Below are 57671 nucleotides of genomic sequence, written 5' to 3'. Positions count from 1 at the left end.
CCAGAACATACCCACGATGAAGGTTGCGAACAACGGGGCGTTGAACATGGAGAAGAGCTGCTGGAGGTAGTCCATGAGGTTCTGGAACTGCGAGGCGATGAGTGCCGTGAAGATCGCCACAATGGTGGCGAAGGCGGTCGCCCGATGCCCCATCTTGAGATAGGTGGCGTCGTCGGCCTTCTTGTTGATGTAGCCCTCGTAGAGGTCGACGGTGAGCACCGTGTTGAAGGCGGAGATATTCGCCGCCATACCGGCCATGAAGGAGGCCAGCAATCCCGTGATGGCCAGGCCGAGCAAGCCATTGGGCAGCACGTCGCGCATGAGCAACAGGACGGCGTCATTGTAGGTGACGCCTTCGGTCCCCGCGGCTGCGCCGGCCAACGAGGCCTGTTTAATTTCGATGATCTCCTCAACGAAGACGGCCGCCACCATGCCGGGGATAATGACCAGGAAGGGAACCACCATCTTGGCGAAGGTGCCAATGATCGGGGCCGAGCGGGCCGATGAGATCGAGTCCGCGGCCATGGCCCGCTGGACCTCCACGAAGTTCGTGGTCCAGTAGCCGAAGGAGAGCACGAAGCCCAGGCCGAAGACAATGCCGACCACCGACAGAACGGGGGATTCGAATCCGGACAGGAGCTGGCCGGGCCAGGAGTGCAGCTGGGCGGCGGGTTCCGCGTAGTGGCCGGTGCCGTACGCCAGCGCAGCATCAGTGATCTTTTCTTTTAGACCCGACCACCAGCCCACTCGGTGCAGTCCCAGCAGGGTTAGCGGCAGCAGTGCGACCACAATAATGAAGAACTGGAGCACCTCGTTGTAGATGGCTGCGGAAAGCCCTCCCAGGCTAATGTAGGAGAAGACGATGACCGCGGCCAGGATAAGCGCCACCCACAGCGGCCACCCCAGGAGGCGGTTAACGATCGAGCCGAGCAGGAAGAGGTTGACTCCCGCGATGAGCAACTGGGCCAGCGCAAAGGAGATTGCATTGATCAGGTGCGCCGTACTGCCGTAGCGCTTGAGCATGAACTCCGGCACGGAGCGGACCTTGGAGCCGTAGTAGAAGGGCATCATGACCAAGCCCAGGAAGAGCATGGCGGGAATGGCGCCAATCCAGAAGTAGTGGAAAGTCGGCAGACCGTACTGGGCGCCGGTGGCCGACATGCCCATAATCTCCACAGCACCGAGGTTCGCCGAGACGAAGGCGATTCCAGTCACCCAGGCCGGTAGGGAGCGGCCCGAGGTGAGGAATTCGTCGGAGGATGAGGTCTTCATCTTGGCCATGAATCCCACGGCGATGACGAAGCCGAAGTAGATGATAATGGGGAAGTAGTCGTACCAGCGCGCCTCGAGCAGAGTCTCGGAGGCGACTGGGAGTAGAAGCGGGGCGGTGGGCATAAGGCTCTCCTGGGCAGGGGATGGCGCGCGGCTATGGGCGCCTTGGCCCAGGATAGGCCCACGAGCCCCTGTTCACGGCTCTATGGGTGGATGGAACCGTCCTCCCAGTGGGGGGCGCTGGCCGGGGCCCATGGCGTCCCGGGTACCCCACGAGTGCTCGAAGCGGTGACCAGAGCCCTGAACAGGTACGCTCTAGCCGGCGGCTGAGCGCCCACCCGCAACCAGGAGGGATCCATCCATGACCGAGACCACTCCGCGAGATGACCGCGTTGCTCACGGGCCCCACCCTCGGCGCGTCCTGCTCAAACTCTCCGGGGAGGTTTTCGGCGGAGGCTCAGTGGGGCTGGACCCCGACGTCGTCTCTGACGCCGCCCAGCAGATCACTAAGGCCGTCCAGGCCGGCGTACAGGTCGCGGTCGTCGTGGGCGGGGGCAACTTCTTCCGCGGCGCCGAGCTCTCGGCCCGCGGCATGGATCGGGCCCGCGCCGACTACATGGGCATGCTGGGCACAGTCATGAACGCGCTGGCCCTGCAGGACTTCATTGAGAAGGCCGGCGTCCCCGCTCGCGTCCAGACCGCCATCACTATGGGGCAGGTCGCTGAGAGCTACGTGCCCCTGCGCGCCATCCGGCACCTGGAGAAGGGCCGGGTGGTCGTCTTCGGCGCCGGGGCGGGCCTGCCCTACTTCTCCACTGACACCGTCGCCGCGCAAAGAGCCCTGGAGACCCACTGCGACGAACTGCTCGTGGGCAAGAACGGCGTCGACGGCGTCTACACCGCCGACCCCCGTAAAGACCCCTCCGCGAAACTGCTGGACCACCTGACCTATGGGCGGGCCCTGGCCGAGGGCCTTCAGGTTGTCGACGCCGCGGCCTTCTCCCTGTGCCGTGACAACGGCCTGACCATGCGCGTCTTCGGCATGGGCGAGGGCGGGAACATTACCCGGGCGCTCCTGGGGGAGAAGATCGGAACCCTGGTGTCCAGCAAATCCGCCTGAGCACACCCACAGCATCAGCCCCAGATCCCACCGCACAGAAGGAACCTTCATGATTGACGACGTCATGCTCGAGGCCGAGGACAAGATGGAGCGCGCCCTGGAGGCCGCCAAGCACGAACTCGCCGCCATCCGCACCGGCCGCGCCAACCCCGCCATGTTCAATCAAATCCTCGTGGACTACTACGGGGCCCCCACCCCCCTGCAGCAGCTCGCCTCCCTGACCATCCCCGAGGCCCGCACCGTTATTGTCAGCCCCTTCGACCGCAGCGCCATGAAGGCCATTACAACGGCGATCCGCGAGTCCGACCTGGGTGTCAACCCCACCGACGACGGCACCATTATCCGCGTGACCCTGCCCGCCCTCACCGAGGAGCGCCGGCGCGACTACGTCAAACTCGCCCGCAACCGCGCTGAGGAATCCCGTATCCAGGTGCGCGGCATCCGCGGCAAGTCCAAGAAGGAGCTGGAGGCCATTAAGAAGGACGGCGGCGCCGGCGAGGATGAGGTCAAGCGCGCCGAGAACGAACTCGATGCCCTCACCAGGCGCTTCGTGGAGAAGATCGACGCCGCCCTGGCCGCCAAGGAATCCGAGCTCCTCGAGGTCTGAGACACCCTTTATCGACCTTATCGACGATCCTCACCCAACCCGAGCACCCCAGATGTCGCCTCTCAGCACGCTGCTGACACCGCCCCCGACGCGCAACCACGCCCCACTGCCGGCCACCGGCCGGGCTGGGCGCAACCTGCCGGCCGCGCTCGGGGTGGCGGTGCTGCTCATTGGCGGCATCCTCGCCTCACTGCTGTTCTACAAGACCGTCTTCGTTGGCGTCGTGGTAGTGGCCGTATGCGGCGCCCTGTGGGAGCTCGCCGGTGCCTTCGCCCGCAAGGGCATTCGCCTGCCGCTGCCCCCCCTGTGGCTGGGCACGCTCGGCATAGCGGTATCGGCCTGGATGGTTGGCGCCGAGGCCGCTCTGGGCGCCTACATTGCCACCGTGGGGGCCTGTGTTCTGTGGGCCTTTATGGACCAGGCCGAAGCCGAGACGGGCACCCCGCTGGAGGCCAGCGCCCACGACGTCCCCCGCACCGACGCCCACGACGAGGTGCGCCGCTCCCGCTCGGTGGATGCGGCCGCCGCGGTGTTCGCCGCCACCTATCTGCCCTTCCTGGCCGGCTTCGCCGTGCTCATAACGGCCCAGGATCAAGGGGTCGGCAAGGCCATTATGCTCATCGCCCTGCCGGTGGCCAGTGACACCGGCGGCTGGTTGGCCGGCATCACCCTGGGCAGGCACCCCATGGCGCCCTCAGTGTCGCCCAAGAAATCCTGGGAGGGCTTCGTCGGCTCCCTGGTTGCGACCATAGGCGCGGGTGCGCTGTGCCTGTGGGCCCTGGGCGGCCCCGTGCCGGCCGGGGCGGTGCTGGGGGCCTGCGCCGTGGTCGTCTCCACCCTGGGGGACTTAGGGGAGTCTCTTCTTAAACGGGACCTGGGCCTGAAGGACATGGGCACGCTCCTGCCCGGTCATGGCGGGCTCATGGACCGGCTCGACTCCATCCTGGTAGCCGCCCCCCTGATCTACGTCTTCACCCTTGTGGCTTGGTGACCCCGGTGCCGCCCGCCATGCCCGCAACTGAGAGGAGGCTCATTCCGTGAGCCCCGCCAGTGACCCCCACCGCCGTCGGCGCCGCGAGCCGGTCCCCATCATGCGCGCCCCGGCCCGGTCCGCCGCCGGTCAGGCCCAGGTCCTGCCCACCGACCAGCCGCCCGAGGGGGCCACCAGCCCCGACGCCCGCCCCCGCCTGTCCTTCGCAGTGCCTCCGGCGCGCGGCAAGGCCCCCCGGCATCTGGCCGATCTCGACCTGGCGGGGCGCAGGGCGGCCTTGCGTGAGGCGGGCCTGCCCGCTTTCCGCGCCGACCAGCTCTCCCGGCACTACTTCACCCGCCTCACCCGCCGGGGCCAGGAGATGACCGATCTGCCGGCCGGGCAGCGCGAGCAACTGTGCCATGAGCTCCTGCCCGAGCTCATCACCCCGGTGCGAACCCTGCGCGCCGACGGCGGACGCACCATGAAGCACTTGTGGGAGCTCCACGACGGTGTGCGCGTGGAGTCGGTCCTCATGCGCTACCAGGACCGCACCACCCTGTGCGTGTCCAGCCAGGTCGGCTGCGGTATGGCCTGCCCTTTCTGCGCCACCGGCCAGATGGGGTTAACGCGCAACCTGTCCACCGCCGAGATCGTCGAGCAGGTCCGCTGCGCGGCCCGACTTTCGGCGCACGGCGCGCTGACCGGTGGCCCGGCCCGCCTGTCCAACGTCGTGTTCATGGGGATGGGGGAGCCCATGATCAACTACAAGAACGTCGTCGCCGCCCTTCACCGCCTCATTGACCCGGCCCCCGAGGGATTCGGCCTATCGGCGCGCGCCATCACCGTCTCAACCGTCGGCCTGGTCCCACTGATCCGCAAGCTCGCCGGTGAAGGGATGCCGGTGACCCTGGCCGTGTCCCTCCACGCCCCTGACGACGAGCTGCGCGACGAACTCATCCCGGTCAACTCCCGGTGGAAGGTCGCAGAGCTACTTGACGCCGCCCATGACTATTTCCTGGCCACCGGTCGGCGCGTCTCAATCGAGTACGCCCTGATTAAAGATATGAACGATCATGCCTGGCGCGCTCAGCTCCTCGCCGAGGAGCTGACCCGCCGGGGCAGTGGCTGGGCCCACGTCAACCCAATCCCACTCAACCCCACCCCCGGTTCTATCTGGACTTGTTCAGAGGTTCACGTGCAGGATCGTTTCGTGGACACACTGCGCCGTGCGGGTATTACCACCACAGTGAGGGACACTCGTGGTAGCGACATCGACGGCGCCTGCGGCCAGCTGGCCACTGAGGTGCTCAACCAGGACAAGGCGAGGAGGACTCGATGAGCAAGACCTTCCCCAGGACCTCGATCATGCGGCCGGGGTACCACCGAGAGCAGGTCGACGGCTTTTTCGAGGCCGCCCACGAGATCTACGACGCCGGCGAGATTGATGAGATGGACTCTGAGGGCGTGCGCACCGTCGCCTTCGACATTGTGCGCGGTGGCTACAAGCCGGCCGCCGTGGACGCCGCCCTGGACCGGCTGGAGGCGGCTTTCCTCCAGCGCCGGCGTTCGGAGTTCGTGGCCGCCAACGGCCGCAAGGCGTGGATGGACCATGTCGCCAAACTCGCCACCACCCTCTACCCGCGCCTGCTGCGGCCCGCCGGCGAGCGCTTCGCCCCGGCGCGCAAGCGCGGCTACTCCAAGGTCGAGGTCGATCAACTCATGGACCGCGTGGCCGCCTACTTCGACTCCGACTCCGCCATCTCCTCCGCCGAAGTCCGCACCGTCACCTTCTCCGCGGCCCGCGGCTCCAAGGCCTACGAGGAGTCGAGTGTGGACCGCTACCTGGCCCGCGTGGTCGAGGTCCTCCTGTCCGTGGAGTGAACTAGGAGTGAACGAGAACGATGAGCCAGACGAGTCTCGCGCCCGCCGCCGTGGTCCTGCTCGGGTCCACCGGCTCCATTGGCACCCAGGCCCTGGAGGTCATTGAGCGCCTCGACCGGGATGGGCGGGCTCCACGGGTGGCGGGCCTGGTTGCGGGCGGCGCCCGCCTGGAACTCCTGGCTGAGCAGGCCATCCGTTTCGAGGTGCCCGTGGTGGGCGTATCCGCGGCCGGGACGCGGGCCGAGGAGGATCTGCGCGCCGCCCTGGCCCGCGCTTGCGCCGCCCTGGGGCGCCCCAACCCCGTGCGCGACATTCTCACCGGCCCGTCTGCGGCCACCGACCTCATCGAGGCCACCGGCGTGGGCCGAGGCGACACCATTCTGAACGGCATTACCGGGTCGGTGGGGCTCCTGCCCACCCTGGCCGCCCTGGCCAGCGGGGCGCGCCTGGCGCTGGCCAACAAGGAGTCCCTGGTGGTGGGCGGCGCCCTGGTCCGCGACGCCCTGGGCTACCCCGGCCAGGTGGTGCCGGTGGACTCCGAGCACAGTGCTATTGCTCAGGCCCTGGCCAGTGGCCGTCACGAAAAGGGGCTGACCAGCCCGGTGATCACTGGCCGCTCCGAGGTGCGCCGTCTGGTGCTCACCGCCTCCGGCGGGCCCTTCCGCGGGCGCAGCCGCACCGAGCTGGCCGGTGTCACCGCCGCCGCCGCCCTGGCCCATCCCACCTGGGCAATGGGGCCGGTGGTCACCGTCAACTCCTCAACCCTGGTCAACAAGGGCTTGGAACTCATTGAGGCCCACGTGCTGTTCGACGTCGATCCGGCCGACATCACCGTCGTGGTCCACCCCCAGTCGATCGTCCACTCCATGGTCGAGTTCATCGATGGCGCGACCATCGCCCAGGCCTCGCCCCCTGACATGCGCCTGCCCATCGCCCTGGGCCTGACCTGGCCCGACCGGCCCGACCTGTCCGACTTGGTGGCCCCCAACTCCTGGGAGGGGGCCATCGCCTGGACCTTCGAGCCCCTCGACTCCCAGACCTTCCCGGCCGTCGACCTGGCACGCCAGGCGGTGGCCGCCTCCGCCACGCACCCGGCCGTACTCAATGCGGCCAATGAGCAGGCGGTGGCCGCCTTCCTGCGCGGGGGCCTGGAGTGGCTTGACATCCTGGGGGTGGTGAGCACTGTCGTCGAGGAGCACCAAGGCGCGCCGGCCTCCGGCTTGGAGTCGATCCTGGCCGCTGAGGCCTGGGCCCGCACCCGTGCCGACGAGCTCATCGCCCGCCGAGGGGGTCGCCCATGAGCCAGACCATCGCCTATATTCTGGGGATTCTCATCCTGGTGGCCGGTATTGGCGTGTCCGTCGCCCTCCATGAGCTGGGGCACATGATCCCCGCCAAGTGCTTCGGGGTGAAGGTCCCCGAGTACTTCATCGGTTTTGGGCCGCGCCTGTGGTCCGTCAAACGTGGGGAAACCGAGTACGGCATTAAGGCCATCTGGCTGGGGGGGTACGTCAAGCTCGTGGGCATGCTGCCCCCGGAGAACCCGCAGCGCCCCGACCGACGCCGCAAGGACGGCTCTGTCGGAATGGTGGGGGAGGCCCGCGCCGAGGCGCTGGAGGAGATTGCGCCCGGCCAGGAGCACCGGGCCTTCTACCGTCTGAGCGTGCCCAAGAAGCTCGTGGTCATGGCCGGCGGCATCCTGACCAACCTGGTCCTGGGCGTGGTGCTGCTGACCGTGGCCATGGCCGGTGTCGGGGTGCCGGCCTACACCTCCACCTTGGCCACTGTCGCCCCCTGCGTCTCCTCCAGTATCGATGCCGGTGCCGCCTGCACCCAGGCCGACCCCGTTAGCCCCGCCACCGAGGCGGGGCTGGCCGCCGGCGACAGGATCATTAGCTGGAACAGCACCCCCGTGAGCTCCTGGGTGGACGTGCAGACCGCTATCGCCGACGCGGGGACCGGAACCGTCCCGGTCGTCGTGGAGCGCGACGGCCAGGAGCGCACCGTGTCGGTTACCGCCGTGGAGGTTGAACGCACCGTCTACGACGCCCAGGGGGTGCCCGTGACCGACGAGTCCGGGGAGGTGGTCACGCAGGTGCGCCCTTACGTGGGGGTCTCCCCGACCCTGGGAACCGTGCGCGCCCCGCTGAGCAGTGTGCCGGCGTTCGTCGGTCAGGCGGTCTCCCAGACCCTGGGGGCCATCGCCACCCTCCCGGTGGGCCTCTACCGTGCGGTGGCCGCGGGCCTGGGCCTCCAGGCCCGTGACGCGACTGGCGTCGTGGGCCTCGTGGGCGTGGGGCGGATGGCCGGGGAGGTTTCCAGCGCGGGAGCGGGGACAGGGGCCATCCCCTTCTCCATCCGCCTGTACTCCATGCTCAGCCTGCTGGGGTCGCTCAACCTGGCCCTTTTCGCCTTCAACCTGGTGCCTCTTCTCCCATTGGACGGCGGGCACGTGGCCGGGGCGCTGTGGGAGGGGGCGCGACGCCGGTGGGCCAGCGCGCGCGGCCGGCCGGATCCCGGTCCGGTGGACACCGCCCGGATGCTTCCGGTGGGGCAGGTCGTGTTCTACCTGCTCATTGCCATGGCGCTGGTGCTGGTCTGGGTGGATGTGGTCGCCCCCGTCTGAGCCGAGCCGGCCCGGGGCGGCGGGGAGTCACCGCGGAGGGGAGGCATCCCACACCGCCGGCCGGCTGCCGGGGAGGTGGAGGTGCGCGGCCCGGTGCCATACTGGGCGACGTGACCGAACCGATCGCTCTTGGCATCCCCTCCGTGCGCGAGGAGCGCCCTGTGCTGGCACCACGCAAACCCACCCGCACCATTAAGGTCGGTGACCGTGAGGTCGGCGGCGACGCCTCCATCACGGTGCAGTCCATGACCACCACCAAGACCCACGACATTGGCGCCACCCTCCAGCAGATTGCCGAGTTGACGGCTGCCGGCTGCGACATAGTGCGCGTGGCCTGCCCCACGGACAAGGACGCCGAGGCCTTGCCCGTCATTGCCACGCAGTCCCGCATCCCGGTGATCGCGGATATCCACTTCAACCCCAAATATGTTTTCGCCGCCATTAAGGCGGGCTGCGGCGCGGTGCGCGTCAACCCTGGGAACATCCGCAAGTTCGATGACAAGGTCGCCGAGATCTGCCGGGCGGCCTCGGATCACGGGGTCAGCCTGCGCATTGGCGTTAACGCCGGCTCTCTGGATCCGCGCCTGCTCAAGAAGCACGGGCGCGCCACCCCCGAGGCGCTTGTGGAGTCCGCCGTCTGGGAGGCCGGCCTATTCGAGGACTGCGGCTTCCACGACTTCAAGATCTCGGTGAAGCACCACGACGTGGTCACCATGGTCCAGGCCTACCGGCTCCTGTCCGCCCAGGGCGACTGGCCTCTTCACTTGGGGGTCACCGAGGCCGGCCCCGCTTTCCAGGGCACCATTAAGTCCTGTGCCGCCTTCGGCACGCTTCTCGCCGAGGGCATTGGAGACACCATCCGGGTGTCTCTGTCCGCCCCGCCGGTGGAGGAGGTCAAAGTCGGTACCAAGCTCCTGGAGTTCATGGGGCTGCGGGAACGCAAGTTGGAAATCGTCTCCTGTCCCTCCTGCGGGCGCGCCCAGGTGGACGTGTGGACGTTGGCGGAGCAGGTCGAGGAGGGGCTTAAGGACGTGACCGCCCCACTGCGGGTCGCCGTCATGGGCTGTGTGGTCAACGGCCCGGGGGAGGCCCGTGAGGCGGATCTGGGCTGCGCCTCGGGAAACGGTAAGGGCCAGATCTTCGTGCGCGGCAAGGTCGTCCAGACCGTGCCCGAGGACCGTGTTGTGGAGACGCTTCTCCAACACGCCGAGGACATGGCTGAGCAGATGCGCGCCGAGCTCGGCGAGGAGGCCCTGGAGGGCACCGCGCCGATGGTTTCGGCGATCTGACCCTCGTGGCGCCATTAGGCCCGGGCCGGCCGATTCGGGGCGCCACTGTCCCCAGGGCCGCCGTGTGAGCATCTTCCAACGGCGCCTGACTCCCATCAGCCCACGCCAACGCGACGGGCTGCTCGAGCTGTGCGCCGTCAACCCGGTCTTGGGCGTGGCCCTGGCCCACCAGGTCCTGCGCTGGGACCATTGGGGGACGGGCGACGTGGTCCTCCTGGGGCGCCCCGGCCGGCCCCGAGGGGCCGCTTGGGCCACCGGCTCTCTCATGGTCCTGGGCCTGGCGCCCGACCCGCACCTGGGCACCGGCGGCGCGGGCTCCGCCGAGCTACGGGCTCTGGCGGACCATGCCGGGCGGCGCTTGACCCGCCGCGGCTCGGTCTCCGGCCCCGCTCCTGATGTTGCAGCCATCTGGGGCCCACTGGAGGCCCAGGGCATGCTGGCTCGGGAGACGCGCTGGAACCAGCCGGTACTAGTCGCCCCCCACGCCCCGGACGCGGGGAACCTGGCGTCCTCCGCCGTGCGCCGCCGCCCCGGCCTGGAGTGGGTGTCGGTCTGCCTGCGGGCCGCCCGCCCCGAACATCAGGAGCTGGTCCTGCCCGCCTCGGTGGCCATGTTCATTGAGGAGGTCGGCTACGATCCCGGCACCTCGGGCGGCTCCTACGCCCGGCACGTGTCCTGGCTCATAGCCGCCGGGCGCACCTACATTGTCCTGGACGACGGCGCCGGCGGCCCAGTGCGCCGCGGCTCACCGCGCGCTGTGGCCTTCAAAGCCGATGTCGGCTCCCTGTGGCACTCCCCACGAGGCTCGGTCGCCCAGCTCACCGGGGTGTGGACCCGCCCCGACCTGCGCGGCCACGGGATTGGCTCGGTGGCGCTGGCGGCCACGGTCGACGCGGTGCGCCGCGAGCATGTGGGACTCCAGGGGGTGGTGAGCCTGTACGTCAACGACTTCAACGCCCCCGCCCTGGGCCTGTACTCCTCCCTGGGCTTCACCCAAGCCGGCACCTACGCCACCATCCTGCTCTAGGAGCGCCGGGCGGGGGGGCCGGGCGCGGTCGTGCGTTGCGCCGCCGGGCAGCACGTAGCATGGGCCCGTGCTCCAGAGAATGTCCACCGCCTTTATCCGCACCCTGCGCGACGACCCCGCCGACGCCGAGGTCGCCAGCCACAAGCTCCTGGTGCGCGCCGGGTACATCCGCCGCGCCGCCCCCGGGGTCTACACCTGGTTGCCCTTGGGGCTGCGCACACTGCGCAAGGTCGAACGGATCGTGCGCGAGGAGATGGACGCCATGGGGGGTCAGGAGGTCCACTTCCCGGCACTGCTTCCCGCCGAGCCCTACCAGGCCACCGGCCGTTGGGAGGACTACGGGCCCACCCTGTTCACCCTCCAGGACCGTCGGGGCGGGGACTATCTGCTGGCGCCCACCCATGAGGAGATGTTCACTCTGGCGGTCAAGGACTTGTACTCCTCCTATAAGGACCTGCCGCTGAGCCTCTACCAGATCCAGACCAAGTACCGTGACGAGGCCCGTCCCCGGGCCGGCCTTATCCGCGGGCGGGAGTTCATTATGAAGGACTCCTACTCCTTCGACATGGACGAGGAGGGCCTGGAGGCCTCCTACCAGGCGCACCGCGCCACCTACCAGCGGATCTTCGCCCGCCTGGGCCTGGAGTACGTCATTGTCAACGCCATGGCCGGCGCCATGGGTGGTTCCCACTCTGAGGAGTTCCTTCACCCCTCACCCGTCGGGGAGGACACTTTCGTGCGTTCCGAGGGCGGATACGCCGCTAACGCCGAGGCCGTCACCACCCCCGTGCCGCCGGATGCGGACGCCTCCGGCGTGGGGCCCGCCCGCGTCGTGGACACCCCCGACTGCCCGACCATTGACACCCTTGTCGACTTCGTCAATGCGGATCATCCACGCAGTGACGGGCGCTCCTGGCGGGCCGCCGACACCCTGAAGAACGTCGTCGTCGCCCTGACCCACCCCGGGGGTGAGCGCGAGCTCCTTGTGATCGGCGTCCCCGGCAACCGCGACATCGATATGAAGCGCCTGGAGGCCGCAGTATCGCCGGCCCAGGTGGAGATCGCCACCGACTCCGACTTCGAGGCCCACCCCGAACTGGTGCGCGGCTACATCGGGCCGGCCGCCGTGGGCCCGAACTCGCCCCTGCGCCGCATGAGGCGCAACGAAAACGGCCAGGAGGTTCCCACCGGCTCGGTGCGCTACCTGGTGGACCCGCGCGTGGTGGAGGGAACCAGCTGGGTCACCGGGGCCAATGCCGTCCAGCGTCACGTCCTGGACCTCGTTATGGGGCGCGACTTCACCGCCGATGGCACCATTGAGGCCGCCGAGATCCTTCCGGGCGACCCGGCCCCCGACGGCTCCGGCCCCCTACAGCTGGCCCGCGGCATAGAGATCGGTCACATCTTCGCCCTGGGCCGCAAGTACTCCCGGGCCCTGGGGTTGAGTGTTTTGGACGAGAACGGCAAAGCCCAAGTGGTCACCATGGGCTCCTACGGCATTGGCGTCTCACGCGTCATGGCCGCCCTGGCCGAGGCCCACCATGATGAGCACGGCCTGGCCTGGCCGGCGCAGGTGGCCCCCTTCCACGTCCAGGTGCTCGCCACCGGCAAGGACTCCGCTATCTCCGAGACCGCCGCTGACCTGGCTGAGGCCCTGGACGCCTCCGGCATTGAGGTCCTTTACGACGACCGTCGCAGGGCCAGTGCCGGGGTGAAATTCGCCGACGCCGAGTTGCTGGGCATGCCCTTCACCGTCGTGGTGGGCCGGGACCTGGCTACGAGGGGCACCGTGGAGATCCGTGACCGCCGCAGTGGCAGGCGCACCCAGGTGCCGGTGGCGGCTGCCGCCACCGGCATAGTCGACCTGGTGCGCTCCGCCCTAGCCTGACCCGGCCCGGGTGCGCGGCCCCCGTACTCGCGGGGGCGGCGCACGGCGGCTCGACCTGATGGAAGGAGCCCTGGAGCGGCCCCCGTACTCGTGGGGCGGCGCACCCGCAAGGGGGCCGCTACCGGGCAGCCGGAGCTGGCGAAACCCGCGTCCAGGGGCCGCCGGGCGGACCCGCGGCGGTAGCGATGAGGGAGATGAGGGATACCGGCTTGCGGGTCAGGGCAGGGCCGGGATGGCGGCACCCCAGGCCTGCGCCCGCAGGGCGGCGTCGAGGGCCGCGTCCAGCCCCGCCTCACGGGCCGCGCCACTGGCTGAACCGACACCAATGACCTCAGCGGCCATGACCTCACTCCACGCCTCACGGGCCCAGGTCACGTCGAGGCTCGTCGCGGCATCGGCCGCCTCGGTGGGGGGCGCGTAGGCCGCCGGGCAGACGTCTTGACTGCCGGCGGCCACCGAGGCGTTGACCAGGCCGCCGGCGTACCCGGCGTCAGTGACCGCATGGTCGCGCTGGCTCCCCTCGGAGCGGGCGGCCACCTCCTCCATGGCGTACCGGGCCGCGTCATAAGCCACCAGCACCTCCCCGGGCAGCGGCTCGCTCACGGCAGTGGCCTCGCGCGGCGCCGGGGTCACGGCGCCAGAGTTCAAGGTGTAGAGGGACACCGACCAGGAGACGAACAATGAGGCGTAGAGCTGGGCTGCGGCGGTGTCCTGGGCGCCCAGCGCGGCCTGACGGGCCTGGGCCACCCCCTCAGTGAGCTCGGTAACGAGGGTTTCGGTGGTGGCGCCCGGGTCAGCGGTCTCCACGGGTGAGGCAGTCGGGTAGGTGGTGGGCACCGTCGTCGCCCACGGCTGCCACACCCCCCCGAGGGCGTCGAGCTGGACCTGGGCGTCAGCCGCGACCGTTTGGGCCGTCGCCACGGCCCCCGCATCGGGGGACTGGGCGACCACCTGCGCCGTGGAGAGAATAAGAGTGGTGCGCCGTGCCAGGGAGTCACGCGTGGCCTCGGCCTGGGAGGCGGTGGGCAGGGAGGCGGCGGAGCCCTCGCCCAGCCGCAGCCCGCAGCCGGTAGAGGCCGCCAACGCCGCCACCAGGAGGACCACGCCGGCGCCCCGGCGCAAAAAACGGATTGGGCGCACGGCAGGAGGGGGACAGGCGTCGTCGGCGGACGGGGCGCGGTGGACGTGAGGGCTCATCACCCCCCGATCCTCCCACGCCGGGTAGCATGTCACCGCACCGGCCACGCCAAACAACGGGAGGAACCCCACATGGCAGACACGCTCGCCCAGAGCCTGACCGCACTGCTGGCCCCCGTGGTGGAGGGCACCGGCCTATTCCTGGAGGCCGTCGAGACCACCCGGGCCGGCAAGTACTCCGTGGTCCGCGTCCTGGTGGACCTGCCCGATGGCCCTGGCGATCTCAGCATTGACGGGCTCGGTGCCGTCACCGCCGCTGTTTCCCAGGCCCTCGATGAGGCCGACCCCGTCAAGGGGAGCTACACCCTTGAGGTCTCCACCCCCGGTGCTGAGCGGGCCTTGAGCACGCCGCGCCACTTCCGCCGCGCCGTGGGCCACGACGCCGAGGTCACGACCGCCGCAGGCGTGCGCACCGGAACCGTGCTCGCTGCTGACGATCAGGAGCTGACGCTCAAGGTCGACGGCCAAGACCTGACCATCCCCTTAGCCGAGATCACCGGTGCTCGCATGGTGGTTGTCCTATAAGGAGCCAGCCATGCACGCCGCCATCCATCGACATGCTCGACATGCGGGCCCGCGCCCGCCCCGCCGGCCGTCCCGGAGCCGGGCCACCAGCTAACGACGAAGAGGAACCATGGACATCAATATGCCCGAGCTGCGAGGCGCCGCCGACGAGCTCGGCATCGATCTCGACAACCTCCTGCCCGCCATTGAGGACGCCATTCTGGGCGCCTACTCCAAGGTGCCCGGGGCCATCCGCGGCGCCCATGTTGAGATCGATCGCAGGACCGGGCACATGTCGGTGCTGGCCCCTGAGGTCGACGAGGATGACCAGCCCACCGGCGAGTACTTCGACGACACCCCCGACGACTTCGGTCGCATCGCCCAGGCCACGGCCCGTTCGGTGATCGTCCAGCGCATCCAGGACCGCCGTGACTTCGAGGTTCTGGGCACCTTCAAGGATAAGACCGGCGAGCTCATCTCCGGCACTGTCGAGCAGGGCCGTGACCCGCGCATTGTCTACGTGCGCCTCGACGAGGAGCATGAGGGCTTCATGCCCCCGCACGAGCAGGTCCCCGGTGAGCGCTACCGCCACGGCGATCGCCTGCGCGTCTACGTCACGGAGGTCTCCCGGGGCCTGAAGGGGGCCCAGATCATTCTCTCGCGCACCCATCCCGGCCTGGTGCGCAAGCTCTTTGAGCGCGAGGTCCCCGAACTGGGCAAGGGCGACGTCGAGATCGTCTCGGTGGCCCGTGAAGCCGGGCATCGCACCAAGATGGCGGTGCGCTCGCGCGTGCGCGGCGTCAACGCCAAGGGCGCCTGCATTGGCCCCATGGGGCAGCGCGTGCGGGCCGTCATGGCCGAACTCGGCGGGGAGAAGATCGACATTGTCGACTACTCTGAGGATCCGGCACGATTCGTGGCCAACGCCCTGTCCCCGGCACGGGTGTCCTCCGTGCGGGTAGTCTCCGAATCCGAGCGCACCGCGCGCGTCGTCGTCCCCGACTTCCAGCTCTCCTTGGCCATTGGCAAGGAGGGGCAGAACGCGCGCCTGGCCGCGCGCCTGACCGGCTGGAAGATCGACATCCACGCCGACGCCGAGTCCGGGGAGATCACTCCTGGCGCTGAGTCCCAGGCGGACGACGTGACAGGTCCCTCAACTTTGGCCGAGGAAGCCTGAGCCGCTGGACCGGTAGACTCCTCGCGGGCCCTACCGGGGGTACAGGCTGCCGCCCAACGGCGAATTGTGCCTCCGCGACGGCGGTTGAGGCTGAGCGGAAGGACACGGTGACCGGTGGCACGCACCACCCACCAGCCTGAGCGCACGTGCATTGGCTGCCGTGGCAAGGCCCCCCGGGCGCAACTCCTGCGCCTGACCATGACGACGAGCGGCGAGCTCGCCGTTGACGCCCGCGCCACAGCGCCCGGGCGCGGCGCCTGGATCCACCCGGATCCGGCGTGCCTCGACCTCGCCGAGCGCAGGCGCGCCTTCCGGCGAGCCCTGCGCACCAGTGGGTCGCCAGATGCGACCCCCGTTCGGAGCTGGCTCACCAGCCGGCGGCCGGGCGAGTACGCCGGCCCCACCGGGGCCGGGACGACCGATAGCAAAGGCGGGTAGGAAGCCGATGGGCACCCGATGAGTACCCAGCGATGAGCTGCCTCTACTAGCGCCCACCCTGTCCGGGGTGGGCAACCGGACAGGAGAAAAGTGGCAAAACCACGCGTTCATGAGCTCGCGAAAGAGCTCGACCCTACTGGCAAGAAGATTACCTCCAGGATGATCCTGGCCTGGCTCAAGGACCAGGGGGAGTTCGTCAAGGCGGCCTCCTCGGCTGTTGAGCCCCCCGTCGCCCGTCGCGTTCGCGAGCACTTCGGTTCCCAGGCCTCCGCGCCCAAGGCCAAAGGCGGGGAGAAGAAGGGCGGGGAGAAGGCCGCCAAGCCCACCCCGAAGCCCGGCGCCCGCCCCGGTCCCAGGCCCAGCGCCCCCAAGCCCGGTCCCAAGCCCGCCCCCGCGGCGCCGCCGACCCCCAAGCCCACCCAGGGGCGCCCGGTGCCCCAGGCGCCCACACCGGCGCGCCCGACCTCGGCGGCACCGGCCGCTCGCAAACCTGAGCCCCCGGCGTCTCCGGCGGCCCCGGTTCCGGGCCCGCGCCGCAACGCCCCCACTCCGGGGCCGCGACCCAGTGCGCCGCGCCCGGGCAATAACCCCTTCGCCTCCTCCCAGGGCATGCCCCGCTCGGGGGGCCGCGGTGGTCGCTCCGGGCAGGGCGGGGGCCGCTCCGGTGGCGGGCCGCGGCCCAGTGCGCCGCGCCCGGGCAATAACCCCTTCGCCTCCTCCCAGGGCATGCCCCGCCCGGGAGGCTCCGGTGGGCCGCGCCCCCAGGGGGGGCAGCGCTCCGGCGGGCCCCGGCCTCAAGGCGGGCCTCGTCCCGGCGGCTCGGGGGGGACGCGCCCTCAGGGCGCCCCCGGCTCTCGCTCTCAGGGCGGCCCTCGCCCCGGGCCCCGTCCGGGCGGTCCTCGTCCCAACCCGGGCATGATGCCCGGACAGTCCTCCTTGGTTCGCCCCGGTGCCCCGGCCCGCGGCGGCGCCGGCGGCCGGGGCTCGCGCCCGGGCGGCGGTGGTCGTGGCGCCGCCGGCGGGGGCGCCCCGCGCGGTGGCTTTGGCGGCCCCCGTGGTGGTCGCGGCGGCCGCGGCTCCACCCAGGGCGCCTTCGGGCGCGGTGGTGGCGCTCCGCGCGGCCGCAAGTCCAGGCGCGCTAAGCGCCAGGAGTTCGAGCAGCAGTCCGCGCCGTCCATCGGCGGCGTGATCGTTCCGCGCGGCGACGGCTCCACCCCGGTGCGCGTGCGCCAGGGCGCCACACTCACCGACTTGGCCGAGAAGATCAACGCCAACCCCGCGGCCCTGGTCACCGTCCTGTTCCACCTGGGGGAGATGGCCACGGCCACCCAGTCCCTGGATGAGGACACCTTCGCCCTCCTGGGAGCCGAATTGGGCTACAACGTCCAGATCGTCTCACCCGAGGACGAGGACCGTGAGCTGCTGGAGTCCTTCTCCATCGACCTGGAGGCCGAGGAGGCCCAGGTCGACGACGCCGACCTGCGGCCGCGGCCCCCCGTGGTCACCGTCATGGGTCACGTCGACCACGGCAAGACCAAGCTCTTGGACGCCATCCGTTCCACCGATGTCGTCGCCGGCGAGGCCGGCGGCATCACCCAGTCCATTGGCGCCTACCAGGTGCATGTGGAACTCGGTGGCGAGGAGCGTCCCATCACCTTCATTGACACCCCCGGCCACGAGGCCTTTACGGCTATGCGCGCCCGCGGTGCGGAGGTGACGGACATAGCCATCCTCGTGGTGGCCGCCGACGACGGCGTTATGCCGCAGACTGTTGAGGCCCTCAACCATGCGCAGGCGGCGAGCGTGCCGATTGTGGTGGCGGTCAACAAGATCGACAAGGAGGGCGCTAACCCGGAGAAGATCCGCGGTCAGCTCACCGAGTACGGCCTGGTGCCTGAGGAGTACGGCGGCGACACCATGTTCGTCGACATCTCCGCCAAACAGCACCTCCATATTGATGAGCTGCTCGAGGCCGTCCTGCTCACCGCAGACGCCGCCCTGGACCTGCGGGCCGACCCGAGTAGCGATGCGCGCGGCGTGACCATTGAGGCCAAGCTGGACAAGGGCCGCGGCGCCGTCACCACCGTCCTGGTGGAGCGCGGCACCCTGCGCGTGGGTGATCCCATTGTCGCCGGCAGCGCCTACGGGCGCGTGCGCGCCATGTTCGACGAGCACGGCGAGAATCTGGAGGAGGCCGGCCCGGCCCGGCCGGCCCTCGTCCTGGGGCTGACCAGCGTGCCCAGCGCCGGCGACTCCTTCATTGTGGCGCCCGAGGACCGCACCGCCCGCCAGATCGCGGGCAAGCGGGAGGCGGCCGAGCGCGCCGCCCTGCTGGCCAAGCGCCGCAAGCGCGTCTCGCTGGAGAACCTCACCGATGTCCTCAAGGAGGGCAAGGTCGACACCCTCAACCTCATCCTCAAGGGCGACTCCTCGGGGGCGGTCGAGGCGCTGGAGGACTCCCTGCTCAAGATCGATGTGGGCGAGGAGGTTGCGCTGCGCGTCATCCATCGCGGCGTGGGTGCGATTACGCAGAACGATGTCAACCTCGCCACCGTGGACTCCGCCGTCATTATCGGTTTCAATGTGCGTCCCGCCGAGCGGGTGGCCGAGCTGGCTGACCGCGAGGGCGTTGACATGAAGTTCTACTCGGTGATCTACCAGGCCATTGAGGACGTCGAGTCCGCCATGAAGGGCATGCTCAAGCCCGTCTACGAAGAGGTCGGGTTGGGCAGCGCCGAGGTCCGTCAGGTCTTCTACTCCTCGAGGTTCGGCTCGATTGCGGGCTCTATTGTGCGCTCCGGCTCCATTAGGCGGGGTGCCAAGGCCCGCCTGGTGCGCGATGGCGTCGTCGTGGCCGGCGACCTCACCATTGAGACCCTGCGTCGCGAGAAGGATGACGTCACCGAGGTCCGTGAGGGCTACGAGTGCGGTATTAACCTGGGCTTCAAGGACATTGCTGAAGGCGATGTCATTGAGACCTGGGAGATGCGTGAGAAGCCGCGCGACTGACCGGCTCATTGTTCGGTCCTACTGACGGGCTCGTGTTGTGCGGCAGCACAACACGAGCCCGTTTCCGCATGTGTTCCCGCCCTCACGCTATGGCGAGGCCGGCCAGTCTCGACAGGAACAGGGATATAAGAGATTCACAGGAGATGAGTGCTCCATGTGAGTGCTCCATGGTGGGGGAAACGGCTGGGAGGCGGTCCTCAGCCGGGCGCGCGGAGGCGGGGGCGGCGCGCAGCCTGGTACAGAACATCGAGGACGAAAACGCCTACGGCCACCCACACCAGGATCATGGCCGCCCACCGGGCGGGCGAGATCTCCTCGTGGAAGACGCCCCAGGCCACCAGGAACTGGAGGACCGGGGCAATGTACTGGCTCAGGCCCACCACGCTCAGGGGCACGCGCCGCGTGCCCGCGGCGAAGAGCAGCAACGGCACCGCGGTCACGGGACCGGCGAGCACCAGGAGCCCTGCCAGGGCGGGGGAGGCCTCAGGGCCGTGGAGCACGTCAGCGCCACGGGCCGTCAGCCACACCAGGTAGGCCAGCGCCACAGGCGAAACCACGGCGCTCTCCACCGTCAGCCCCGTCAAAGCGTCCACCTGGGCGCCGACGCGCTTCTTGACCAGCCCGTACAGGCCGAAGCTGAACGCCAGTGCCAAAGAGATCCACGGAAGAGAGCCTTGCGCCACCACCAGTACTCCGACCCCCGCCGTCGCCAGGCACACGGCTGCGCCCTGGGCCGGGCGCAGGCGCTCGCCGAGGACAAGAGCCGCCAGGGCCACTGTGACCAGCGGGTTAATGAAGTAGCCCAGGGCAGCGTCGGCGGTGCGCGCCGTGTTGACGCCGTAGACGTAGACCAGCCAGTTCACCGTCACCAGCGCCCCCGAGACGGCGAGGACGCCCAGCCTTCGCGGGGAGCTCAGCACCCGCCGCAGCGGCGCCCAGGCACCCCGAAGGGCGACCAGGATCAGGCAGGTCACCAGCGTCCACACCAGCCGATGCCCAATGATCTCCACACTCCCGGCCGCTGAGAGCAGGACGAAGTACATGGGGAACAGCCCCCACAGCAGGTAGCACCCCAGGACCATGGCCATGCCCGCACTCGAGGTGCGGTCCTCCCCAGCCGCTGCCCTCGCGGCCGGTGGGGCAGAGTCGCTTGGGGGCGGGTCAGGGAGGCGGGTGGAGCCGGAGCCGCCGGGAGGGGGTACGGGCGGGGCGCTGTCGGTGGGCGGCATGAATAGGCGGTCCTTCACTGTGTGGGCTCTGATCCTACCGGCAGGTTGGGAGGCGCCCGCAGGGTGAGGTGCGCCGCAGCGCACCGGGGCACTGGTGAGGCACAATCGCTTGCTGCCGCTGAGGCGATTCCACTCATCCGCCAGTCGAGGAGCACACCATGGCCGACGCCGCCCGCGCCCGCAAGGTCGCCGACCGCATTCACGAGACCGTCGCCCGCCTCCTTCAAGGGCGGATCAAGGACCCGCGCCTGGGCTTCGTGACCATTACCGATGTGCGCGTCACCGGCGACTTGCAGCAGGCGACCGTCTTCTACACCGTCTACGGCACCGACAAGGACCGCCGCGACTCCGCCGCGGCTCTGGACTCGGCCAAGGGCCTCATCCGCTCCGAGGTCGGCAAGGCCCTGGAGATTCGCCTGACTCCAGCGCTCAGCTTTCAGCTCGACGCCCTGCCGACCGCCGCCAAGACACTGGAGGACGCCCTGGCCCAGGCCCGTGCCAGAGATGAGGAGATTGCCCGCGCCTCGGTGGGCGCCACCTACGCCGGGGACGCCGATCCTTACCGCCACGATGACGAGGCCCCCGGGCAGACCGACGCGGCCGAGGCCCCCGGGCGGGCGCCGGCCTCCGGTGCGGCGTCCCCCCAGGACCGGGAGCAGTGAACCGGTCCGTCCCGCCCGGGCGGGCCGACAAGGCCACCATGAGCTCCACGGGCCGGCCGGCCCTCGGCGAACCTGGGCCGGTGCTCCGCGAGGGTGTCGGCCCGGGGGCGGGGGCGCTCAGCCCGGCCGCCAGTGGCATGGGCCCGCGCCGGGCCCCGTGCGGGCGCCCCGCCCACGCTGTCCGCCCCCGGGTAGAGCGCGGGGCGGTCACCGCGGCCGATGGCCTGGTCCTGGTCGACAAGCCCGCCGGGATCACCAGCCATGATGTCGTGGCCGCCACCCGGCGCTTGGCCGCCACCCGCAAAGTGGGTCACGCCGGCACCCTGGATCCCATGGCCACCGGCCTGCTCGTGGTGGGCGTGGGCCGGGCCACACGCCTCCTGACCTACCTGGTGGGGGCCGACAAGGCCTACCTGGCGACCATTCGCCTGGGCCAGGAGACCCTTACCGAGGATGCTCAAGGAGAAGTCACCGCGGCCCGCGGCTGCCCCGGCCCCGGCAGCCCTCCGGACTGGGAACAGACCCTGGGCGCGCGCATTGAGGCGGCTCTAAGCGGTCTGAGAGGGCCGATTATGCAGGTTCCCAGCGCCGTATCCGCCATCAAGGTCGACGGCGTGCGCTCCTACACCCGGGTGCGGGAGGGGCAGGAGGTCACGCTCGGAGCCAGGCCCGTGACCATCCACGAACTGAATCTGCTGGCGCAGCCAAGACCCGCCACGGCCGCTGACGCCACCGCCGTGGTGGACCTGGAGGTGCAGGTCGTCTGCTCCTCGGGGACCTACGTACGGGCCCTGGCCCGGGACTTGGGCGCCTCCCTGGGGTGCGGGGCGCATCTGACGGCGCTGCGCCGCACCCGAGTGGGGCCCTTTGCGGTCGGCGAGGCCGTCGGCCTGGATGCGCTGAGTACCCAGGTGGAGGCCGACGCCGCCACCGAGTCCCCGCAGGGCCTGGCGGTGCTGCCGCTTCCGGATGCCGCCCGCCGCTGTTTCGCGTCCGTCGAGCTCAGTGAGGCGGAAGCCCGCGCCCTGGGTTACGGCCAGTACCTGCCTGTGGCCGTCCTGGACCGGGCCCGCTCCCCACAGCACCCCATCGCCTCCAAAGCGGTCCGCGGCACGGACAGCCGGCATCTGGCCGCCGGGTTCGCCCCCGACGGCGCGCTCGTGGCACTGTTGGCCCCCCAGGGCTCGAACGCCCGTCCCGTGCTGGTGTTCCCCCGTCCCGGCCAGGACGGACCGCTCGGGGCCGGCGGCGCGGATCGTGCTGGAAAACGCTCCGGGAAGCCAGGACTACAGGACTACAGGACTACAGGACAAACAGGACAAGAGGTGAGAGCCACTATGACCCAGCAGATGGACAACCGGGCCGGAGGACGAACTGGTCGGGGCTGCGCCTGCGGACACCACGGGCACCATGCGCCCAATAGTGCCAATGAGCCCGAAATGGCCCCCGTCGTCCAGGCGTCGGGAGTCGTCCAGGCGTCGGGAGAAGAGCACCGTCGCCCCGAGCCCGCGGAGCCCCTGGAGCCGGCGGGGGAGCGGGGGGCGGCCGGGCTCGCGATGGCCGCAACCACCACGGCGGCCTTGGACAATAGCCCGACTGGACCGACCGCTTGGGAGCAGGAGGATGAGGCGTTCTCCGGAGTCGCGCCCGGACGCAAGGAAGGCAATGTGCTGGGCCTCAGGGACGTCTCGGCCCCGGCCTCACAGGGCTGCGGTTGTGGCGGCCATGGCCGGGGGCACCATCAGGATGCTGAGGGTGGCCGCCATGGCGGCCACTGCGGCTGCCACGGCCACTGAGACGCACTCAGACGCTCGGCGAGTGGCCGCCAACGCGCCCTGGGAGACGACACCGGGGTCGCACCGGGCGTTGATTTCCCCGAACAGGTTGTGGGCCGGGGGCGGCGGTGAGTCGTCCCCGGCGCCCCCTGGGCGGGTGCCGGGCCGGGCGCGCACCGCGGCTCTCGTACGGGTTTTGGAATCGCGCGACCCGGCCCCGGGGAGGTCAACGGCCGGGGCTGCGGCTGGTTCGCGCGGCCCGGCCCGGTCGTGGCAGGGTTGACCGCAGGACCGGCGGCCCTACCCGCCGCAGTGGATCAAGGGTTGATGTGCCCGCAGTGGAGGTGCAGTGGAGGTCTGGTATGGCGCTGAGCAGGTGCCCGAGGCCCTTAGCGGCCCCCGGGGGATCGGCTCGGTGGTGACGGTCGGTGTTTTTGACGGCGTCCACCGCGGACACCAGGCCATTGTCACCCGGGTGGTCGAGCGGGCCCACGAGCTCGCCCCCCCGGCAGGCGCCGGGGACGGACGGCCCCTGGCGGTGGCCGTCACCTTCGCCCCTCACCCGCGTAGCGTCCACCGCCCAGATCTGGACTTGCCGCTGGTCAGTTCCCTGCCCGACCGCCTCGACGCCCTGGCCGACCTGGGCCTGGACGCCGTCCTGGTCATCGCCTACACCCTGAGCTTCGCCGACCAGAGCCCCGAGGATTTCGTGCGCACCTGGCTGGAGCGCCTGCTGGGAGCCCGCTCCATCATTGTGGGCGACGACGTGCGCTTCGGACGGGACAACTCCGGGGACGCCGCCACCCTGCGGGCCATTGGGGCCGCAGATGGCATCGAGGTCGACATACTCGACAAGGTCCGCTCCAGCCGGGGGCGGCGCTGGTCCTCCACCTGGGTGCGCGAGCTTCTGCGCGCCGGCGATGTGCGCGGCGCCGCCGAGGTGCTGGGCCGCCCCCACCGTATGCGCGGCGTTGTGGTTCACGGTCACAAGCGCGGGCGCGAGCTCGGCTTCCCCACCGCCAACCTGGATGCGGCCACCGCCGGCGTCGTCCCGCCCGACGGCGTCTACGCCGGCTGGCTCGTGCGCGGGGGCGAGGCCGCCCAACGCCTGCCCGCAGCCATATCGATTGGCACCAACCCCACCTTCGACGACGTTCCCCAGCGCACTGTCGAGGCGCACGTACTGGGTCGAGCCGACCTCAACCTCTACGGCGAAGAGGTCGCCATCGACCTGGTCGAGTACCTGCGCCCCATGCGCGCTTTCGACGGCTTGGAAGCGCTGCTGACCCAAATACGCGCCGATATTGAGCGCTCGGCCCAGATCCTGGGGGTGCCCGTGCCGGCGCCCATTGATCCCAGTGACGTTACCGCCTGAGGCCGGGGACGCCATCGTCTGGTGCCTTGCGCCTTGTGCCTTGTGCGCCATCCCACGACCCGCGACCACGAGCTCCCGGAAGGTGCGCTGGTAAAGTAGCCGGGCCGTCGATCGGCCACGGATGAGTCAAGCCCGGGTGAACCCGCCCCGGCGCTCCGTGCAACGAGAGTGAAGGAGTCCGCATGTCGGTCAGCCCTGAGCGCAAGCAGCAGATCATCGCCGAGTTCGCCACCCACGAGGGTGACACGGGCTCCCCCGAGGTGCAGGTCGCCATCCTGTCCGAGCGCATCGCCAACCTCACCGAGCACTTCAAGGACCACGCCCACGACCACCACTCGCGCCGTGGCCTCTACCTGCTCATCGGTAAGCGCCGCCGCCTCCTGGACTACCTCATGAAGGAGGACATTGAGCGCTACCGCTCCCTCATTGGCCGCCTGGGCATCCGTCGCTGAGCGGGAGCGCAGCGCGCAATCCGATCCTGCGGGCGCGGCCCCGCCTCACGCAGAGGCGGGGCCGCGCCGCTGTATGAGGGGGGGCCCCCGGGGCCAGAGGGCGAGCCCCGATAGCCGCCCCGGGAGGCGGCCCTCCTCCCGGGTACGCGGCCCATCTCACGCCCTCCCAGGAGGGGCTCATGGCCGCGCATTCCCGCAATCACGCTAGAATCGCCGCGTCTGCGTCTGCGCGGGCCCCACGAGCGGGCCTGCGCGGGGCCTACGGCTCGCACAGTGCGCCGGTCCCAGGACGCAGGGGCGCACCCAGAGCCAGACCGCCTCGGGTGCGGAAGCCGGATCCGTCGGTTTTCGGTGGTGGCCTCCGGAACCTCCCCCGCCGTCGGCGGGGCGAGAAGTGCTCCGTGGGCCTCGATCGAAGGCCACGGCCCGGCCCCAGATCGCATGAGAAAGAGACGCATCGCAGATGTTCATTGATGACCCCGAGGTCACGGCCGCCGAGGCCGTGATTGACAATGGCTCCTTCGGTAAGCGCGTGGTCCGCTTCGAGACCGGGCGCCTGGCCAAGCAGGCCGCCGGAAGCGCCATGGCGTACCTCGACGGGGAGACGGCCATCCTCTCGGCCACCACCGTGGGCAAGCACCCCAAGGACCAGTTCGACTTCTTCCCGCTGACCGTTGACGTCGAGGAGCGCCAGTACGCCGCCGGACGCATCCCCGGCTCCTTCTTCCGCCGCGAGGGCCGCGCCGGCACTGCCGCCATCCTCGCCTGCCGACTCATTGACCGGCCGCTGCGCCCCTCCTTCGTTAAGGGCCTGCGCAACGAGGTCCAGGTTGTTGAGACCGTCCTGGCCATTGAGCCCGACGACGCCTACGACGTCCTGGCCATTAACGCCGCCTCCATGTCCACCCAGATCGCCGGCCTGCCCTTCGCCGGACCGGTGGCCGGCACCCGCATCGCCCTCATTGACGGCACCTGGGTGGCTTTCCCCCGCTACTCCGACCTGGAGCGCGCCACCTTCCAGATGGTGGTGGCCGGCCGCATCCTGGAGACCGGCGATGTGGCCATTATGATGGTCGAGGCCGGCGCCACCGAGAACGCCTGGGGCCTCATTGCCGCCGGCGCCGTGGCGCCCACTGAGGCCGTCGTCGCCGAGGGCCTGGAGGCTGCCAAGCCGCACATTAAGGCCCTGTGCCAGGCCCAGCTGGAGGTCGCCGCCCACGCCTCCAAGCCGACCGCAGAGTTCCCGCTCTACATGGACTACAACGACGAGCAGTACGACGCCGTGGAGAAGGCCGCCAAGGCCCACGACCTGGCCGCGGCCATTGCCACCGAGGGCAAGCAGGCCCGCGACACCGCCATTGACGCCGTGCGCGAGCAGGTGATGGCCGACCTGGCCGACTCCTTCCCCGCCGAGGAGGACCTTAAGGCCCTCAAGGCCGCTTTCCGCGCCGTGACCAAGAAGGTTGTGCGCCACCGCACCCTCACTGAGGGCGTGCGCATGGACGGCCGCGGCCTCAAGGACATCCGCACCCTGGCCGCCGAGGTCGAGGTTCTGCCCCGCGTCCACGGTTCGGCCATCTTCGAGCGCGGCGAGACCCAGATCCTGGGGGTGACCACCCTCAATATGCTGCGCATGGAGCAGCAGATTGACGACCTCTCGCCGATCACCCACAAGCGCTATATGCACCAGTACGTCTTCCCCCCCTTCTCCACCGGCGAGACCGGTCGCGTGGGCGCCCCCAAGCGCCGCGAGATTGGGCACGGGGCCCTGGCCGAGCGCGCTGTGGCACCCGTGCTGCCCAGCCGCGAGGAGTTCCCCTACGCCATCCGTCAGGTCTCCGAGGCCCTGGGCTCCAATGGCTCAACCTCCATGGGCTCGGTGTGCGCCTCCACACTGTCCCTGCTCAACGCCGGCGTGCCACTGCGCGCCCCCGTGGCCGGCATTGCCATGGGCCTCATGCACGAGGAGATCGACGGCGAAACCAAGTGGGCCACTCTCACCGACATCCTGGGAAGCGAGGACGCCTTCGGCGACATGGACTTCAAGGTCGCCGGAACCCGCGACTTCATTACCGCCCTCCAGCTCGACACCAAGCTGGACGGACTGCCCTCCGAGGTCCTGGCCGGGGCCCTGGGCCAGGCCCGCGACGCCCGCCTGTTCATTCTCGACGTCCTGGGCCAGGCCATTGACGGCCCTGACGAAATGGCCCCCACGGCCCCACGGGTGCTCACCGTGCGCATCCCGGTGGACAAGATCGGCGAGGTCATTGGCCCCAAGGGCAAGATGATCAACCAGATCCAGGAGGACACCGGCGCGGACCTGACCGTGGAGGACGACGGCACTGTCTACATTGGCGCCTCCGACGGCCCCTCCGCTGAGGCCGCCCGCGACGCGGTCAACGCCATCGCCAACCCGCAGATGCCCGAGATCGGTGAGCGCTTCGTGGGCACCGTGGTCAAGACCACGACTTTCGGCGCTTTCGTGTCCCTGTCCCCGGGCAAGGACGGCCTGCTGCACATCTCCCAGATCCGCCGCCTTGTGGGCGGCAAGCGCGTGGAGAACGTCGAGGACGTCCTGAACGTGGGGGACAAGGTCGAGGTCGAGCTGGCTGAAATCGATCAGCGCGGCAAGCTCAGCCTGCACGCGGTCCTCACCGAGGAGCAGCTCGCCGCCGAGAACGAGGCCGCCTCCTCCCGCAGGTCGGGTCGCAACGGGGGCCGCGAGCAGGCTGCGGGAGACGAGCGCGCCGAGCGCCCGCGCCGCGCCCGCCGCCGCCGCACCCGCACCCAGCAGGAGTCCTTCGAGGAGGAGTGAGGCCCTCGAACTCAGGGTTCTCAGCCATTGGGCGACTCCGCGGGGCGCGCGCCGCAACCACTCGTGGTTGTGGGGCGCGCCCCGCAGCCCGTCCCACCGGGCTCATAGCCCCGGCCAGCCCCCCGGGTCCCGAGGAGAGTCGGGTGCCGCCCGGCCGGAGCAGGGCGTGGGTCCGGGCGTCATTGAATCGAGGCCGGGCGCGCCCGTATGCCCTGGCCGGCTCGATCGGGGCCGGACGGCCCGGAGCGCAATGTCGCGCCGCGGGTCCAGCACCGTTAGGCTCGCCCGGTGACCAGCATTGTCAACGCCCCGGGACCTGAGCAGCACCACCCCGCCGTCTTGGCCGGCAGTGGACCACAGACGAGTTACGCCGAGATGGACCTCGCCCGGGGCCCCGCCGGCGGGGCCGGCACCGAGCTGGAGCTAATCGATGACGGAGCCACCCTGCGCCGCTCCATCCTGCCAGGAGGGGTGCGCGTCATTACCGAGTTCGTGCCCGGGCTGCGCTCGGCCGCCCTGGGCATGTGGTTGGGCGTGGGCTCACGCGACGAGGCCCCCGGTCAGGAGGGCTCCACGCACTTCCTGGAGCACCTGCTGTTCAAGGGCACTGCCACCCGCGACGCCCACGCAATCGCCGAATCCTTCGATCTCATTGGCAGTGAGTCCAATGCCGCCACCTCCAAGGAGCACACCTCCTACTACGCCCGCGTCCAGGGGTCGGACGCACTGACGGCCCTGGATGTCATTACCGACATGGTCACCTCCTCCCTCCTGGACCCCACTGACGTGGAGACTGAGCGCGGCGTCATTGTCTCCGAGCTCGCCGAGGCCGCCGATGACCCCCACGAGGTCGCCCAGGAGGCCTTTGCCCGCGCCGCTTTCGGAGCGGGCACGCCACTGGGACGGCCCATTGGGGGCACTTATGAGACGGTGACGGCCGTGCCCCGCGACGCGGTGTGGGAGCACTACAAGCGCACCTACGCCTCGGATTCCCTGGTGGTGGCCGCAGCCGGGGCGGTGGACCATGATGCGGTCTGCGAGCGCGTCGCCGCCGACCTCGCCGCCGCGGGCTGGGACCAGGGCGCCGGCGCGCTGCCGCGCAAGCGCCGTTTTGAGACTGAGCCCCTCAGACGGCTCGATGTTCACGACGTCACCATCGACCGGGAGAGCGAGCAGGCGCACGTCTACCTCGCCTGCCAGGGCATCCCCGTGCGCGACGAGCGCCGCTGGGCCATGAGCGTGCTCATCACCATCCTCGGCGGCGGCATGAGCTCGCGCCTGTTCCAGGAGGTGCGCGAGAAGCGCGGCCTGGCCTACACCACCTACGCCTTCGACACCTCCTACGCGGGCGCGGGCGCCTTCGGCCTGTACGCCGGGTGCGCTCCGGGCGACGTCGACGAGGTGTGCGCCGTCATGACCGGCGAGTTCGAGCGGCTCGCCGCCGACGGCGTCACGGAGCGCGAGCTGGAGCGGGCCCGCGGCCAGATCCGCGGTTCCATGGTGCTCGGGGGAGAGGACTCCTTGGCGCGCATGGGGCGGCTGGGGCGCGGGGAGGTGGTGACCGGCCGCCTGCGCTCCATGGATGAGAACCTGCGCCGCCTTGGAGGGGTCACCGCTGAGGAGGTGCGCTCCCTGGCCGCCTGGCTGGTCGCCCAGGATCGCGCCCGCGTGCTGGTGGGGCCGGTGGCCGCTAACCTTGGCCCATGAGTATTCGCGTAGCTGTCGTGGGCGCCGCCGGGCGCATGGGCGCCACCGTCTGCCGGGCGGTAGAGACCGCCGAGGGGCTTGACCTCGTGGCTCGGCTCGACATTGGGGACGCCATTGACGCCGAGCACCTGGCCGGCGCCGAGGTCGCCGTGGACTTCACCGTTCCGGCGGTCACCGAGGCCAATGTTCACGCCCTTATTGAGGCCGGCTGCGACGTGGTGGTGGGCACCACCGGCTGGGATGAGGATTCCTACGGGCGTGTGCGCGAGCACCTGGCGCGCCCCGAGGCGGCGGGCCGGGCGGTCCTCATCGCCCCGAACTTCGCGCTCTCCGCGGTCCTGACCATGAGCTTTGCCGCCAAGGCCGCCCGCTTCTTCGAGTCCGCCGAGGTCATTGAGCTCCACCATCCCGGCAAGGTGGACGCCCCCTCGGGAACCGCCGTGGCCACGGCGAGAGGAATCGCGGCGGCCCGGGCGCAGGCGGGCCTGGCGCCGGGGCCCGACGCCACCCAGACCGACCCCCACGGCTCCCGGGGAGCCGTTATTGACGGCGTCCACGTCCACGCGGTGCGCCTTCGGGGCTTGACCGCCCACGAGGAGGTCCTGCTCGGCAACCCCGGCGAGCAGCTCACCATCCGCACCGACTCCTTCGATCGCTCCTCCTTCATGCCCGGTGTCATCCTGGCGGTGCGTCAGGTGGGACGGCGCCAGGGCCTGACTGTTGGCCTGGATGCGCTACTCGACCTGTGAGGAGCGCACTTGGGGACCACGCTTGGGGACCACGACGCCAGGCGGTGGTGTGAGGAGTCAGTCCGGACCGCTGGGTCGCCACCCGGGGCCGGCGCCCCGGGTGGCGGTGCGAGAAGGGCACCGGCCCTGGTGGCGTGGTCCTTGACTGGACCGCCGGCCCCTGAGGTGGGGGTACAAGAGGTGGGGAACAGGCGTCCCCTCACAAGGCCGCTGTCCAGCAGTTCTCAGTAATGCCCAGCCCCACTGGCAGGAGCCGATGCGCCCCCGAGGGTTGCAGGCCCGCGGCGGCCAGGAAGCGGGTGAGGGACTCGTCCCCGTGCACGGCCCACATGCTCAGGGCCCCGGCCCCGTCCGTGCGGGCCAGGTCAGCGGCGGCGGCCAGCAGTCGCGAGCCGTGCCCCTGGCGCTGGTGCGCCGGGTCCACGCCCAGTGCTGTGACCTCTGCGGCGCGCCTCCCGGGGATCGGGGCACCATCGTCGTCGAGCACCTGTGTGGGGGCCAGCCCGAGCAGCCCCACCACAGTCTCCCCCTGGGTGGCGAGCAGCACGTGATGGGCCGGGCTCGGCGGGTCGCCGACTGCCTGCTCCCAGCCGGTGGCGACCACCGGCGCGGAGATGACCGCCCGCACGCCCACCGGCAAGGGGGCGCCGTGCGCGCTGCGGTGAGCGGCCTCCAAGGAGGCGAGCATGGTGGCCGCGTGAAGGCGCCCCATGGCGGGCAGGTCCGTGGGTGCGGCCGGGCGCACAAAGCCGGTGCCCGAGGGCTGCCGGTCCTGGGCCGTGCCGCCACCCCGAGGTCCGCCACTGGTGCCCTGGGGGCCGGGGGAGGGGGCCGGGTCGGGCCGGCCCGAGGAGGTGACCATAGGGGTGAGACTAGTGACCGGGCGCGAACCGGTAAGACACCGGCACGTCATGAGCCATGACACCGTTAGGCTCCTGTCATGAGCACTTTGCCCTCCCGCTCCTTCGGCTCCGTCGGCGTGGCCATGGTCACGCCCTTCACCCCTGAGGGGGAGATTGATGTCGAGGCGGCCCAGTCCCTGGCCGTCTCCCTGGTTGACGACGGCGCTGACCTCATCCTCCTGGCCGGCACTACCGGTGAGGCCCCCACCACTCACCTGCCCGAGAAGCAGACTCTTCTGCGGGAGGTCAAGGACGCCCTGGCCGGTCGCGCCATGCTGCTGGCTGGTGCCGGATCCAATGACACCGCTCACGCGGTGCGCATAGGCGTGGGCAGCCAGGCCGCAGGGGCCCAGGGCCTGCTCATTAACGCCCCCTACTACAACCGTCCCAGCGCCGAGGGCGTCTACCGGCACATTATGGCGGTTGTCGAGGCCACCGAACTGCCGGTCATGATCTACGACATCCCCGGTCGTACCGGTGTGAGGATCACTGACGACACCCTGTCCCGTTTAGCCGAGCACCCCCGCGTCCTCGCGGTCAAAGACGCCACCGGGGACGTCGAGCAGGGCTTCCAGCGCATGGAGGCCACCGGCCTGGAGTACTACTCCGGTGACGACGGCCTCAACTTCGCCTGGCTGGCCCACGGCGCCTCAGGGGTGGTCTCCGTGGTGGCCCACGCCGACGCCCACTCCTGGCGCGAAATGATCACGGAGGTTGATGCCGGTGACCTGGCGGGGGCCCGCGGCGTCGCTCAGCGCATGCGCCCCCTGGTGCGCGCCATGATGGGCGGGGGCCAGGGCGCCGTTATGGCCAAGGAGGCCCTGCTGCTCCAGGGACGCATCCCCTCCGCCGCCGTGCGCCTGCCGCTCGTGCGCGCCGAGGCCGAGGAGGTGGCCGCTCTGCGCGCCACCCTGGAGTCCTGCGGGCTCTTGTAAGTGCGGGGCCCCGGATAACACCGTCAACGACTCCCTTCAGTTCCCCTCAGTCTTTCCGGGCCTGAGCCCGGTGGAGTCGTTGATCTCACTGCGCCGATTACCACGCCCGCCATTGCGGCCGGGCCCGTTGCCCCCGGGCTCAGCGGTCGGTGAGCTGTTCGCGTACAGCGCGCCGCAGTACTTTGCCGATTGCCGAGCGCGGCAGTGACTCAAGGACCTCCAGGCGCCGTGGCAGGGCGTAGTGCGGCAGGACGCGCTCGGCGTGAGCGCGCACCGTCTCCAGTGTGACAGTCCCAGCCGGCACCCCCTCAGTGAGAACAACAGCGGCGACAACCGTTTCCCCGCGGGCCCCGGCGTCCATCCCGACGACGGCGACGTCGGCTACACCGTCCATGTCCCTGATCGCCGCCTCCACCTGGGAGGGGTAGACGTTAAAGCCATTGGTCAAGATGAGCTCGCGCTTGCGGTCGGCCATCCACAAGAAGGACTCCTCACGGCGCACCATGTCCCCGGTGCGCAGCCAGCCGCCCGGCAGCATGACCTCCTCGGTGGCCTCGGAGTCGTCCCAGTAGCCGGCGAAGACCTGCGGTCCGCGCACAAGCAGCTCCCCGGGCTCGCCGTCGGGCACCTCGTGGTCCGGGTCCGCCTCCGCAGGGTCGACGACTCGCACATCCGTGGACGGGAAGGGCAGGCCGAGTGCGCCCAGGCGGCGGGTCGGGCCCATGGGGGTGCCGGCCACGATCGGGCTCGTCTCGGTCATCCCATACCCTTCGACGAAGAAGCCGCCCGTGGCCCGCTCCCACTCGGCCCCAACCGCCGGGGGCATGGGCGCCGCCCCGCACACGCCGAAGCGCAGGGACCCCAGGTCCACCCCCGCCTTCTGGGCCCCCCGCAGAATGCGCTCGAACATGACCGGGACGCCCACGAAGAAGGTCAGTGGCCGTCGCCGGTGGGAGCGCAGGACCTCGGCGACATCGAACTTGGGCATCATCATTTGGGTGGCGGCCTTCTGCACGGCGCAGAACAGGTTGAAGGTCAGGCCGAAGGCGTGGAAGAAGGGCAGGAGCGCGAGGAAGACCTCACCGCCCTCATGGAGCATGGGCACCCAGGCGATCGCCTGGTTCGTGTTGGCCCGCAGGTTGCGGTGGGTGAGCATTGCCGCCTTAGGGGTCCCGGTGGTGCCCCCGGTGTAGAGCAGGACGGCCACGTCGTCGGCTCGCGGCAGCGGGAGCGACGAATTCACGTGCGGGTGGCGGGCGACTTCGCGGTCCCAAGAGCGGGCGGCGGCAGGCAGGGAGGCCGCCTTGAAGGACTCGCGCTGCCTGCGCGCCCTGGCCACGGGCAAACGCAGTGCCGCCCGCAGTCGGGCGGGCATGGCCGCGGACAGGTCCACGGTGAGCACGGTCCGTGAGGCGGTCGGGTCCTCGACCTCGGCGAGGGTCTGGACGCCCTTCTCCCAGGCCACCAGGACGCGGGCGCGGTTGCCGGCGAGCTGGGCGTGGATCTCTTCGGCGGGGGCGAGGGGGTTGTGCTCGGCGACGACAGCGCCCAGGCGCAGCGCACCGTACACGGCGATCACATGCTGGGGGCAGTTGGGCAGGAGGAGTGCCACGCGGTCGCCGCTGCGGACCCCGGCCTCCCACAGCAGGCCGGCGGCGCGCAGCGAGGCATCGAGAAGCTCGGCGTAGGTCATGGTCGCCCTGAGGAAGTCAATGGCGACACGGCTGGGGTAGAAGGCCGCGGCGGCCTCCAGCAGTTCGGTCAACGGCGCATCCGGCACATCAATGACCGCCGGGATTCCCGGCTGGTAGTGCGGCCGCTGGTAGCGGCCCGAGTCCTGCGGGCCCAATGCGGCCGGCGCGCTCTCCGGGCGGCCGGGGGCGGAGGCGGTGAGCGGCGGGGCGGTGTCGTGGCCGGTACGCGGAGTCATGATCTCCTTAGTCACTTCTGGGCGTCGCGGTGCTGAATCTCTTCACGCACGAGGCGGCGCATCACTTTACCTATGGCGGAGCGGGGCATGTGGTCGACGATCTCCAGACGACGGGGCAGGGCGTAGCGGGAGATCGTCCGCTCGGCCCAGGCGCGGACCTGCTCCAAGGTTACCGTCTGCCCCTCATGGGGCACGATCACTGCGACCACGGACTCGTCGCCCGCTTCGGTGGGGAGCCCGACGACGGCGACCTCCTCGACCTGTGGCATGGAACGCACCGCGGCCTCCACCTCCGTGGGGTAGATATTGAACCCCCCGGAGATAATAAGCTCCTTGCGGCGGTCGGCCATGACATAGAAGCCGTCCTCCTCCTGGCGCACCAGGTCCCCAGTGCGCAGCCAGCCGCCGGGCAGCATGACCGCCTCCGTCTCCTCGGGGTTGTCCCAGTAGCCGGCGAAGACCTGCGGCCCGCGCACCACCAACTCGCCAATGCTGCCGGGATCGACCTCCACCTCGGGGTCCTCGGGGTCGACCAGGCGCACATCGGTGGAGGGGTAGGGCACGCCCAGGGCGCCGGGGCGGCGCTCCGGGGAGATGGGGTTGCCCAAGATAATGGGGGAGGTCTCTGTCATGCCGTAGCCCTCAATAATGACCCCGCCAGTGGCTTTCTCCCAGGCGGCCGCCACCGCCGCCGGGGTGGGGGCGGCCCCGCACACGGCGATCTTGCAGCTCGACAAGTCCGCGCCCGTGGCCCGGGCCCGCCCCAGGATGCGGTCGAACATGACCGGGACTCCGGGGAAGAAGGTGGCGGGATGCCGTTTCCAGGCGGACAGGACCATGTCGGCACCGAACTTGGGCAGCACCACCTGGGTTGCGCCCAGGCCGACGGCGCACAGCAGCGACAGTGACAGCCCAAAGGCGTGGAAGAAGGGCAGGACGGCGAAGAAGGTCTCCTCGCCCTCCACGCAGGTCTGAGAGGCCCAGGCCAGACTCATCTCGGCGTTGGCCCGCAGGTTGGTGTGGGTGAGTTTGACCGCCTTGGGGGTGCCGGTGGTACCGCCGGTGTGCAGCAGGACGGCGACTTCGTTCACCTCTGGGAGCGGATGCCCCGTGGGCAGGGGCGCGCTGGCGGCTACCAGGTCGTCCCAAGAGCGCACCCCGGCGGGCACGCGGCCGCGCAACTCCGAGCGCTTGGCCCGGGCCGCCGCGATCGGCAGGGCCAGGGCCAGGCGGCTGGTGCGCGGCAGCCCCCGGCTCAGATCCACTGACAGCACGTTCAGACCCGCCATGCCGGCCCCTTCCAGGGACCCGACGGCCTGGACCAGGTGGGCCAAGGACTTCTCCCAGGCAATAACAACCCGCCCCTGGTGCATTTCAATCTGCTCGCGGACCTGGGAGGCCGGGGCCAGGGGGTTGTGCTCGGCCAGGATCGCCCCAATACGCCAGGCCGCATAGGCCAGGACCACGTGCTGGGGGCAGTTGGGCAGGATAACGCCCACGACATCCCCGCGCCCCACCCCCAGGCGGCGCAGCGCCTCGGCGGCGCGGCCCACCTGCTCGGCCAGCTGGGCGTAGGTGGTCGAGCGTCCCAGGAAGTCCAGGGCAATGCGTTCAGGGAAACGGCGAACGGCGTCGTCGAGCATGCACGACAGCGGCTCGGCCACCGGCGCGATCACCGCCGGGACGCCCGGGGCGTAGTGGGGACGCTGGTACTGGTCGCTGATGCCGCCCGCCCGGCTGGTGTCCCGGGCCGTGGTCTGCTGAGCGCTCACGGGTTCCCCTTCCCCCAGGCGCTCGCGGCATGCGCAGCGGGCGCCAGTCCATTATTCCTACGCAACCGTAACCTACGGTTGCGTAGGAAGGCTCGTGCACGAACGACCAGCTCGGTGTGGGCTGCCGCTCACCGTTCGCCGGGGACCGGCGCGGAGGCATCCGAGGCCTCCAGGCCGGTCGGCAGCGGGGCGTGGGAAACCACGTGCAGACGGCGCGTGGGGCGGGTCATGGCCACGTACAAGTCCCCGGCGCTGACCGCTCCGAGGAGTCCAGGATCCACCAGGACGACGGTGTCGAACTCCAGGCCCTTGGACAGGATCGGGCCCATGACGGCCAGGCGGGCGCGCAGCACGTCCCCTCCAGGGGCCTCCATGGCCGCCTCCAGCGCAGGATCGGCCCGCAGAACTGCGGCCACCGCCGACGGGTCCGGAGCGATGACGGCAATGCGGCCGCTGTGGGGGCCAACCTCCTCGTCCAGGGCCCGGCACTCCTGGCGCACCGCCCCGCGCAGCGCCACCGCCCAGGCCGCCTCGTCGACCGCTGTCGGAGAGTGGTCCTCGACTATGAGGCAGCCGGGCAGGTCCCGCACTGAGGAGACCGGGTAGACCGGCGGGTGGCCCAAGGCGGTGACAACCGCCTCAGCGGCCGCCATAATCGTCGCCGGAGTGCGATAGCACACGGTGAGAACCTCCTCGTGCAGCGGAGTCGAGGCCATCCTTCGGCGCGAGGGCGCCGAGCCCCGGCCGGCTCCATCCGCCGTCGGGCGTCGATCGGATTCGGCGGCGCCCAGACAGGAGAGCACCTGCCCCCAGGACTCTGGGGCGCTGGGCCCCGAATACTGGGCCAGGTCGCCAACCACCGTGAAGGAGCGCACCGGGCAGCGCCGGGCCAGGGCCCGCCAGGCCATGGCCCCCAGTTCCTGAGCCTCATCGACCACCACATGGCCGTAGGTCCAGGTGCGGTCGGCCCGCGCCCGTTCGGCCAATGTCAGGGAGGGGCCGGTGTCAGCCATGCGGCTGGCGAGCATTTCGGCGTCGACCATGCCCCCGCCCAGGTCCTGGGACTCGATTGCCTGGGCGGCGTAGGCCACCAGTTCTTCGCGCCGGCGCGCCTCCAGGCGCGCCCGGCGGGCCTCGGCGTCTTCACTGGGGCCCAGCAGTTCAGCGAGTTCATCAATGAGCGGCACGTCCGCCGCCGTCAACTCGGAGCCGGCCGACCGCGCCAGCAGCGCCCGCTCGGCCGCTTCCAGCTCGGGGGCCAGGCGCTCCAGCAGGGCCGGACGGGACCAAAGGCGCTCCAGGAGGCCCACGGGCGCCGTCGGCATCCAGCACAGGTTGATCTCCCTGCGCGCATCCCGGGCGGTACGGATGTCCTCACGGATCCAGGCACGGGTGTCAGCGTCCGAGGCGTCCTGCCCGGTGGCGGCCGCGTACTGGTCGGTCAGGCGCTCCAGCAGCCACAGCACGAAGGGTTCGCGAGCCAGGTTGTGGGGCCGCCCGGAACGGCGGGCCCGGGCCATGGCCTCGCGCACGTCACCCGGTTGCAGGAGCAGGCGCGTGCCCTGGACCATAATCGCGCGCGGCGCCCGGGGCACTCGCTGCAGGTCGCGCACAGCCCGTCGCAGGACCTGCGCCCACACCACGCGCCCCTTGAGTTCAGCCACCGCCGCCGGCTCCGTGCCGCGCGCCCGCACCCCGGGCACCAGGTCGGCGACGGTCGTGGACACCACGCCGGTCTCACCCAGGGAGGGCAGCACCTGCTCCACATAGCGCAGGAAGGTGCGCGAGGGGCCCACCAGCAATACCCCCGAGCGCTCCAGGCGCGCCCGCTCGGCGTAGAAGAGGTAGGCCACCCGGTGCAGGGCCACCGCCGTCTTGCCCGTACCCGGGCCGCCCTGGACCACGAGCACGCCGGTGCCCGGGGCGGTGACAACGCGATCCTGCTCAGCCTGGATGGTGGCGACAATGTCGCCCATGCGCCCCTCGCGCGCCGCCGACATGGCGGCGATCAGCGCCCCCTCGCCTTGAAGCCCCGCAGTGGCCAGGCGGGCCTCGGCGCCCTGCCGGTCAGTGAGTGCGGACACGTCAATGAGCTCGTCCTCCACCCCCAGGACGCGGCGAGCACGAGTGTCGAGGTGGCGACGGCGCACCAGCCCCATGGGGTCGGAGGCGGTGGCCTGGTAGAAGGCCCGGGCCAGGGGCGCCCGCCAGTCCAGCACCACCTCGCGGCGGTTCGCGTCCTGCAGGCCAATGCGCCCCACGTAGTGCCGTGGGCGGTTCTGATGGGCCGGGGGGAGCACCGGGCCCCTGGGGCCGGCCGACGGGCCGGTGGGCGGGTCCTGCGGCCCTCCGACGCCGGGGCGGGCGGGGGTGTTCTGCACGCCGTCGGCCCCCTCCTCTTCGTCATGTTCGTCCTGGTCGCCGGGGGCATCGCCCCTGGCCGACTCGGTCATGTCCATGCGCCCGAACACCAGCCGGTCCTCCACACCCTCCAGGGCGGTGACGAGGTTGGTGTAGTGCACCGCATAGGCGTCGCGTTCCCCACGTGACTGGTGGGTGCCCGAGACCCCCTTGGCCTCCGTGGCCGCCAGCGCTTCTCGGGCCGCGGCCAACTGGCGGTCGAGCTCGGTGTAGGCGCGGTCGACCACCTTCTGCTCCGCGGCGATCTCCTGAAGCGGGTCGGCCCGGCCCAGCTCGGTGACCGTGCCATCCGGGTCATCCGGGGCTGAGGAGCGGCCGGCGGTCGCGGGGCGGCTCGGAGTGCTCACATAGTCTCCCTGGGTCGTGACGGAGTCTAAAGCCGGGCGCCTCGCGCCCTGGCCGAGCGCTAACGCGTCCTGAGTGCCGGCCCAAGACCGGGCACAGGCCGATCCATTATTCTCCTCGCCAGCGGGCCGCGCGGACGCCCACAGCGAACAGGCCCGCCGTGACCGGCATCCCGGAACACCCCGGCCGGCCGTGCTGTTGCAGCCAACGAGCCAGTTCCCCACAACCAGGCCCCCGCCCAGGGGGCAAGCGCCGCACCGACCCCCATCGGCAGGAGAGGAGAGGACCATGAGACCGTTGTTCACTATTGATCGTCACGCCGGCGAGCCCCTCTCCCCGCGTGTCCTTCTTCACCACCTCGACGGCGCCATGGATGCCGGGCACGTCGGCGCCCTGGCCATTGAGCAGCTTCTCATGACCCTGCCTCATGAGCGGTTGGCCACTTTTGATGTCGATGCCCTCCTGGACTACCGGGCCAGGCGCCCGGTCATGACCTTCTCCGAGCGCAGCTTCGCGCGGGTGTCCATGCCCGAGCTGGTCCTGGACCTGTTCCAGGACGACGACGGCGAGCAGCTTCTGGTCCTCCACGGCGCCGAGCCCGACTACCGCTGGGAGGAGTTCGGCGCCGCCGTGGCGCACCTGACCGTCTCCATGGGCGTCGGCCAAGCGGTGGGGCTGACCGGCATTCCGCTGGCCGTGCCCCACACCCGCCCCACGGTCATCCACTACCACGGCTCCAAGCGCGAGCTGCTGCCCGAGCAGCAGGACTTCTTCGGCACCGTCGAACTGCCCGCCACCATGGGCTCTTTCCTGGAGTTGCGCTTGGGCGAGACGGGCATGGACTCCCGGGGCCTGACAGCCTCAGTGCCCCACTACCTGGCCCGCGACGACTACCCGGCCGGGGCCGCCGCGCTGCTGCGGGCCGCCGCGGACACCACCGGCCTGGCCCTGCCCGTGGGCGATCTGGAGGCCGCCGCGAGCATTCACCGCGGCGAGATTGATGCGGAGGCCGCCGAGCACTCCGAGGTCAGCGCCGTCGTCGCCGCCCTGGAGGCGCAGTACGACGCCGTCGCCCCGCAGAGCGCCGAAGGGCTCTCCGACGCCTTCGACCTGCCCAGCGCCGACGAGATCGGGGCCCGCCTGGAGGCCTTCTTGGAGGCCAACGACACCGGGGCCGACTCCGAGGGCAGGCCTCGCGCCGAGCCGCCCGGTGGCCCCTGAGCTATACCCGGCTATGCCCGGAGGCCCCGAGCCATGGCTGTCGATGCCCGCGCCGGAGCCCGGGAGCCCGCGTCAGGGGCGGGGCAGCGCCGGGTTCTGCGGCTCCCAGGTGCGCACCGGCAGGGGCAGGCGCCGCACGGCCCGCTCCACGGCGTCGGCCTGGGCGGCAGTGAAGGGCTCTCGGCGGGCCACGGCCACCAGGTTTCCGCGCCGTTTGCCGCGCACCACCGCGGCGTCCCCCACGACGAGCACCCCGGCGAAAGTTTCTCGCAGGCGCACCAACTCCGCGCCGGCCCGGGAGCGGGGCACCGAGGAGGTGTTGACCAGGAATAGCCCGCCGGGCGCCAGGGCGCGCGCACAGGCGCGCAGGAATTCACGACTGCGACAGGGCTCGGGCACGCCCCCGGCGGCGAAGACATCACGCACGACCACATCCCACTGGCCCGGGCGCAATGTGGGGGCCACCTCGGCCGCATCACCCACCCTCATGCGCAGCTTCGGGGCGCGCGGCAGGTCGAACCACTGGCGCACCGAGGAGGCCAGGACCTCATCGATTTCCACCGCCAGCTGGGTCGAACCCGGGCGCGTAGCGTCCCAGGCCCGGGCCAGGGCGCAGCCCGCAGCCCCCAGGTGGACTGCCCGCACCGGAGTCCGGGGGCCGTGCAGCGCGGTCAGGGCGGCGTCCATCTGCTGAAGGTATTCAAAATCCAGGTGCGCAGGATCCTCCAGGTCGATCCAGGAGGACTCGGCGCCATCGAGGAGTAGGAGGATTCCCGTCTCGCGGCGCTGGAGCCGTGCAGTAGCCAGGGAGGTGGTCACCGGGCCGGCGGGCAGGTCCGCCAGGCTGCGGGCGCCACGGGAGCGCACCGGGGCGGGAGAGGAATGCCTCAGGGGGCGCTTCGGTGTCACAGGGGCACGTTAGCCTGGGTGCGGGCACTGGGCCCGTGGCCGGCAGCATTTCAGCGGGATCTGGCAGGACCTGACAGCACCTGACAGGACCTGACAGCACCCGGTAGAACGGCGGCGCGGGCAAGGCCCTTGAACCCTTGACGATGACGCTCCACCAAGGCCCCGGATGCCTACGGGGCGGGGGTGAGAGGAAGGAGGAACTATGAGCCGGGCACCGCGGGCGCCCGCCGCGCGCCGCTCCTGGGGCGAGGACGACTCCGCCACGCCCATCCTCCACGTCGATATGGACGCATTCTTCGCCGCCGTCGAGCTTCTGGACCACCCCGAACTGGAGGGCAGGCCCGTCATTGTGGGGGGCGCCGATGGGCGCGGCGTGGTCTCAGCGGCCTCCTATGAGGCCCGTGCCTTCGGGGTGAGTTCGGCCATGCCCATGGCCGAGGCTCGCCGCCGCTGCCCGCAGGCGGTGGTCCTGCCCGTGCGCCACAGCGTCTACTCGGCGGTTTCGGCCCAGGTCATGAGCATTCTGGGGGAGGTGACCCCCGTCCTGGAACGGGTCAGTGTCGACGAGGCCTTCTTGGATGTGACCGGCTCGCGCCGCCGCATGGGCACCCCGGTGGCCATCGGCCAATGGATCCGACGGCAGGTGCGCGCCCGGGTCGGGGTGCCCGCCTCGGTGGGGGTCGCCGCCACCAAGTTCGTTGCCAAGCTCGCCTCCGCCCACGCCAAGCCCGACGGCCTCCTCCTCGTCCCGGCCGCAGCCACCCAGGACTTCCTCAACGTCCTGCCGGTGGGCGCCCTGTGGGGAGTCGGAGAGAAGAGCGCCCAGGCCCTGGCGCGCTGGGGAATTGAGGATGTACGTACCCTGGCCGCCACCGAGGTGCGCCTCCTGGAACGAATCCTGGGCACGGCCGCCGCCCGCCACCTATCGGACCTGTCCCACGGCATTGACCCGCGCCCCGTGAGCCCGCGGCGCGAGGAGAAGTCCATTGGCACCGAGTCCACCTTCTTCGACACGATTACCGACCGTGATCATGCCCGCCGGGTGCTGCTGGACCAGTGCCACCAGTGCGCGGCGCGCCTGCGCGCGGGCTCGCTGCGGGCCCGGGTGGTCGTGCTCAAGGCCCGCGGCGCCGACTTCACCACCGTGACCCGTTCACGCACCATGCCCGCCTCCACGGATCTGGCGGTAGACCTGTGGGCCACCGTGGAGGCGCTTTTCGCGGCGCTGCCCACGCCCGGCGGGGGCTTCCGGCTCCTAGGGGTGCGGGTTGAGGGCCTGGGCCGGGACGCGGACGGCGTCCAGCTACTGCTGGACGACAATCCTCGTCGAGGCGCACCCGAGCGGGCGGCCGACGAGGTGCGGCGCCGCTGGGGCAAGAAGGCTGTGGCGCCGGCCAGCCTGCTGCCGCCGCCCTCCTGACCCGCCGCGGCGCCTTCTTCCCCGACCTTTTCTCAGTGCCCCTCACCCTCGTCATCCCCGCTATTTCCCCGCTTTGTACCGCTCCTTCGCGGTGTTCGCCCACCGTGGGGCGGTGGGCGAACACCGCGAAGAAGAGCGGAGGAGAGGGGAGGTTCCCGGGCGGCCGGGGTTGTGCGCCACCACCTGATGGGATAAACCCGGTTTCCCTCCAATGACCATGACCGCCTATCCTGGAGGTCCTGAGGCCGAGGGCGCCCTGTGCCCCTTCACGAGAGCCGGTCCCAGGTCGGGAAACGAGGTGTGCCATGGCATTGTCGGAGCGCGAGCAGCAGGTGCTGCGCGACTTGGAGGCGCAGTTGCACGCCGATGCCCCAGATTTGGTCGACTCCATGGAGACCACGACCACCGAGCCCCAGGCGGACCGCTTCTCCCCGCGCCATGTCGGGGCGGGCGCAGCCCTGGTCATGGTCGGCCTGTGCCTGGTCATTGCCGCGGTCATGGTCAACCACGGCGTTGTCTCCATCCTCATTGGCGTCGCTGGATTCGCCTTGGCCGTGTGCGGCGTGACACACATGCTCACCCGGGTCTCGCCGGGGGGCCCGCCCCCAGAAGGCGGCCGCGGCGGGGGCTCGAAGCGTCGGGGCCGTCCGGGATCGGCGACGCGTTCGACGTTCATGGAGCGTCAGGCCGAGCGCTGGGATCGCCGCCGCGACGAGGGCCACTGACCTCCCCATCACCCCACTGGCACCCCTCCACCCTCCTCCACCGCCCCGCCCGCTCCTTACCTTCAAGCCCCGTCATCCGCAGTGCAGGTGACGGGGCCTTTGCGTGCCCGTCCTACCCGGTACAGGCGGAAAACGGTGCCGTCGCAGGAAAGAGCATCCGGGTCTTCGGGCCCAGAACAATCCACTGAATATATGGCGCTAGTCATATTCGTGTAGGTGCCGGCCGGGTGGGGGCCCGCGGCGCGCGGGGGAGGCGTGACTTTTCCCTCCACTCTGCTCCACTGGAGAAAACGGCGGTATGGCGCGGTTTGAGATGAGATCGTGATGCTCAGGCAGTGTCGTTGTGGGCGAAAGGGGAGGGAAGTGGAGTAAGGTGGGGTGCATTGGATCGCCGGGGGTGAGGAGTGATGTCCGATGTTTCTGGGCACCCACGCTCCACGTCTCGACGAGAAGGGGCGCCTCATCCTTCCGGCCAAGTTCCGCGACGAGTTGGCAGGAGGGGTGGTGCTCACCCGAGGGCAGGAGCGCTGCATCTACGCCTTCACCACAGCCGAGTTCGAGCGCATGTACGCACAGTTGCGCGAGGCCCCGCTCGCCCAGAAGCAGGCCCGCGACTACATCCGCGTCATGCTCTCGGGCGCCGACTCCCAGATCCCCGACAAGCAGGGAAGAATCACCCTGCCCGCACAGCTGCGCAGCTACGCGGGCCTGGGGCGCGAGCTCGCCGTCATTGGCGCGGGCGCCCGGGTGGAGATCTGGGACGCCACCGCCTGGAGTGACTACCTGGCAGCCCAGGAGCCCGTGTTCGCCGACACAGCCGAGGAGATCATCCCCGGCTTCTTCTGACCCGTAACCAACAACGTTGTACGCCCCGCGGCCCCGCCCCGTGAGGTCTCCGCCCGCCCTACCGTCCGACGCCACTTCCCCGACGCCGGAACCTGCGGGAGGAGTCCTGGCGGGACGGCGCCGCCCGCACAGCCCCGCATTGGGGCACACACTTCGAGGAGGAGAGCATGAGCCAGCGCGCCACCCCGGCATCGAGCCTCCACTCTCCCGTGCTCCTCTCCCGCTGCCTCGACCTGCTGGCCCCGGCCATTGAGGACAGTGCCGCGGGCCGCCCCCCGGTTCTCATTGACGCCACCCTGGGCCTGGGTGGCCACGCCGAGGGCGCCCTGGAACGGTTCCCCACCGTGCAGGTCCTCGGCATTGACCGCGACCCCGAGGCCATAGCCCTGGCCGGTGAGCGCCTGGCCCGCTTCGGGCCGCGCTTCCGCGCCGTCCAAGCCACCTATGACCGCATTGACGAGGTCGCCGCCTCCGCCGGCGGCGCCGTCGATGCCGTACTCATGGACTTGGGGGTCTCCTCCCTCCAGCTTGACGAGGCCGCCCGCGGATTCTCCTACGCGCGCCCCGCGCAGTTGGACATGCGCATGGACCAGTCCGCCGCCGCCACCGCCCAGGACATTCTGGACACCGCCAACGCCGCAGAACTCACCCGCATTCTGCGCATCTACGGTGAGGAGCGATATGCGCCCCGCATTGCCGCAGCCATTATCGCCCGCCGTGAGGCGGGCGACCCTGTGACCAGCACCGATGCCCTGGCCGAGCTAGTGCGCCAAGCGATCCCGGCCCCGGCGCGCCGCACCGGCGGCCACCCCGCCAAAAGGACCTTCCAGGCCCTGCGCGTGGCCGTCAATACCGAACTGGAGATCCTGGAACGGGCCGTGCCCAGGGCCTTGAACTGCCTCCGGGTGGGCGGGCGCCTGGTGGTGGAGTCCTACCAGAGCCTGGAGGACCGCATTGTGAAGCGGGTTCTGGCCTTAGGCGCCGCCAGCCGCGCCCCGGACGGGCTGCCGATCGTTCCCGACAGCGACCGCCCCTACCTGAAACTGCTCACCCACGGCGCTGAAAGGGCCGGAGCCGCCGAGAAGGCCCGCAACCCGCGCAGCGCCCCAGTGCGCCTGCGGGCCGCCATGCGCACACGCCCGGCCGACCAGGCCCCGGCCCCCGAGCCCGCCCACGACCGCACCACCAGCAATCAACACACACCGTGTGCCCGAGGAAGGAGAAACCGGTGACCGCCTCCGCCGCCCACTCCATGGCCGACCCGGCGGGCCCCGCCAGCAGCTGGCGCCCAGGGGTCCGCACTGAGAGCCCCGCCCGCCGGTCCGCGTCCGCCACCGAGCGCGAGCGGCCCCAGCTCTACGTGGTGCGCAGCCTGGTCCCCTCACGCACCACCCTGCCGTTCCTCCTGGTCATTGTCGTCATTCTGGCGGGGGCCCTAGTCTCCTCCATGGTGCTTAACGCGCAGATGGCCGAGACCGCCTACCAGATGCAGGAGGCGCAGATTGAGCTCAATGTCGTGCGCGACCACGTTGAGACCCTGCGTCACGACGTTCAGGTCGCCTCCGCCCCCGACTCTCTGGCGGCACGGGCCGAGGGCCTGGGCATGGTGCCCGCCGCCCCTCCTGGCGTCGTCGACCTCACTACCTCCACACTGGCGGGCGGAACGCCCGCCAAGGGAGAGTAAGGGCTTGTGAACCCGAGTCGTCGTCGAGTCCTCCAGGTCCTCGGCCTAGGCGGTTTCTCGCTCCTGGCCGGGCGCACCGCCTGGCTGCAGGTAGTCGCCGGGCCCACCCTGGCGGCCGAGGCCCAGGCCGGGCGCACCCTGACCTGGGTCAACCGGGCCCTGCGCGGGAACATCCTGGGACGCGATGGCACGGTCCTGGCCTCCTCCGTCGTCACCTACGACATTGGTGTCAACCAGGTCAAAGTCGCCCAGTACTCCTATGAGGTCCCCCGCCAGAATCCACTGACCGGTGAAACGGTCGTGGAGACCGTCGGCTACGGGGCCGCAGCCGCAGCCGCCCAAATCGCACCGATCCTCGGCGTCGACCCCCTGGAGTTGGGCGCCAAAATGGTGGGCGACTCCACCTACGCGATCATTGCCGAGTCAGTGCCCCCCGACACCTGGCGCCAGGTCAACGCCCTGGGGATTAACGGCGTCGAACCCGACCAGCGCACCCGCCGCACCTATCCCGCCGGGAACGTGGCGGGCAATGTCCTGGGGCTGACCCGGGAGAATGAGGAGCGCGAGCGGGTGGGCATCGCCGGCCTGGAGAGTACTCAGGACGAAGTCCTGACCGGCATCAACGGCAAGGGCAGCGTCGAGGTGGGCAATAGCGGCGAGATCATCCCCACCGGTGAGCAGCACGACACCCCGGCCGTTCCGGGGACGAGCGTGCGCACCACTATTAACCCGGACCTGCAGCGCATTGCCCAGGCCGCCATTGACGAGGTCGTCGACGCCCAGAGCGCGGACTGGGGCTGTGTGGCCGTTATGGAGCCGGCCACGGGCAAGCTCCTGGTCCTGGCGGACTCCCACAGCGTCGACCCGGCCGACCCCGGGCAGACGGCCGAGGAGAACCGCGGCGCCCGCAGTGTGGAGGCGATCTTCGAGCCCGGGTCGGTGGGCAAGGTCGTCACCTTCGCCGCCGCCCTGGAGGAGGGGACGATTACGCCCCAGGACACGTGGACCGTCCCCGATACGTGGACCGCCCCCAACGGGGAGGTCTTTCGCGATTCCCATGACCACCCGGTGCAACAGCTCACCAGCGCCCAGGTGCTGGTGGAGTCCTCCAATGTCGGCACCGTCCAGATCGGCGACACCCTCTCCGATGAGACCCGCTACGCCTACATGGAGAAGTTCGGGTGGGGCTCCCAGACCGGCGTGGAGCTGCCCTATGAGCCCGACGGCCTGATCTATCCGCCCGACCAGTGGGACGAGCGCACCCGCTACACCACCATGTTCGGCCAGGGGGTGGCCTGCTCGACCCTCCAGGCGGTCCAGGTGCTCTCGGCCATCGCCAACGGCGGTGTGCTCATCCCCCCTCGGGTCGTCGACGCCTGGATAGGCCCGGACGGCACCGTCACCCCCCAGGTCCAGCCCGAGGGCAGGCGGGTCATTGGCCAGGAGGCGGCCACCACCCTGACCGAGATGCTCATCGGTGTCACCCAGGAGGGCGGGACCGCCGAGTCCGCCTCCATCGACGGCTACCTCGTGGCCGGCAAGACCGGCACCACCGAGATCCTCACCGAGGACGGCACTGTCGCCTCCTTCGTCGGATTCACCCCTGCCCGGGATCCGGCCATTGCCGTGGCCGTCATTGTCTACCGGCCCGAGGGCGTCTACGGGGGGGTCGTCTCGGCGCCCGTGTTCCGCAAGGTCGCCCTGGCCACCATGCACACGCTGGGGATAGCGCCCGACCCCACCGTCATTGCCGCCCAGGCCGCTGCACAGGCCGACGCCCAGGTCCAGCAGCCGGCGCAGGACGCCACCACCCCATAATTCTTCCCATAATCGGGACGTGAGCCCACAAGCGGCACCAGCGGCTCAGGCCTGCGTGTCGGGCCCTTTCACTGCGCACCAGGCGCGATGTCACCCCCAGGTCACGATAGATTGAGGAGCATGAGCAACCACGCGTACGAGTCGGCCGCGGCACTGCGCCCGCGCCGCAACGCCCCCACCGCTCTGAGCGATCTCGCACAGCGCTTCTCCCTGGCTCCGGCCTCCCCGGCCGACGCCTCGGCCCTGGGCTCGCTGAGCGTGACCGGAGTCAGCGTCGACTCCGGGGATGTTGCCGCCGGCGAGCTTTTCACCGGCCTGCCCGGGTTCAAGATGCACGGCGCCTCCTTCGCCGCCGAAGCCGTCAAGGCCGGGGCGGTGGCCGTTCTCACTGACGCCGCCGGGGCGGCCATTGCCCACGCCCAGGCCCCCGGTACCCCGGTGCTGGTCAGCGACGACCCCCGCGCCATTGTGGGGCCCTTGGCCGCCGAGATCTACCACCACCCGGCCGCGAACCTCACCACCACCGCCGTGACCGGGACCAATGGCAAGACCACCACCAGCTACTTCCTGGAGGCCGTGCTTTCGGCCCATCTGGGGGGCTGCGTGGTCGCCGGAACTGTCGAACTGCGCGTGGGGGAGCTATCCGTGGAGTCCCCCCGCACCACCGTCGAGGCGCCGGTCCTGGCCCGCATGATGGCCCGGGCCGTGGAGGACGGCGTGGGGGCCGCCTCCCTGGAGGCCTCCAGCCACGCCATTGTCCTGCACCGCCTCGACGGCATGGTCCTGGACGTTGTCGGTTTCACCAATCTCCAGCGCGACCACCTCGACTTCCACAAGACCATGGAGGGTTACCTGGAGGCCAAGGCCAGGCTGTTCACCCCCGAGCACGCCCGCCGCGCCGTGGTCTGCGTTGACGACGAGTGGGGTCCCCGGCTCGCGGCCATGACCGCCCTGCCGGTGGACCGTGTGCGCGCCTACCCCGGTGACGCCCAGTGCGAATGGTGGGTTTCCGACGCCGCAGTGTCCCTGACCGACTCGGCCACCACCTTCGTCCTCCATGGCCCGCAGGGGGAGGAGATCGCCGCCTCCTGCCCCTTGCCGGGCCTGGTCAATGTTCAGAACGCCGCCCTGGCCCTGGTCATGGCCATCCGCGCCGGCGTCCCCGCTGCCACCGCCGTGGCCGCCTTGGCCCGCGCCCACAACATTCCCGGACGCATGCAGCGCATTAGTCAGCGTGGTGAAGGGCGGGGCCTGTGCATTGTGGACTTCGCCCACACCCCCGATGCCCTTGAGCTCGCCCTGGAGGCCGTGCGCCCCATTACCCCGGGCCGCCTCATTGTCGTCTTCGGCGCTGACGGCGACCGCGACCAGGGCAAGAGGCCCATGCTGGGCGCCGTGGCCGCCCGCCTGGCCGACGTCCTGGTGGTCACCGATGAGAACCCCCGCTCCGAGGACCCCCAGCTCATTCGCGACGCCGTCCTCAATGGTGTGCGCTCAGTGCGCCCCGACCTGCATGACGTCGAGGAGTGCACCACCTGGCGCGGTGACGCCGTGCGCCGGGGCGTGGAGATCTGCGGCCCTGGGGACACGGTCATTGTCACCGGCAAGGGCCACGAGCCCTTCCTGGAGGTCGCCGGCGACTTCATCCGCTACAACGATGCCCCCGTCATGGCCGAGGCCGTGGCCGCCAAATGGGGTCGGGCATGATGACGCGCCCCCTGGTCGAAGTGGCCGAGTTCGCCCAGGGCACCCTCTTGAGCCCCCAAGCGGGGCGGGCCGCGGTCACCGGCGTGGTCACCGACTCCCGCCGGGCCGGCCCGGGGTCCTTCTTCGTGGCCATCAAGGGTGAGCGCACCGATGGTCACGCCCACCTGGCCGCCGCCGCCCGGGCCGGCGCGGTCGGCGCCCTGGTCAGTGATCAGCAGGCCGCCCGCGCTGCTCTGGCCGGGGCCGGCCTGACAGAGGAGGATCTGCCCTTGGTGCTCGTGGCCGACACGGTGACCGCGGTGGGTGACCTGGCCCGAGGCCACCTAGCGGATCTGCGTCGGCGGGCCAGGGCGCGCGGCAGTGCTTTGCGCGTGGTGGCCATGACCGGTTCAGTGGGCAAAACGACCACCAAGGACCTCACTCGCCAGCTCTTGGCGCCCACCGCCCCCACCATCGCCCCGGTGGCCAGCTTCAACAATGAGATTGGCCTGCCCCTGACCGTCCTTGAGGCCAGTGAGGCCACACGCTTCCTGGTTTTGGAGATGGGCGCCTCCGCTCCGGGGCACATTGACTACCTCACCGCCATTGCGCCGCCGGACGCCGCGGCGGTGCTCATGATCGGCCACGCCCACATGGGCGGCTTCGGCTCGATCGCGGGCGTCGCCCAGGCCAAGAGCGAGATCATTGCCGGCCTGGTGCCCGGGGGCACCGCCGTGCTCAACCACGATGACGCTCGTGCCCGCGCCATGGCGTCACTGGCCTCGGGGCCGGTACTGACTTTCTCAGCGCAGGGGGACCCGCAGGCCGCCGTGCGCGCCACCGGCACTGTTGTGGACGACCGGGCCCGTGCCGCCTTCGACCTGCACCTTCCCGGCGTCGAGCCCCGGCGGGTGCGCCTGGGGGTGCCCGGTGTCCACAACATTGTCAACGCCCTGGCGGCTTCCGGCCTGGCCCTGGCCGCAGGGCTGGGTGCCGAGGCGATCGCCGAGCGCCTGGAGGGCGCCCGTATGGAGAGCCCCCACCGCATGGACGTGGTTGCCCTGGGCGGCGACCTGCTCCTCGTCGATGACTCCTACAACGCCAACATTGACTCCATGAGCGCGGCCCTGCGCGCCCTGCCGGCGTTGGCCGGCCGCCGCCGCCGCGTGGTGGTCGTCTCGGAGATGCTGGAGCTCGGCGACTCCTCCCGGGCCGACCACCGCCGCACCGGCCAGGAGGCCGCCGCCGCCGGGGCCCAGCTGCTGGTGACCGTGGGGGCGGGGGCGGGGCCCGCAGCCCAGGAGGCCCGCGCCGCCGGTGTCGAGGTCGTTGAACTGCCCGACGCCACTACCGCTATTGCGCAGATTGACTCCCTGGTCCACGACGGCGACGCCGTCCTGGTCAAGGGCTCCCACGGCTCAGGCGCGTGGCGCCTGGCCGACCATCTCAAGGAGGTCCGTCCCCGATGACCGCCATCCTCGTGTCCGCCCTGGTGGGCCTCATCGTCTCGCTGCTGGGTACGCCCGTGCTCATCCGTTTCCTCCACAGACGCGAGTACGGGCAGTTCATCCGCGAGGACGGGCCGCAGGGGCACTTCGTTAAACGCGGTACCCCCACCATGGGGGGCCTGGTCATCCTGGCCTCCACCGTCCTGGGCTATGCAGTGGCCAATCTCGTTGAGTGGCGCACCCCCCGCGCCAGCGGCACCCTCCTGCTCATGCTCATTGTGGGGCTGGGGTTCATTGGTTTCCTGGACGACTTCGAGAAGATTTCTCAGCAGCAGTCCCTGGGGCTGCGCGCCTGGCAGAAGATGGTCGGGCAGGCGGTCATTGGCGTCGGCTTCTCAGTGATGGCCTTGTCCTTCGCTGACCGCAACGGTTTGACCCCGGCCTCCACGCGCGTCTCCTTCGCCCGCGACTCCGCCCTCGACCTGGCCTTCGCCGGCGCTGTGGTCGGCCTCATCCTCTTCGTGGTCTGGTCGAACTTCCTCATTACGGCGTGGTCCAACGCCGTCAACCTCGCCGATGGGCTCGACGGCCTGGCCGCCGGGGCCTCTGCCATGATCTTCGGCGCCTACACCCTCATTGGGGTGTGGCAGACCAACCAGTCCTGCCTCTACGCCCACGACCTGGTGGCCAGAACCTGCTACCAGGTGCGCGATCCGCGCGACCTGGCCATGGTGGCGGCGGCCCTCATGGGCGCCTGCTTCGGGTTCCTGTGGTGGAACGCCTCACCGGCCAAGATCTTCATGGGCGACACCGGTTCCCTGGCACTGGGCGGGGCGGTGGCGGGGCTGTCAATCCTGACCCGCACCGAGTTCCTCGCCGTCATTCTCGGCGGGCTCTTCCTGGCCGAGGTCATCTCGGTGTCGCTGCAGGTGGTCTCCTTCAAGCTCACCGGACGGCGCATCTTCCGTATGGCCCCGCTCCACCACCACTTCGAGTTGGGGGGATGGACGGAGGTCAACGTGGTCATCCGTTTCTGGATTATTGCCGGGATCTGCGTCGTGGCCGGCCTGTGCATGTTCTACGCCGAATACTTGGTGTCCTGACTCCCCGGTGGGTTGAGGGCCACGACGCGCCGGACGCCGAGGTTCCCGCCCCCAAGCCCTTACCGGGGGCAGCATCGGGGGTGGCCGCCGCGTGAGTCGGCTGCCAACGACCACCTCCGTTACGCTACGCCACGTCCACCACGCCAACCAGGGGGTAAGAGCCGCCGTGAGCAGCAGGACTGCCATTGCCAGCGTCAGGGACCTGGCCGGCGCGCGCGTGGGCGTGGTCGGCCTGGGACGCACCGGGCTGGCCGTCGTCGACGCCCTGGTAACCCTGGGTGCGCGGGTTCACGCCTTCGACTCCCGCCCCCAAGCCCTTGACTCCTTGCCGGCCGCCGTAGCGCGGGCGCAGTCAGGGGACGAGGAGGCCATGGCCCGAGCAGTGGGGGAGGCCGACCTCCGGCTCCTTATTGTCTCTCCGGGAGTGCCCGCGACTGGGGCGGTGCTGGCGGCGGCGCGCTCCCAGGGCGTTGAGACCTGGTCCGAGATCGAGCTGGCCTGGCGCCTCCAGCTGTCCTCAGCGCGCCCGCACGTGCCCTGGCTAGCGGTGACCGGAACCGACGGCAAGACGACGACGGTGGGCATGCTCTCAGCGGTGCTCGCCGCTGCCGGGCTCCGAGCCCCGGCTGTGGGCAATATTGGCGTGCCGGTGATCACCGCCGTGCTCGAGGGCCGCGCCGACGCCCTGGCCGTTGAGTTGTCCAGCTTCCAGCTGCACACCACCCGCACCCTGTCCCCGCTGGCGGCCGCCTGCCTTAACCTCGCCCCCGACCACCTCGATTGGCATGGGAGTTTGGAGGCCTATGCGGCCGATAAGGCGCGCGTCTACCGCCGGGCCCAGGTGGCGGCCGTCTACAACGTCGCCGATGCCGCCACTGTGTCCATGGTCGAGCAGGCCGACGTCTGCCAGGGCTGCCGGGCGGTTGGCTTCACTCTGGGAGTGCCCTTGCTGGGGCAGGTCGGCATGGTCGAGGGCGTCCTGGTGGATCGGGCGCTGCACGCCGGGCGCCACCATCAGGGCCTGGAACTGGCCACGGTGGCCGACCTGGCGCACCTGGCCCCCGGCTCCCAGCCCTCCCGCCTGCCGGCCCACATTGTCGCAGACGCCCTGGCCGCCTCCGCCCTGGCCTTAGCGGCCCGCGTCGAGCCGAACGCTATTGCCGCGGGACTGCGCTCCTTCAGCCCCGGCTCCCACCGCATGGTCACCGTCGCCCACTGCCGGGGCGTGACCTGGGTGGACGACTCCAAGGCCACCAACCCGCATTCAGCGCAGGCCGCTCTGGGCGGGCTGCCCGAGGGCACGGCCGTCTGGATCGCCGGCGGCGACACGAAGGGCGCCGAATTCTCCGATCTGGTGGGCGCCGTCGCCCCCATGCTGCGCGGCGCGGTCCTTATTGGCAAGGACCAGTCCGCCATGCTGGCCGCCCTGGAGCACCGGGCCCCCCGGGTACCGGTGCACCGGGTCCCCGACGCAGCGCCCCGGGAGGTTATTGAGGCCGCGGTCGCCGCCGCGGCTCGCATGGCGCGCGAGGGCGACACCGTCATGCTCGCCCCGGCCTGCGCCTCCTGGGACCAATTCGATTCCTACGCCCAGCGCGGCGACCTGTTCACCCAGGCGGTCCAGCGGCACTGCGCGGCCACTGGGGCCCCCAGTGGCCAGGGCGTCGACGAGGTGGCCTGAGATGGCCTCCGCCTCCTCTCCGAGCCCCGAGGGGCCTGAGCGGCCGGCGTCCCGCTCCCCGGCCGCCTGGTGGTACCGAGTCACTGGGCCCGACGGGCCGGTACCGGGGGAGAAGAGCACCCTGAGCTACTACACACTGCTGGTGGCGGTCCTATTCCTGCTCACCATCGGCCTCATTATGGTTTTCTCGGTGCAGTCGGTGATCCTCGCCCCGCAAGAGGAGAGCGCCTTTACGCTTTTTAGTCGCTACCTGCTCTATGCGGCCGGCGGCCTGGTGGCCATGTTCATCACCTCGCGCCTTCCCCAGCGCTGGATCCAGCTCATGACCTTCCCGGTACTGGGCTTGGGGGTTGCCCTGCAGGCGTCGATCTTCTTATTCCCCTCGGTGCGCACCTGCGGCGGCGGCAACTGCAACTGGGTGGCGGTCCCGGTCCTGGGCACTGTCCAGCCCTCAGAGTTCATTAAGCTGGGCCTGTGCCTGTTCGTCGGTTATATTGCCGCCCGCCACACGGAGCGTCTTAACGGGTTCAAGAACGTTGTTCTGTGGGTGCTGGTGCCGGTGGGCCTGGCCGTGGGGGCGGTGCTGCTGGGGCACGACCTGGGCACCGTCATTATTCTGGCCATGCTCGTGGCCGGCGCCCTGTGGATGGCCGGACTGCGATGGCCCTGGTTCGCCGCTCTGGGCAGCCTCGGGCTGATCGTCTTCTCGGGCATGTCCATGTTTCAACCCAATCGCCGCGCCCGCATTATGGCCTGGCTCCACCCCGAGATCGCCGACCCCTTCGATGCGGGCTATCAGCCCAAGCACGGGCGCTGGGCGCTGGGCACTGGCGGCTGGTGGGGGGTGGGCCCCGGCTCCTCAAGGCAGAAGTGGGGGTACCTCACCCAGGCCGACTCCGACTATATTTTCGCGGTTCTGGGTGAGGAGTTCGGGCTGGCCGGGTCATTGGTCGTCATTATCCTGTTCGCCGTGGTCGGGTGGTGCTGCGCGCGCATTATCCGCCGCTCCCAGTCCCTCTACGTCGCCGCCGTCACCGGTGGGATTATGACCTGGGTGGTGGGACAGGCACTGGTCAATATGAGCGTCGTTGTCGGCCTCCTGCCGGTTCTGGGCGTGCCCCTGCCGCTGGTCAGCCACGGGGGCAGCTCGTTGGTGTCGGTGCTGTTGGCCTGCGGGGTGCTGCTGTCCTTCGCGCGCAACGAGAGCGGTGCCGCTGAGGCGTTGCGCTCCCGCCCCTCCGCCGTGAGCCGTACCCTGGCTGTGATATCACCACGCAGGAGGAACCGTGCCTGACACCGACCCCCAAGGTCCCCCATCCACCGGCGCTCTGCGCGTACTGCTGGCTGGAGGCGGCACCGCGGGCCACGTCAATCCGCTGCTGGCCACCGCAGCGGCGCTGTGCGACCCGGCTCTGGGCGGCAATGCCGGGACCAAGGTTCTTGTTCTGGGTACCGCCGAGGGTCTGGAGAGCCAGCTCGTTCCCGAGGCGGGCTACAAGCTCGCCCTGGTTCCGCGCGTGCCCCTGCCGCGGCGCCCCTCCGGGGACCTCATCCGCCTGCCCCAGCGCCTGAGTCGCGCCATCTCCGCAGCCACCGAGGCCATAGAGAAGGTTGACGCGCAGGTGGTGGTCGGGTTCGGCGGCTACGTCTCAACCCCCGCTTACATTGCCGCTCGGCGCGCCGGCGTGCCCGTGGTCATTCACGAGCAGAATGCCCGCCCCGGGCTGGCCAACCGCCTAGGGGCCGGCTGGGCGGCCGCTGTGGGCCTGACCTTCGCCTCCACCCGCCTTAAGGCGTCTCGGGGTGTGACCGAGGTTACTGGCCTGCCCCTGCGTCCCGCCATTGCCGCCCTGGCCGAGGTCCGCGTCAGCGCCGAGGGCGCCGCCAGTGCCCGGGTCGATGGCGCCATGGCCCTGGGCCTGGACCCGCTGCGACCTATTCTGCTGGTCACCGGCGGGTCGCTGGGGGCCCAGCATCTCAATGAGGTGCTCTCAGCCTCCCTGGGGGAGCTGCCCGAGAGCCTGCAGATCCTCCACCTGACCGGCCGGGGCAAGGACGCCCCGGTGCGCGCGGCCCTCAAGGCGGCGATCGAGTCCGGTCAGGCGCCCGAGTCCATGGCCGGGCGCTATCACGTGCTGGACTACCTCAACACCATGGAGCAGGCCTACGCCTGCGCCGACGGCGTGGTGTGCCGCTCCGGGGCGGGCACCGTCGCCGAGCTCACCGCCCTGGGCCTGCCCGCCCTCTACGTGCCCTTGCCGGTGGGCAACGGCGAGCAGCGCCTCAATGCCGCCGACTGCGTCGGCGCCGGGGGCGGGCGCCTGGTCGCCGATGCGCAACTGGCGCCGGCCGACATTATCTCCTTCACCGAACTCGTGGCCGACCCTGAGCGCCACCGGGCCATGGCCGCCTGCGCCGCCTCCACCGGGGTGCGCGACGGCGCTGCGCGCTTGGCGGCGCTGGTGCGCGCCGCAGCCGACCCCAGATCTGACACACTCCAGTCCAGCGAGGAGGACTCATGAGCCAGACCCCTAGCCCCTCATCAGTTCCGGAACTCAAGCCAGGCAGCCTGGTGGGGGAGTCCTTTCATCTTATTGGTGTCGGCGGAGTGGGCATGAGCGTGGTCGCGACGCTCCTGGCCGAGCAGGGCGCCCACGTCACTGGCTCAGATGTTCACGAGGGCCCGGCCTTCATTGAGCTGCGCGAGGCCGGTAGGGAGGTTGTTCTCGGCCACGATGCCGCCAATGTCCCGGAGGACTCCGTCATTGTGATCTCCTCCGCCATTAAGGAGAGCAACCCGGAGTTGGCCATCGCCCGTGAACGCCGACAGGTCGTGGTGCACCGCTCCCAGGCCCTGACCCTCATTGCCGAGGGGAAGGACTTCGTGGCCGTGGCCGGAGCCCACGGCAAGACCACGACCTCGGCCATGCTCGCCCAGGCGCTCGGCGCCGCCGGGCAATCCCCGTCCTTCGCTATTGGCGGGGTGGTGCGCAGCCTGGGCACCGGCGCTCACCTGGGTGCCGGCGCGGCCTTCGTCGCTGAGGCCGACGAGTCCGACCGCTCCTTCCTCAACTACGGGCCCAGCATCGCCTTGGTCACCAATGTCGAGCCCGACCACCTCGACGTGTATGGGACCGCGGAGGCGTTCGAGGACGCCTTCCTCGACTTCGCCCATTGCCTGGTGGCCGACGGCCTGCTCATCGCCTGCGCCGATGACCCCGGCGCCCTGCGCCTGGCGCAGCACGCCGACGAGGACGGCCTGCGGGTGGTCACCTACGGCACCGGCGCGCCCGACTCCTTGCCCGGGGGCGCCCTGGTGGGGGAGGCCCACATCCAACTGACCATTACCGCCCGTTCCGCAAGTGGGACCAGCGCGGTGCTGACCCGGTTCGAGGCCGACGACGAGCAGGTCCGTTCCGAGGCGCCGGTCAACCTGGAGGTGGCGGTCCCCGGCGACCATATGGCCCTGAACGCCGCCGGTGCCTGGGCGGCCGGCCTTGAGCTCGGGGTCGAGGCCAATGCCATGGCGCAGGCGCTGGGCACCTTCGAGGGCACTGGGCGGCGCTTCGAGAACCGGGGGGAGGCCGCCGGGGTGCGCGTGGTGGATGACTACGCCCACCACCCCACTGAGATTGAGGCGCTTCTGGCCACGGCCCGTGAGGTCGCCCAGGGACGCGGCGGGCGCGTCCTGGTGCTCTTCCAGCCCCACCTGTTCTCCCGCACCCGTGACTTCGCCGAGCGCTTCGGCACCGCCCTGGGGCGGGCGGACCTTGTGATCGTCACCGACGTCTACCCCGCCCGCGAGGACCAGGCCGACTACCCGGGGGTGAGCGGTTCGACGGTGGCCTCCCAGGTTCCGGCGGGCCGGGCGCGTTTCGTGGCCGGACGCCGCGAGGCGGCCTGGGCCGTTGCCGATCAGGCCCGGGCCGGGGACCTGGTGCTGACCGTGGGCGCCGGTGATGTCACCGAGCTCGCCGACGTCATTTTGGAGCGGCTCGGGCAGCGAGATGAAAGCGCAGCCGGCGAGAGCACCGGCGGCGCATGAGGAAACCTCACGCACCCCGCCCCGAGGTCTATACCGGGGGCGCTGACGAGGTGGAGGAGGACTGGGGCGACGAGGAGCTACCCGAGCCGGTCCCCCCGGCGGCGTCCCGGGGCGCGCTGGTTCCGGTCGCGGGCGGCAGGGGCGCTGTATCGGGCCGGGTTGCACGTGAGCGGCGCGACCGGGTGGTGTCCACCGGCCTGACCGATCGTCTCGCCGAGCGCCGCCGGGCGCAGCGTCGGCTGCGTTTGCGCCTGCTGGGGCGCGTGACGGCCATTGTGGTCGGCGTAGTCGCGTTGGTGTGGGCGGCGTTGTTCTCCCCGTTGCTGGCACTGCGCACCTCTGAGATCGTGGTGCGCGACTCCGATGGGACGGTGGACGCCGCGGCAGTCCAGGAGGTACTGGCCCACCATGGGGGTACCTCCCTGCTGCGCCTGGACGTAGTCGAGCTGGGCGACGAGGTCGCCCAGGGGCTGGTGCGGGTGCGCTCGGCCAGCGTGACCCGCTCCTGGCCCCACGGCCTGGACATCTCCTTGACCATGAGGGTTCCGGTGGTGGCCCACCAGGTTGAGGGGGGCTATGAGGTCCTTGACGTGGACGCCGTCGTCCTGGAGACCGTGGAGCAGGCCCCCGCGGGCCTGGTGCCGATTACTGCCGCGGACGGGGAGGCGCTGACCAGCGACCAGGTGTCGGCGGTGGCCCTGGTGGTGGGGAGTCTGGAGCCGGCCACGCGCTCGAAGGTGGTTTCCGGCTCGGCCTCGGCCACCGGCCAGGTGACCCTGACGCTGAGTACCGGTGCGAGCGTGGTGTGGGGGGACACCTCAGACACCGAGCTCAAGGCCGAGGTTTTGGCCGTCCTGGTTCAGCACACCGCCAGCGTCTACGACGTGTCCTCCCCGCGCAGTCCCACAACGTCCTGAACTCGCGGATTCGCGGCCCCTTCCCGGTGGCCGGTCGACCCGATTCCCGACCCGGGGCGCGTGGTCCGACGGTGTTCGGCGGGTGTTTTCC

At 70.5% G+C, this 57671-nt stretch carries 45 protein-coding genes (1 of these 45 cut by a window edge); 37 read left to right on the top strand and 8 right to left on the bottom strand.

All coding sequences use genetic code 11. The features are described from left to right. A protein-coding gene (locus EUC46_RS03610; RefSeq protein ID WP_128772825.1) for a sodium:solute symporter family protein crosses the window boundary here: on the bottom strand, window positions 1-1395 show its 5' portion. Its footprint begins 348 nt before the window's first position; 1395 of the gene's 1743 nt are visible here — the first part of the coding sequence; its start codon is at window positions 1393-1395; its stop codon lies beyond the left edge, outside the window. A gap of 238 nt (window positions 1396-1633) precedes the next feature. On the opposite strand from EUC46_RS03610, the gene pyrH reads away from it, so the two are divergent. The 10 genes from pyrH (at window position 1634) to EUC46_RS03560 (ending at window position 12683) form a co-directional block, all read left to right on the top strand. Continuing rightward, window positions 1634-2392 (top strand): UMP kinase, encoded by a 759-nt coding sequence (pyrH, locus tag EUC46_RS03605; protein ID WP_128772824.1) that lies wholly within the window; start codon window positions 1634-1636, stop codon window positions 2390-2392. A gap of 49 nt (window positions 2393-2441) precedes the next feature. After that, a complete protein-coding gene (frr, locus tag EUC46_RS03600) occupies window positions 2442-2999 on the top strand; it encodes a ribosome recycling factor (protein WP_128772823.1) in 558 nt (185 codons plus the stop codon). Between the two features lie 52 nt (window positions 3000-3051). Continuing rightward, entirely contained in the window at window positions 3052-3990 is a 939-nt protein-coding gene (locus tag EUC46_RS03595; protein WP_128772822.1) for a phosphatidate cytidylyltransferase, read from the top strand. Between the two features lie 100 nt (window positions 3991-4090). Next, entirely contained in the window at window positions 4091-5311 is a 1221-nt protein-coding gene (gene rlmN, locus EUC46_RS03590; protein ID WP_206645881.1) for a dual-specificity RNA methyltransferase RlmN, read from the top strand. Then, complete coding sequence (locus EUC46_RS03585; protein ID WP_128772820.1) at window positions 5308-5853, top strand: DivIVA domain-containing protein; 546 nt, start codon at window positions 5308-5310, stop codon at window positions 5851-5853. Before rlmN ends, EUC46_RS03585 begins: the two co-directional genes overlap by 4 nt. 20 nt (window positions 5854-5873) lie before the next feature. Then, entirely contained in the window at window positions 5874-7154 is a 1281-nt protein-coding gene (dxr, locus tag EUC46_RS03580; RefSeq protein ID WP_128772819.1) for a 1-deoxy-D-xylulose-5-phosphate reductoisomerase, read from the top strand. After that, complete coding sequence (locus EUC46_RS03575; RefSeq protein ID WP_128772818.1) at window positions 7151-8479, top strand: M50 family metallopeptidase; 1329 nt, start codon at window positions 7151-7153, stop codon at window positions 8477-8479. The genes dxr and EUC46_RS03575 overlap by 4 nt, the downstream gene beginning before the upstream one ends. A 110-nt stretch (window positions 8480-8589) precedes the next feature. Continuing rightward, a complete protein-coding gene (gene ispG, locus EUC46_RS03570) occupies window positions 8590-9768 on the top strand; it encodes a flavodoxin-dependent (E)-4-hydroxy-3-methylbut-2-enyl-diphosphate synthase (protein ID WP_128772817.1) in 1179 nt (392 codons plus the stop codon). Between the two features lie 64 nt (window positions 9769-9832). Continuing rightward, window positions 9833-10795 carry a GNAT family N-acetyltransferase gene (locus tag EUC46_RS03565; RefSeq protein WP_128772816.1) on the top strand — a complete coding sequence of 321 codons (963 nt, stop codon included), beginning with the start codon at window positions 9833-9835 and terminating at the stop codon, window positions 10793-10795. Window positions 10796-10862: 67 nt separating this feature from the next. Next, window positions 10863-12683, top strand: a complete 1821-nt coding sequence (locus EUC46_RS03560) for a proline--tRNA ligase (RefSeq protein WP_128772815.1) — start codon at window positions 10863-10865, stop codon at window positions 12681-12683. A 216-nt stretch (window positions 12684-12899) separates the two neighbouring features. Here EUC46_RS03560 and EUC46_RS03555 read toward each other — a convergent pair whose 3' ends face one another. Beyond that, complete coding sequence (locus tag EUC46_RS03555) at window positions 12900-13880, bottom strand: hypothetical protein (protein ID WP_241655364.1); 981 nt, start codon at window positions 13878-13880, stop codon at window positions 12900-12902. A 72-nt stretch (window positions 13881-13952) separates the two neighbouring features. Between EUC46_RS03555 and EUC46_RS03550 the strand changes: the two genes are divergently transcribed. The 4 genes from EUC46_RS03550 (at window position 13953) to infB (ending at window position 19008) form a co-directional block, all read left to right on the top strand. Further along, on the top strand, window positions 13953-14405 hold the full coding sequence (locus EUC46_RS03550; RefSeq protein WP_128772814.1) for a ribosome maturation factor RimP: 453 nt from the start codon (window positions 13953-13955) through the stop codon (window positions 14403-14405). A 109-nt stretch (window positions 14406-14514) separates the two neighbouring features. Further along, window positions 14515-15561: a transcription termination factor NusA gene (gene nusA / locus EUC46_RS03545; protein WP_128772813.1), complete on the top strand. Its 1047-nt coding sequence runs from the start codon at window positions 14515-14517 to the stop codon at window positions 15559-15561. A 114-nt stretch (window positions 15562-15675) separates the two neighbouring features. Then, complete coding sequence (locus EUC46_RS03540) at window positions 15676-15999, top strand: YlxR family protein (protein ID WP_128772812.1); 324 nt, start codon at window positions 15676-15678, stop codon at window positions 15997-15999. A 90-nt stretch (window positions 16000-16089) separates the two neighbouring features. After that, a complete protein-coding gene (gene infB / locus EUC46_RS03535) occupies window positions 16090-19008 on the top strand; it encodes a translation initiation factor IF-2 (RefSeq protein ID WP_128772811.1) in 2919 nt (972 codons plus the stop codon). 197 nt (window positions 19009-19205) lie between these two features. On the opposite strand, the gene rarD is transcribed toward infB, so the two are convergent. Next, entirely contained in the window at window positions 19206-20096 is an 891-nt protein-coding gene (gene rarD, locus EUC46_RS03530) for an EamA family transporter RarD (protein WP_128772810.1), read from the bottom strand. Window positions 20097-20395: 299 nt separating this feature from the next. Between rarD and rbfA the strand changes: the two genes are divergently transcribed. The 7 genes from rbfA to dapB all read left to right on the top strand — a co-directional run bounded on the left by rbfA (window position 20396) and on the right by dapB (window position 29772). Beyond that, entirely contained in the window at window positions 20396-20899 is a 504-nt protein-coding gene (rbfA, locus tag EUC46_RS03525) for a 30S ribosome-binding factor RbfA (protein WP_128772809.1), read from the top strand. Continuing rightward, the gene (truB, locus tag EUC46_RS13375; RefSeq protein ID WP_338324460.1) at window positions 20896-22695 is read left to right on the top strand and encodes a tRNA pseudouridine(55) synthase TruB; all 1800 of its coding nucleotides are present in this window, start codon (window positions 20896-20898) and stop codon (window positions 22693-22695) included. The genes rbfA and truB overlap by 4 nt, the downstream gene beginning before the upstream one ends. A gap of 328 nt (window positions 22696-23023) precedes the next feature. Further along, window positions 23024-24049 carry a bifunctional riboflavin kinase/FAD synthetase gene (locus tag EUC46_RS03515; protein ID WP_128772808.1) on the top strand — a complete coding sequence of 342 codons (1026 nt, stop codon included), beginning with the start codon at window positions 23024-23026 and terminating at the stop codon, window positions 24047-24049. A 182-nt stretch (window positions 24050-24231) separates the two neighbouring features. Further along, window positions 24232-24501, top strand: a complete 270-nt coding sequence (gene rpsO / locus EUC46_RS03510; RefSeq protein WP_128772807.1) for a 30S ribosomal protein S15 — start codon at window positions 24232-24234, stop codon at window positions 24499-24501. Between the two features lie 463 nt (window positions 24502-24964). Beyond that, the gene (locus EUC46_RS03505) at window positions 24965-27316 is read left to right on the top strand and encodes a polyribonucleotide nucleotidyltransferase (protein WP_128772806.1); all 2352 of its coding nucleotides are present in this window, start codon (window positions 24965-24967) and stop codon (window positions 27314-27316) included. A gap of 375 nt (window positions 27317-27691) precedes the next feature. Further along, complete coding sequence (locus EUC46_RS03500; RefSeq protein WP_128772863.1) at window positions 27692-29023, top strand: M16 family metallopeptidase; 1332 nt, start codon at window positions 27692-27694, stop codon at window positions 29021-29023. After that, the gene (gene dapB, locus EUC46_RS03495; RefSeq protein WP_128772805.1) at window positions 29020-29772 is read left to right on the top strand and encodes a 4-hydroxy-tetrahydrodipicolinate reductase; all 753 of its coding nucleotides are present in this window, start codon (window positions 29020-29022) and stop codon (window positions 29770-29772) included. The genes EUC46_RS03500 and dapB overlap by 4 nt, the downstream gene beginning before the upstream one ends. 199 nt (window positions 29773-29971) lie before the next feature. Here the strand turns inward: dapB and EUC46_RS03490 are convergent, their stop codons facing one another. Beyond that, window positions 29972-30634 (bottom strand): GNAT family N-acetyltransferase, encoded by a 663-nt coding sequence (locus tag EUC46_RS03490; protein ID WP_241655363.1) that lies wholly within the window; start codon window positions 30632-30634, stop codon window positions 29972-29974. Between the two features lie 78 nt (window positions 30635-30712). Between EUC46_RS03490 and dapA the strand changes: the two genes are divergently transcribed. Next, window positions 30713-31609: a 4-hydroxy-tetrahydrodipicolinate synthase gene (gene dapA, locus EUC46_RS03485; RefSeq protein WP_128772804.1), complete on the top strand. Its 897-nt coding sequence runs from the start codon at window positions 30713-30715 to the stop codon at window positions 31607-31609. 139 nt (window positions 31610-31748) lie between these two features. Here the strand turns inward: dapA and EUC46_RS03480 are convergent, their stop codons facing one another. The 3 genes from EUC46_RS03480 to EUC46_RS03470 all read right to left on the bottom strand — a co-directional run bounded on the left by EUC46_RS03480 (window position 31749) and on the right by EUC46_RS03470 (window position 38079). Then, window positions 31749-33539 carry an AMP-binding protein gene (locus EUC46_RS03480; RefSeq protein ID WP_128772803.1) on the bottom strand — a complete coding sequence of 597 codons (1791 nt, stop codon included), beginning with the start codon at window positions 33537-33539 and terminating at the stop codon, window positions 31749-31751. Window positions 33540-33550: 11 nt separating this feature from the next. Beyond that, on the bottom strand, window positions 33551-35263 hold the full coding sequence (locus EUC46_RS03475; RefSeq protein ID WP_241655373.1) for an AMP-binding protein: 1713 nt from the start codon (window positions 35261-35263) through the stop codon (window positions 33551-33553). 176 nt (window positions 35264-35439) lie between these two features. Next, on the bottom strand, window positions 35440-38079 hold the full coding sequence (locus EUC46_RS03470) for a HelD family protein (protein WP_421701156.1): 2640 nt from the start codon (window positions 38077-38079) through the stop codon (window positions 35440-35442). Between the two features lie 286 nt (window positions 38080-38365). Here EUC46_RS03470 and EUC46_RS03465 point away from each other — a divergent pair, with 286 nt between their 5' ends. Then, a complete protein-coding gene (locus EUC46_RS03465) occupies window positions 38366-39298 on the top strand; it encodes a PAC2 family protein (RefSeq protein WP_128772801.1) in 933 nt (310 codons plus the stop codon). 72 nt (window positions 39299-39370) lie between these two features. Here the strand turns inward: EUC46_RS03465 and EUC46_RS03460 are convergent, their stop codons facing one another. Continuing rightward, on the bottom strand, window positions 39371-40117 hold the full coding sequence (locus tag EUC46_RS03460) for a spermidine synthase (RefSeq protein WP_128772860.1): 747 nt from the start codon (window positions 40115-40117) through the stop codon (window positions 39371-39373). Window positions 40118-40409: 292 nt separating this feature from the next. Here EUC46_RS03460 and dinB point away from each other — a divergent pair, with 292 nt between their 5' ends. From dinB to EUC46_RS03390, 14 genes are all read left to right on the top strand, one after another. Next, window positions 40410-41627: a DNA polymerase IV gene (gene dinB, locus EUC46_RS03455; protein WP_128772800.1), complete on the top strand. Its 1218-nt coding sequence runs from the start codon at window positions 40410-40412 to the stop codon at window positions 41625-41627. A 305-nt stretch (window positions 41628-41932) separates the two neighbouring features. Next, entirely contained in the window at window positions 41933-42352 is a 420-nt protein-coding gene (locus EUC46_RS03450) for a DUF3040 domain-containing protein (RefSeq protein ID WP_128772799.1), read from the top strand. Window positions 42353-42766: 414 nt separating this feature from the next. Further along, entirely contained in the window at window positions 42767-43198 is a 432-nt protein-coding gene (gene mraZ / locus EUC46_RS03445; RefSeq protein ID WP_128772798.1) for a division/cell wall cluster transcriptional repressor MraZ, read from the top strand. Window positions 43199-43365: 167 nt separating this feature from the next. After that, window positions 43366-44430, top strand: a complete 1065-nt coding sequence (rsmH, locus tag EUC46_RS03440) for a 16S rRNA (cytosine(1402)-N(4))-methyltransferase RsmH (protein ID WP_128772797.1) — start codon at window positions 43366-43368, stop codon at window positions 44428-44430. After that, window positions 44427-44882 (top strand): cell division protein FtsL, encoded by a 456-nt coding sequence (ftsL, locus tag EUC46_RS12875; RefSeq protein ID WP_241655362.1) that lies wholly within the window; start codon window positions 44427-44429, stop codon window positions 44880-44882. The genes rsmH and ftsL overlap by 4 nt, the downstream gene beginning before the upstream one ends. A 6-nt stretch (window positions 44883-44888) precedes the next feature. Next, window positions 44889-46700 (top strand): peptidoglycan D,D-transpeptidase FtsI family protein, encoded by a 1812-nt coding sequence (locus EUC46_RS03430; protein WP_128772796.1) that lies wholly within the window; start codon window positions 44889-44891, stop codon window positions 46698-46700. A 120-nt stretch (window positions 46701-46820) separates the two neighbouring features. Further along, window positions 46821-48407 carry a UDP-N-acetylmuramoyl-L-alanyl-D-glutamate--2,6-diaminopimelate ligase gene (locus EUC46_RS03425; protein WP_128772795.1) on the top strand — a complete coding sequence of 529 codons (1587 nt, stop codon included), beginning with the start codon at window positions 46821-46823 and terminating at the stop codon, window positions 48405-48407. Beyond that, on the top strand, window positions 48392-49855 hold the full coding sequence (locus EUC46_RS03420; protein WP_128772794.1) for a UDP-N-acetylmuramoyl-tripeptide--D-alanyl-D-alanine ligase: 1464 nt from the start codon (window positions 48392-48394) through the stop codon (window positions 49853-49855). The genes EUC46_RS03425 and EUC46_RS03420 overlap by 16 nt, the downstream gene beginning before the upstream one ends. Then, window positions 49852-50937 carry a phospho-N-acetylmuramoyl-pentapeptide-transferase gene (gene mraY, locus EUC46_RS03415; protein ID WP_128772793.1) on the top strand — a complete coding sequence of 362 codons (1086 nt, stop codon included), beginning with the start codon at window positions 49852-49854 and terminating at the stop codon, window positions 50935-50937. The genes EUC46_RS03420 and mraY overlap by 4 nt, the downstream gene beginning before the upstream one ends. A gap of 166 nt (window positions 50938-51103) precedes the next feature. After that, complete coding sequence (gene murD / locus EUC46_RS03410) at window positions 51104-52618, top strand: UDP-N-acetylmuramoyl-L-alanine--D-glutamate ligase (protein WP_241655361.1); 1515 nt, start codon at window positions 51104-51106, stop codon at window positions 52616-52618. A gap of 1 nt (window position 52619) precedes the next feature. Beyond that, window positions 52620-53912 (top strand): FtsW/RodA/SpoVE family cell cycle protein, encoded by a 1293-nt coding sequence (locus EUC46_RS03405; RefSeq protein WP_128772792.1) that lies wholly within the window; start codon window positions 52620-52622, stop codon window positions 53910-53912. Beyond that, window positions 53905-55140: a UDP-N-acetylglucosamine--N-acetylmuramyl-(pentapeptide) pyrophosphoryl-undecaprenol N-acetylglucosamine transferase gene (locus EUC46_RS03400; protein WP_241655360.1), complete on the top strand. Its 1236-nt coding sequence runs from the start codon at window positions 53905-53907 to the stop codon at window positions 55138-55140. Before EUC46_RS03405 ends, EUC46_RS03400 begins: the two co-directional genes overlap by 8 nt. Further along, a complete protein-coding gene (gene murC, locus EUC46_RS03395) occupies window positions 55137-56663 on the top strand; it encodes a UDP-N-acetylmuramate--L-alanine ligase (RefSeq protein WP_128772791.1) in 1527 nt (508 codons plus the stop codon). Before EUC46_RS03400 ends, murC begins: the two co-directional genes overlap by 4 nt. Then, the gene (locus EUC46_RS03390) at window positions 56660-57580 is read left to right on the top strand and encodes a cell division protein FtsQ/DivIB (RefSeq protein WP_128772790.1); all 921 of its coding nucleotides are present in this window, start codon (window positions 56660-56662) and stop codon (window positions 57578-57580) included. Before murC ends, EUC46_RS03390 begins: the two co-directional genes overlap by 4 nt. The last annotated feature ends 91 nt before the right edge of the window (window positions 57581-57671 follow it).

It is taken from the genome of Actinomyces oricola, from assembly GCF_004104015.1.
In the GTDB taxonomy this organism is placed as follows: domain Bacteria; phylum Actinomycetota; class Actinomycetes; order Actinomycetales; family Actinomycetaceae; genus Actinomyces; species Actinomyces oricola.
This window is presented reverse-complemented; position numbering and strand designations above follow the sequence as displayed.

Bases quoted from the DNA above. Each gene is read 5' to 3' on its own strand.
- pyrH (WP_128772824.1), top strand. From the start codon at position 1,634: ATGACCGAGACCACTCCGCGAGATGACCGCGTTGCTCACGGGCCCCAC.
- frr (WP_128772823.1), top strand. From the start codon at position 2,442: ATGATTGACGACGTCATGCTCGAGGCCGAGGACAAGATGGAGCGCGCC.
- EUC46_RS03595 (WP_128772822.1), top strand. From the start codon at position 3,052: ATGTCGCCTCTCAGCACGCTGCTGACACCGCCCCCGACGCGCAACCAC.
- rlmN (WP_206645881.1), top strand. From the start codon at position 4,091: ATGCGCGCCCCGGCCCGGTCCGCCGCCGGTCAGGCCCAGGTCCTGCCC.
- EUC46_RS03585 (WP_128772820.1), top strand. From the start codon at position 5,308: ATGAGCAAGACCTTCCCCAGGACCTCGATCATGCGGCCGGGGTACCAC.
- dxr (WP_128772819.1), top strand. From the start codon at position 5,874: ATGAGCCAGACGAGTCTCGCGCCCGCCGCCGTGGTCCTGCTCGGGTCC.
- EUC46_RS03575 (WP_128772818.1), top strand. From the start codon at position 7,151: ATGAGCCAGACCATCGCCTATATTCTGGGGATTCTCATCCTGGTGGCC.
- EUC46_RS03555 (WP_241655364.1), bottom strand. From the start codon at position 13,880: ATGAGCCCTCACGTCCACCGCGCCCCGTCCGCCGACGACGCCTGTCCC.
- EUC46_RS03550 (WP_128772814.1), top strand. From the start codon at position 13,953: ATGGCAGACACGCTCGCCCAGAGCCTGACCGCACTGCTGGCCCCCGTG.
- nusA (WP_128772813.1), top strand. From the start codon at position 14,515: ATGGACATCAATATGCCCGAGCTGCGAGGCGCCGCCGACGAGCTCGGC.
- rarD (WP_128772810.1), bottom strand. From the start codon at position 20,096: ATGGCCATGGTCCTGGGGTGCTACCTGCTGTGGGGGCTGTTCCCCATG.
- rbfA (WP_128772809.1), top strand. From the start codon at position 20,396: ATGGCCGACGCCGCCCGCGCCCGCAAGGTCGCCGACCGCATTCACGAG.
- rpsO (WP_128772807.1), top strand. From the start codon at position 24,232: ATGTCGGTCAGCCCTGAGCGCAAGCAGCAGATCATCGCCGAGTTCGCC.
- EUC46_RS03505 (WP_128772806.1), top strand. From the start codon at position 24,965: ATGTTCATTGATGACCCCGAGGTCACGGCCGCCGAGGCCGTGATTGAC.
- EUC46_RS03500 (WP_128772863.1), top strand. From the start codon at position 27,692: ATGGACCTCGCCCGGGGCCCCGCCGGCGGGGCCGGCACCGAGCTGGAG.
- dapB (WP_128772805.1), top strand. From the start codon at position 29,020: ATGAGTATTCGCGTAGCTGTCGTGGGCGCCGCCGGGCGCATGGGCGCC.
- EUC46_RS03490 (WP_241655363.1), bottom strand. From the start codon at position 30,634: ATGGTCACCTCCTCGGGCCGGCCCGACCCGGCCCCCTCCCCCGGCCCC.
- dapA (WP_128772804.1), top strand. From the start codon at position 30,713: ATGAGCACTTTGCCCTCCCGCTCCTTCGGCTCCGTCGGCGTGGCCATG.
- EUC46_RS03480 (WP_128772803.1), bottom strand. From the start codon at position 33,539: ATGACTCCGCGTACCGGCCACGACACCGCCCCGCCGCTCACCGCCTCC.
- EUC46_RS03465 (WP_128772801.1), top strand. From the start codon at position 38,366: ATGAGACCGTTGTTCACTATTGATCGTCACGCCGGCGAGCCCCTCTCC.
- dinB (WP_128772800.1), top strand. From the start codon at position 40,410: ATGAGCCGGGCACCGCGGGCGCCCGCCGCGCGCCGCTCCTGGGGCGAG.
- EUC46_RS03450 (WP_128772799.1), top strand. From the start codon at position 41,933: ATGGCATTGTCGGAGCGCGAGCAGCAGGTGCTGCGCGACTTGGAGGCG.
- mraZ (WP_128772798.1), top strand. From the start codon at position 42,767: ATGTTTCTGGGCACCCACGCTCCACGTCTCGACGAGAAGGGGCGCCTC.
- rsmH (WP_128772797.1), top strand. From the start codon at position 43,366: ATGAGCCAGCGCGCCACCCCGGCATCGAGCCTCCACTCTCCCGTGCTC.
- EUC46_RS03425 (WP_128772795.1), top strand. From the start codon at position 46,821: ATGAGCAACCACGCGTACGAGTCGGCCGCGGCACTGCGCCCGCGCCGC.
- EUC46_RS03420 (WP_128772794.1), top strand. From the start codon at position 48,392: ATGGGGTCGGGCATGATGACGCGCCCCCTGGTCGAAGTGGCCGAGTTC.
- mraY (WP_128772793.1), top strand. From the start codon at position 49,852: ATGACCGCCATCCTCGTGTCCGCCCTGGTGGGCCTCATCGTCTCGCTG.
- EUC46_RS03405 (WP_128772792.1), top strand. From the start codon at position 52,620: ATGGCCTCCGCCTCCTCTCCGAGCCCCGAGGGGCCTGAGCGGCCGGCG.
- murC (WP_128772791.1), top strand. From the start codon at position 55,137: ATGAGCCAGACCCCTAGCCCCTCATCAGTTCCGGAACTCAAGCCAGGC.
- EUC46_RS03390 (WP_128772790.1), top strand. From the start codon at position 56,660: ATGAGGAAACCTCACGCACCCCGCCCCGAGGTCTATACCGGGGGCGCT.